Source organism: Lawsonella sp. (assembly GCF_011525565.1).
Classification (GTDB): domain Bacteria; phylum Actinomycetota; class Actinomycetes; order Mycobacteriales; family Mycobacteriaceae; genus Lawsonella; species Lawsonella clevelandensis_A.
Map to the genome: position 1 here is coordinate 57,672 of NZ_WVRS01000001.1, position 57,671 is coordinate 115,342.

Below are 57,671 nucleotides of genomic sequence, written 5' to 3' on the forward strand. Positions count from 1 at the left end.
GGGAGCGGATAACGCACGGTGCAGATCTTCTACAGGGATATACGGCGTTCATTTATCAAGGTCCTTTCTGGGCTCACCATATCCACAAAGGATTGGCGAAGAAGCTACGCAAAAACGGATTTTCATCTATTTCAGAAGCTGTCGGATCTGCTGTGAGATAAACGCGATAATCTACGTTGTACAGGCGATTTGGGGTTTTAGTAGAGTTTGCAGTAAATTAATCCAAGCAACCTAGTGAAACACTTTCGCACTAATTCACACAGATTCATACAGATTCTCATGGATTAGGCAGAAGAGTTCTTCACGGTAGCAGTTGATAATTACACATGATAATTACACAGTGAGTCCGAGTGGCGGAATAGGCAGACGCGCTAGCTTGAGGTGCTAGTGCCCAAATTAAACGGGCGTGGGGGTTCAAGTCCCCCCTCGGACACAAATTCTAAAAACCCTGCACGTGGTATTCCATGCTGCAGGGTTTTTCTGTTGTCACAATAGAGAACAGTGGATACCTAGGAGATAATCGCGGCAGATAGTTGCAGTAGCGAAATACAATAGAGAGAGAAAGCGACAACGAAGGATTCAGTAATGGCAGAAAAACCGGTTTCTGGGGTGCGTGTAGCGCTTCGGAGATTATGGTCACTGCTGTGTTATATCTGTCGTGAAATATGGGCAGGTTTCCGGAGTGCTCCTCTGTGGAAACAACTCATTATTCCCATCGTTATTGTTGTGGGGATACTTCTTCTTTTTCTTACTGATGTGCCGCCGTTAATTGTTGTTCGCCACGGTGTGGCACGGTTGGGTCGTTGGTTCCCCTTCGTTTTTTTCTTGTGCTATGTTCTCCTCACCCTGTTTCCTATCCCTCGCACATTTTTCACGCTAATATCGGGGATTCTCTTCCCACCACTGCTGGCATTAGCAGTGTGCCTTGGTGCCACCGTGCTATCAGCAGTAGTAGCGTGTGCTCTTACCCGCTACGTGTTTCGTGGCTGGGTAGAAGAACACCTGCATCATCCTATGTTGGATGCTCTTAATGAGCGCCTTGAAAAACGAGGATGGTTGGCTGTCGGATCGTTAAGGCTTATTCCGTTTGTCCCGTTTTCTGTACTGAACTATGCTGCCGCGCTTACTCCGGTACGTATGCTTCCTTTTGCAGTGGCGACATTAGTGTGTAGCGCTCCCGGCACTACAGCGGGTGTTTTGTTCGGTGAGGCGGCTGTGGGGCATGCCAATCCTTGGGTCATTCTTGTGGGCTTGTGTTGTTGCGCCATGGGAATTGTGGGCCTTGTTATTGACGCAAAAATGCCCGTAACAACGTCACTCAGAGAGCCCCCGGCTCCGTCACAAAATCAATGAGGCGTTCTACTGCACCAATAAGAGTGGAGTCAAGATCTCGATACGTTTTTACACGTGCGGCAATTCTTCTCCACCCGTCTTGTGGAGTACCCCAGCCAAGACGTTGGCACGTACCAGTTTTCCAATCCTCACCCATTGGTATGTCTGGCCAGGCGGATATCCCCATTGTTGCGGGTTTTACTGCCGCCCAAATATCGACAAAAGGATGCCCAGTGACAAGAACGTTATCGCCAACATTGTCTACTAATGCAGTTTCTTTTGTACCAGTGATGAGATGATCAGCCAGTACACCCACTCGTCGTTGAGGAGAGGGAGAAAAGTAGGCAAGCCGCTCCGGAAGGTTATCGAGACCGGATAGTTCTTCTACCACAATCCCCTCTTGGGCAAGATCATGCCCCCATACTTGCTGCACGATAAGAGCATCATGTTTCCCTTCCACCCATATACGCGATGCGCGTGCTGTACGTGCCCGCTGCGGATGTGCAGCGAGCCGCGAACCACTATTGGAAAGTTGTGGACCACGTGGGGTTTGACGCGGACGAATAAGATGAATGGGCTCCCCTTCTAATAGTAAAAGTCCAGGTTTGGTAGGGAATACTCGCACATGGCCGTGGCGATCTTCGAGGCGTACCAGCAGGCCACTATCTGATTTTTCGAAGCCCACAACAGCTCCGCAGTATTCGGTGGCGGCATCCTCGATGATAAGTCCGCGTGTTCCCTCTACTGTGCGGTACTGTTTCGGAGCTTTTTTCTTAGCTAGGGGGTCTCGTCCATAGCGATCATTCCAATGCGGCATGGCATCCATCATAGTGACTATGCTGGATGCCATGGCTTCTCCTCTTTTCTCCGCTACCTGGTGGCTTCCCGCTTTACACCGTGGCGAAATCAGCCCGGATGATCTTATTGAAGCTCTTCTTCCATGGGGGAAAGACCACCGCATTGTTACTGGTGATGGTCACACATATAGCGGTCTTGTAGAACTACTACGTATAACTCGTCCCTGGGACATAAGATTCCTACAAGTACTGCCCGGAGCATATAGCGAACTTCCTACTACTCCCCCAGGTACTCATGAACTAGTGGAATCCGCAACAGAGGAAGAGAGTGTTCTCAGTACTACCGCATTGGGGGAACTAATAAGTACTGCAGGTGGTGAGGCATTGGCTCTAGGACATCCGCATGAGCACCCTGACGGACCTTTTGAGGTTAGTTTTATGACTCCCCTGCGTGACGTCGTTTTGTGGCGTCTCGTTCCCTTTCCGGGACAACTGCCTCCCATTGTCAATGCGGGACCGCGTGCGGCATTAGGAGACTTACGTCGTGCGGAGGAAGCATCACTACAGAGACTGCAGCACACTCCTCATATCATTAGCGAACAACAAGATGAGGATTTCCGTAATGCCCTTATTGATATTGATAGTGCATTACTTATTAGCGACTCTGTTACATATCCGCCGAGTGTTGAGGGACATTATCTGCAATTGATTTTTGCGGCAGACCACGTTGCTGCAATTGTGTCCGTTACACGACACTATGCGCAGACAGCAGAAACCGCGCTTATCCCACTCTTGCGAACAGCTCAGCGGGCGCGCGGTACTGCCTGGAATGAGTGGCGCTATCACCACTCTCCTACGTTATAAACGTTAATTCATAACCATACGAACAACGTAAGGTGTCATACCCTCCCAGCGGACAGGACTGACCTTGACAACATCACCAGAACATGGTGCTTCCAGCATCATGCCGTCACCAAGGTAGAGGGTAACGTGCTCGCTACCGCCAGGACCGTAGAAGATCATGTCGCCACGTTTCATCTGTGACGCCGGTATCTGCGTACCAGAGGTGTACTGGTAGCCACTGTAGTGAGGCAAGTTATAGCCAAGTGCAGCGAACGAATACACCATTAGGCCAGAACAATCGAAACCGACCTTGTTGTAGTCGCCATAGGAATCCGCTACGCCGCCGTCTCGAATACCGCGGGTTGGGCCATCGACGTTTCCGCCGCCCCACGCGTAAGGAACACCCAGCTGAGACATACCACGGTTAATAACCTTTTCGATTTTTTGCTGGGCACTAAGGAAAAGAGTATCCAGCGAGGCAGCGGCGCCAGGCTTAGCAATGGAGCCAGTATCAGGAACGACTGAACTTGCTGATCCATCGCCTTCAATGGCATCGGGCACACTAGCCAAAAGATCGATGCTATTAGTAACGATAGACAAATGTGGTATTGCCTTAATAGTTACGTCAGTGGCAATGCCAACGGCTACAGCTGCTTCTGGGCTTTGCTTCGCTACTTCTCTCTGAATAGTTCCGCCAAGCCTTCTCCACTCTGATGGTGGAATAGACTGCAGTGCTTCTATCGGCAGCTTAGCGAGATCTGCAGTTGTGTTCACATGACTAAGGTCAACATGTGCACTAGCTGCAGTATGGACAGCTGCACGGGTTATTGCTGCTCCGCTTCTTGCCCCTTGCACTACACCTGCTCGAATTGCTGCTTCGTCAATGGTGCCATTATGAACTGACTGTGATCGGGCGGAGGATACCTGCATCTTCTGCAGCTTAGTAGTAAGGGTGGCACGTTTCTTAGCAAGCTGTTCAATTTCTTTTTGCTTGGTGCGTACCGCGGTGCGAGAAGCAAGCAGAGTATCTTCCGCATCATGATTTCGCGATACAGCCCGTTGGGTAGCAGCTTCTGCAGCGGCGGCTGCTTCTTTTGCATGCGAGGAGCGGTTCGCGCTTACGGCGCGGGCTTGTTTGAGTTCATCAACAATGGAGCTTTGTTGTGCAGCTGCACGGCTAATAACTGCATCACGCGCCATAACTGAGTCGGGATCTTCTCCACTCATTAGCTCGAGTGTAGAACTGCTCGTTGAGGTATTTCGATAAGCATCGGCAGCGATGGTATTCAGCTGCTGTTGTGCGCGCAGTACATTTTTTTGTGCAGTGGCAAGTTGAGCAGCTGCAGCATCAGCTTCTTTTTGAGCATCAGCTGCACGGAGGCGAGCACTTTGGAGGTCTACGAGAGCCTTGTTTGCTCGTTCTTGATCTTGGCCAAGCTGGTGTTGCAGGGTAGCAAGATCCTGGTTTGTGGTAGCGAGTTGCTTAAGCAAGGCGTCCAGATCTGTATCCGGACCTGAATTTTCTCGTTGATTGTCAATATGCGGCTGGGCTTGACCGAAGCCGGCACCAGTGAGCGCAACAGCGCCCGTTACACCAACACCAACTAGTGTTCGTCCAGTTGTCTTGATGGCAGTGTTTCGGTTGGCTTTGTGTGGGGTGCTCACAGCTACTCCTTTCCACTTACACAAAACAGGAGTCCGTGTTCTTCCCCGAACACGGCTTTCCCTATTCATGAATGTGGCAATCTACACTAGTGTGACACTTGTACCGTACGACACTTCGTCACCATATGAAACATCTTTAACAGAATTACTCTTATGTAACTCTCTTTAAAGCCCTATATTCCCCTATTTAACTGCAGTTTTATGGACGAGCGTGACAAATAGGATGCCCAAATAATGAGATTTAGTGGGATGAGGTAATGCGCGAGGATAACGCCGATAATTTTCTCTTGAAAATTGTCGCTATCACCGTGATAGTCAGCACTACAGTCACTCCAACACCGCTCATAATAGGAGTCCAATTAAGAGACGACTCAGCGACATCATGGATGTAGGTGTCAATACGTGCCAGCACCTGCTGTGTTGTATAAGGAGGCTTACTGTTAGTAATAATCCGATTAGCATCGATCTCTGCATGTTCCATGACATAACGTGGATACACGGGGCTCACAGAGCCAATTTGCTCATCATTAAGTACCACAATAGTGCCATCAATATGAGGCTTGAGAAGCTCTGCTAAATTACGAGTAGCTGTGAAACTTTTATCCGAACCCGGATAATAAACAATTTTTAAATCTATTCCCTTGCTATGAGCCTGATACACACGTTCTCGTAAAGCTCCTGCTAGCTGAGGAGTTGCAGATACTCCATCTTTTTGTAGATCGGCAGCAATCGCAGCGGGATTAACACCATGAGGAAGCGCTGGATGAGAAACCGATGTGGGTAGCGGAGCTGAGTCAGACATAAAACCTCGTTCTATAACGGCAGAGATACCCATAGATACCCCTAGTCTACTGGCTTAGCTAACTGTTTTAACCAACCGAGATGTCTGAGACAACACAGTAAGTAAGGTAACCTGAAGACACTAATCTATTCAGAACGGAGCGCCTGTATGAGCCTTAATTCTTTCAACGCTCTAGACACCCTTGAGGTGAATGGACAGCAGTACAACTACTTTAATATCAACTCTCTGCCCGGAGTTGATAAACTTCCATACGCCTTAAAGATATTGGCGGAGAATCTTCTTCGTAACGAAGACGGTGCCAATGTAACAGAAAAACATATTAATGCTCTTGCCCACTGGGATCCCTCCGCAGACCCCAGTGTAGAAATACAATTCACCCCCGCACGCGTTCTCATGCAGGACTTCACCGGCGTTCCGTGCATTGTTGACCTGGCCACCATGCGTCAAGCTGTCACTACGCTGGGAGGAGACCCCGACCAGGTCAACCCTCTCAACCCCGCTGAGATGGTGATCGATCACTCCGTTATCGTCGAATACTTCGGTACCCCAGATGCCCTCACCAAAAATGTTGAGGTTGAATACGAACGGAATAAAGAACGCTATCAATTCCTCCGCTGGGGACAAGGAGCATTCTCCAACTTCCGCGTCGTTCCCCCGGGAACCGGCATCGTGCACCAAGTGAACATAGAACACTTAGCACGCGTTGTTATGAACAATGACGGTGTCCTCTACCCCGATACCTGCGTGGGTACTGATTCCCACACCACCATGGAAAATGGTCTTGGCATTCTGGGCTGGGGCGTCGGTGGTATTGAAGCCGAGGCTGCTATGCTTGGCCAGCCCATCTCCATGCTTATCCCCCGTGTTGTTGGCTTTAAACTTACTGGCCAAACACAGCCGGGTGTCACCGCTACAGATGTTGTTCTTACCATTACTGATATGCTTCGCCAGCACGGTGTGGTTGGAAAATTCGTGGAATTCTATGGGGAAGGCGTCAGCGCAGTACCACTTGCTAACCGTGCCACTATCGGCAATATGTCCCCTGAATATGGTTCTACCTGCGCCATCTTCCCCATTGATCAAGAAACCCTCAACTATATGCGTCTCACCGGCCGTGATGACGACACTATCGCCCGCGTGGAAGCCTACACAAAGGCACAAGGACTGTGGCATGACCCCAGTAAAGAGGCAACCTATTCGGAATACCTTGAGCTTGACCTGGGTACTGTCGTCCCCTCTATTGCCGGCCCGAAACGTCCGCAAGACCGTATCCCCCTCAACCAGGCAAAAGAAACCTGGCGGAAAACTGTTCGCAGCTACACGAGTGATCCCGAAGGTAAAGGCGATCTGTCCGGACGCCCCTCACACCCCGTTCATGTAGACACAGCCGAACGCGGCAGTTTTGACCTAGACCACGGCATTATCGGCATCGCATCCATTACGTCATGCACGAACACATCGAATCCATCAGTAATGCTTTCCGCAGGCCTACTCGCACGTAATGCGGTACAGCGTGGCCTGCGCGTGAAGCCGTGGGTAAAAACCACTATGGGTCCAGGCTCCCAGGTTGTTACCGACTACTACGACACTGCCGGCCTGTGGAAGTACCTCGAAAAACTCGGTTTCTACCTCTCCGGTTATGGCTGCACTGCCTGCATCGGCAACGGTGGTCCCCTTATTCCAGAAGTATCCCAGGCAATTCAAGACAATGACCTTGCTGCCTGCTCCATTCTCTCTGGTAACCGTAACTTTGAGGGACGCATCAACCCCGATATCAAGATGAATTATCTGGCATCACCGCCGCTCGTTATTGCCTATGCCATTGCGGGCACTCTTGATATTGATTTCGATAAAGAGCCCCTCGGTACCGATAACGACGGCAAACAGGTTTATCTCCGCGATATTTGGCCATCCGATAATGACATTAACGACATCATTATGTCCTCCATCACCGAAGACATGTACGCCAAAGACTATGCCGATGTTTTTACCGGTGACGAACACTGGCAAAACCTTGACACCCCGGAAGGCGACACCTTCGCATGGAACGACGATTCCACCTATATTCGCAAAGCCCCCTACTTTGACGGTATGACTCTGGAACCGGATCCTGTTACTGACGTGAAAGGTGCTCGAGTACTAGCTAAGTTGGGCGATTCCGTCACCACTGACCACATCTCCCCCGCTTCCGCAATTAAACCAGGCACCCCCGCGGCACAATATCTGGATTCTTACGGGGTAGCACAGAAGGACTACAACTCCTTTGGATCTCGACGCGGTAACCATGAAGTTATGGTGCGTGGCACCTTCGCTAATATCCGTTTGCAGAACCAACTACTCGATGGGGTAAGTGGTGGCTACACCCGAGACTTCACCCAAGATGGCGCCCCGCAGAGCTTTATCTATGATGCGGCACAGCACTATGCTGCGGCTGGTATTCCGCTTGTTGTCCTCGGTGGTAAAGAATACGGAACAGGCTCCTCCCGCGACTGGGCGGCAAAAGGCACCGCCCTCCTCGGCGTTAAAGCGGTTATCGCGGAATCTTTCGAGCGTATTCACCGCTCCAACCTCATCGGTATGGGCGTTATCCCTCTCCAATTCCCAGAAGGCGAAAGCCACGAATCGCTAGGCCTAGATGGCACAGAAGTTTTTGATATCAACGGTATCAGTGACTTCACTACCGGTAATATCCCGAAGACTGTCGCAGTGACTGCCACTAAAGATAACGGTGATACTGTTCAGTTCGATGCGGTCGTCCGAATCGACACCCCCGGGGAAGCCGACTACTACCGGAATGGTGGCATTCTGCAATACGTACTGCGGAACATGGTAAAGAACGGATAAAACAATAAACACAGTACTGGTGTAGCAATGCCGGTGCAGTGCTTCAACAAGGCGCTGCACCGGCATTAGCTATCTATGATTCATTCAGATGTGAAGGCTGTACGAGGACAACTGAGAGAGCATTCGAGAAATGCGGAGGTTAGGCAAGCGTGACAATCTCCATATAATCATCGCCCCACAGATCCTCCACACCATCAGGGAGAACAATAACGCGTTCTGGCTGTAAAGCCTCCACTGCTCCCGGATCGTGGGTGACGAGGATACAAGCACCCTCATACGTACGCAGTGCTTCAAGCACTTGTTCGCGGCTAATAGGATCCAGGTTGTTTGTGGGCTCATCCAAAAGTAGGACATTCGCTTGTGAACACACCAGACTAGCAAGTGCCAGACGTGTCTTTTCGCCACCGGACAAAGTACCTGCAGGCTGTTCCCACATCTGCTCAGTCAACATGAAAGCACCCAGCAAACCGCGCAGGTCCTGCGCTCCAGCGTCTGGGGCCTGGCGCACCATATTGTCCCATACGCTCTCATCTGGGTTAAGAGTGTCATGTTCCTGCGCGAAATAACCACGCTTCAGACCATGCCCCTCAATAACTGTGCCGTCCCCATCAGACTTCTCTACACCGGCGAGAATACGCAGCAACGTTGTTTTACCGGCACCATTCAAACCCAAAATAACGACACGACTGCCCTTATCAATGGCGAGATCCACACCAGTGAAAATCTCCAAAGAACCGTAGCTCTTCGACAGATTTTTCGCTGTCAGTGGTGTTTTTCCACACGGCAAAGGTTTCGGGAAAGCAATATGAGCATGCTTTTCGGCCTGTCGAACATCGGCAGCTTCATCAAGGAGACGTTGCGCGCGGCGTTCCATCTGATGGGCAGCTGCTGCCTTTGTGGCTTTAGCACCCAGATGAGCAGCCTGCGCCCGCAATGCTGCAGCTTTCTTTTCGGCATTAGCGCGCTCCCGGCGGCGGCGCTGCTCATCGGCGGCGCGTGCGGAAAGATAGCGTTCCCACCCCATGCTGTAGGTGTCTATCTCACCGCGGATGGAGTCGAGATACCACACCTTATTGACGACAGCATCCAACAGTTCAGTATCGTGACTAATGACGATGAGACCGCCCGTATATTGCATTAAAAAATCGCGTAACCACTGGATACTATCGGCATCCAAGTGGTTTGTTGGCTCATCGAGTAAAAGCGTTGTGTTGTTTTTACTGCCATCAGCTTGAGAACTGCCGAAAAGAATACGCGCAAGCTCCACACGTCGGCGTTGACCACCAGAAAGATGCCCTAGCTCTTCTGTAAGAACACGCTGCGGTAATCCCAGCGAGTTACAGATACGGGCAGCATCACCCTTCGCCTTGTAGCCGCCAAGATCATTGAAGCGTTCTTCTAGACGAGTAAATTTTTTAATAGCTTGATCGCGTTTCTTATCGTTATCAGTAGTCTCTAAAATGAACTGCTGACGATCCATATTGCGAGCAATGCTATCAAGTCCACGCGCTGACAACACCCGGCTGAGAACAGTTGTTGTGAGATTGCCTTCCCGAGGATCCTGCGGAAGATAACCAATATCCCCCGAACGCACAATAGTGCCAGCGTACGGCTCTGTCTCGCCGGCAAGAATGCGCATAGTGGTAGTTTTCCCAGCACCATTACGGCCAACTAGCCCAATGCGGTCCCCCTCATGCACCACTAAAGAGCCAGGAACAGTAAGGAGAGTACGAACACCTGCCCGCACCTCCAGATCAGTAAACGTTATCATGCAGGATTTTTACCTCGGTGAGATGGTTGCGAAGGCCCCTTGCCATTAGTGGATGTCGGGGGCAACTCCCCTTTCATGCGGCGAACTTCACGATCCAGAAAATACATCACCGCAAAAATAAGAAGCGTCATCACAATAAGACCCAACCATTGATGGGCAAGGATAGCGTATGCTGCCAGCGCAAACTCTACCGCTAGAAGAATCGCTAGCAGGGCGGTAATAATTTTTGACTTCATTTAGAGGGTAAAACCTAACGCGCGAAGTTGTTCACGACCATCATCTGTAATCATATGGGCACCCCATGGAGGCATCCACACCCAGTTTATTCGCAAAGCCCGGGCATGCCCTTCTGTACACACTGCAACGAAAGCCTGATCCTCAATAACATCGGTAAGCGGACATGCTGGTGAAGTGAGGGTCATATCAATAGTTGCGCGCCGTGCAATGTCCATTTTGACGTCGTACACAAGCCCCAGATCGACAACATTAACACCAAGTTCAGGATCGACAACGTCATACATTGCCTCGCGAACTTCCTGGGCTTCAGCCTCCGGAGCAAGCGGAATATCATCAGGGAGCTTTGCGAGATCCTCTGCTTTTACTGCACGATAGTCATCAACCGTCCAGGTAGAGAAATCAGTATCGTCAGTAATTTCTGGAGGCTCTGTAGTATTTGTAGACTCTGCAGTCTCTACAGACTCCGCAGTATCTACATTAGGCGTGTCGGAAGATGGGGTGCCAGAAGACAGCACAGTAGATGATGACGCAGTAGAAGACGATGCGGCAGCAGGAGCTAATGGATCCACATCCGGGTTCTCTCCGTCTTCTTGCGCAGCACTTCCCAGTGCTGCCAAAGCATTAAGAACAGCGTCCTCTTGTTCCTTGTGCTTACGCTGCTGTGATGAGGTGAAATCCGGTTCCATTTACTCTTTCTCTCCCCCATCGGCAGGTGCACCATCATTGTCCGACGATCCTTCAAGCGCCTGAGACGAAGCATCCTTAAACGCCATCCATCCCAATAAAGCGCACTTCACACGTGCCGGATACTGTGACACACCCGCCAGTGCAGTACCGTCGCCTAAGATATCTTCATCGCCCTCGTCTTGGCCACGAGAAGTGACCATCTTTTCAAAACGATCACAGATATCAAATGCTTCTGCCACAGTATGCCCAATAAGCTGCTCCGTCATAATAGACGTGGATGCTTGGCTAATAGAGCAGCCCTCCCCGTCATAGGAGATATCGCGAATGACGGTTTTTTCTGGGTTATGCGGATCATCTGGATCGTGGTCTAGGTGAACACGTAGCCGAATATCGTCACCGCATGAGGTGTTGTGGTGATGTACTTCTGCATCCCAATTGTCACGCAGTCCACGTGCGTTGGGGTGGCGATAATGGTCCAGAATGACCTCTTGGTACATGCTTTCCAAACGCATTAGATAACTCCAAAGAATTTCTGTACTCGCGTAATACCGTCCACTAACCGGTCGACTTCATCGAGGGTGTTGTAAATGTAGAAGCTAGCGCGAGTAGTACCAGATAGCCCAAAGTGAGTGTGGAGTGGTTCAGCACAGTGGTGTCCCACGCGGACGGCAATGCCATCATCATCAAGGAATTGTCCGATATCGTGGGAATGTATGCCATCAATAGTGAAGGAAATAGCACTGCCACGATTTTCAGGAGTGGTGGGGCCAACAATATGAACGCCAGTGAGCTTACCAAGTTCCTGCAAAGCATAACTGGTGATTTCTTGCTCATGGGCGAAGACATTATCCATGCCAAGAGAATCCAAATACTCGACAGCAGCACCTAAACCCACAACCTGGCTCATATTAGGTACACCAGCCTCATAACGCTGTGGAGGTGGAGCATACGTCGTCTTTTCCATGGTGACGTGTTCAATCATGGAACCGCCTGTCAAAAATGGTGGCAGCGCCTGCAGGATCTGTGCGCGGCCGTACAAGACACCAACCCCTGAAGGCGCTAGCATCTTATGGCCGGAAAATGCGGCAAAGTCTACACCCAGGGCGGTGAAATTCACCGGCATATGGGGTACCGACTGGCAGGCATCAAGAACAACAAGTGCCCCCACCTGGTGTGCACGCTCCACTACTGTCGCAACATCTGTAATAGCACCCGTGACATTGGAAGCATGAGTTACTGCAACTACTTTTGTGCGTTCAGTAATCTCCACCGCGTCCAAATCAAGGCGCCCATCATCTCGCAATGGGAACCATTTAAGAGTGGCTCCTGTCCGGCGGCACAACTCCTGCCAGGGTATGAGGTTTGCGTGATGTTCCGCCTCCGAGATAATAATCTCATCACCAGCGGAGACGCGGTACTGCCCAGCACGATCATCCCCCAGTACGTAGGACACGAGGTTGAGACCTTCTGTGCAGTTTTTCGTAAAAATAACCTCGTCAATGGCACAACCAACGAAACCTGCTACCAGTTCGCGGGCATGCTCGTATGCGTCGGTTGCCTCTTCCGCAAGTTGGTGAGCACCACGATGAGTTGCAGCATTGTGATGCAGCACGAAGTCACGTTCTGCATCGAGAACGGGAAGTGGCTTTTGTGACGTTGCCCCAGAATCCAGATAGACGAGAGGCTTCCCATCACGGACAGTGCGCGTGAGAATGGGGAAATCCGCACGTATAGAATGAACGTCAAGCATTACGCACCTTTCGTAACGAACGCATCGTAGCCATGCTCTTCAAGCTGATCTGCAAGTTCCGGACCGCCCGTTAACGCGACTTTACCGTTAGCAAAGACATGGACAATATCTGGCTTTACATAACGCAAAATGCGTGTGTAGTGCGTGATCAGTAAAATACCGCCATTCGTTTCCTGCTGATACTTGTTGATACCTTGCGAAACAAGACGGAGAGCATCTACATCCAAGCCAGAGTCTGTTTCATCAAGAATGGCGAACTTAGGTTTAAGAAGCCCCAGCTGTAGTGTTTCAAAACGCTTCTTTTCCCCACCGGAAAAACCCTCATTCACAGAACGATCATTAAAAGCTGGATCAATCTGTAGGAATTCCATTTCTCCACGGACTTCCTTCACCCATTGACGTAGCCGGGGTGCTTCACCACGGACAGCAGCCGCCGCAGAGCGAAGAAAACTGGAGGTCGACACGCCCGGTACCTCTACTGGATACTGCATGGCGAGGAAAAGACCCGCACGAGCACGTTCATCGGCAGTCATCTTGAGAACATCGTCCCCGTCGAGGGTGATGGAGCCACCTGTTACCTCGTATTTCGGATGTCCAGCAATAACATAAGAAAGAGTTGATTTACCGGATCCATTGGGGCCCATAATGGCGTGAGTTTCACCAGAGTTCAGGGTGAGGTTGACACCCTTCAAAATCTCAATGGGCTCCTCGGTATCATCAGCACGCTTGACCTGCGCAGTAAGGTCTTTAATAACAAGTTGGGACATGGTGTTTTCCTTTAGCGCGTTTTCCTTTAGCAGGGTTAGTAACGAGTTTCTTTAGAGACCAGCGCGTTCAAGCTGGCGGACAACAACGGCATCTAGCTCTTCTTCGAGACTGGGAAGATTGAGTTTGTGAACAATGTCATGGAAAAATCCGCGTACGACGAGCTGCCGTGCCGTTATTTCATCAATACCGCGAGACTGCAGATAGAAGAGTTGCTCTTCATCAAAACGACCAGTAGTAGAGGCATGCCCAGCACCAATAATCTGTCCTGTGGCAATTTCTAGGTTAGGGATAGAATCCGCACGGGCAGCTTTGCTGAGAAGAAGGTTGCGGTTACTTTCATAGGTATCAGTGCCATGCGCTTGGGGACGGATAAGAACATCACCAACCCATACACCGTGCGCCTCCCCCAGCTTGGACTCGGGGTTGCCCAGCAATGCGCCCTTGTAATGAACATACGAGCGACACTGCGCCACACTGTGGTCAATAAGCAGCCGATTTTCCACGTGCTGTCCAGCTCCACCGAAGAAGATGCCGCTCATGTCAGCATCTCCGCCAGGACCTGCATAGGTGACAGACGTTGTTATGCGGGTAGCTCCCCCGCTTAACGTGATAACACCATGGTGGAGGTGGGCATTACACCCTAGATGTGCGTGCTCCGCAGAAGCGACGACGGCATCGTCGTCCCATAGGTTGACGAAAGCAACGGTGAGGGATGCATCGTCTGCAATAGAAAATTCAATATTATCTGCTAGTGCACCTGCACCAGATCGGTAGATGAGAAGCTCTGCGGTGGTATGAGCAGGAACATCCACAAAAAGATGTCCAAAAGTAAAAGGCTTTTTGCCAGTACCAATAGTGATGACGGTGGGATCAGCTGGTGTATCTGTGGCAGCAAACTGTACAACATCAACGCTGGGACTGCCATTCCAGGCAACTGCCGCAAGACGATCAGAGGGTAGCTCTACGCTACCCGCGGCTGATTCTTCCCGTGCAACACGGCGGAGAGTAGCTGCGCCAGCAGTAGTAAGGCCCACCGTCCACAATGCGCGTTGGGATTGTTCAGGAAGCTCGGCGAGTGGAGAAAAACGACGAGTCGGAGTGAACCGCCAATCTTCCAGTTTGCCGTGGGGTTTAGGGAAGTCATCGATAGCAGTGGAGAAAATGCGATCCGCTTTATGCTCGGTGTACTTGGTGTAGTTCATTAACCAACTGCTCCTTCCATCTGGAGCTCAATGAGGCGGTTCAGCTCCAACGCATACTCCATGGGAAGTTCTTTCGCGATGGGTTCAATGAATCCGCGAACTACCATCGCCATAGCTTCTTCTTCGGTAAGGCCACGGCTCATGAGATAGAACAATTGCTCTTCTGAAACCTGTGAGACAGTAGCCTCATGCCCCATAGTGACGTCATCTTCACGAATATCGGCGTAGGGGTAAGTGTCAGTGCGGGATATATCGTCAACGAGTAAAGCATCACACTTTATCGAAGCGGCAGACCCATAGGCACCTTTATGGATGGACACTAAACCGCGGTATCCCGAACGCCCACCACTACGGGAAACTGATTTAGAAACAATGTTGGATGAGGTGTGAGGAGCCATGTGCACCATCTTGGCGCCTGTATCTTGGTGCTGCCCTTCTCCCGCAAATTGGACGGAGAGAACCTCTCCGCGTGCATGTGGTCCCATCATGTAGACGGCTGGATATTTCATATTGATTTTGGAACCAATATTTCCATCCACCCATTCCATGGTGGCTCCTTCAGCTGCTTTAGCACGCTGAGTTACCAGGTTATAAACGTTATTCGACCAGTTCTGAATAGTGGTGTACCGGCACCGGGCATTCTTTTCCACAATGATTTCGACAACACCAGAATGGAGAGAATCGGTTTGGTAGATAGGTGCGGTGCAGCCCTCCACATAGTGCACGTACGCATCTTCATCAACAATGATGAGGGTGCGTTCGAATTGGCCCATATTTTCGGTATTAATACGGAAGTAGGCCTGTAGAGGGATTTCTACATGGACGCCTTTAGGAACGTACACGAATGATCCGCCAGACCAAACAGCAGTGTTAAGTGCAGAGAATTTATTATCTCCAGCAGGGATAACTGTTCCGAAGTATTTGCGGAATAGCTCAGGATAGTCACGCAGGCCAGTATCGGTGTCCACAAAGATAACGCCTTGTTTCTCCAGATCGTCACGAATCTTGTGGTAGACCACTTCAGATTCGTACTGGGCGGCAACGCCTGACACTAAGCGTTTCTTTTCCGCGTCAGGTATACCGAGTCGGTCATACGTTGTGCGAATATCTTCTGGGAGGTCTTCCCACGTGGAGGCCTGCTGTTCAGTAGTGCGCACGAAGTATTTATATGAGTCGAAGTCGAGTCCAGAAAGATCGGGACCCCATGTGGGGAGAGGTTTCGCAGCAAAAATCTCCAGTGCCTTAAGGCGCGTCTCCAGCATCCATTCGGGCTCATTTTTTAATGCTGAAATTGTGCGAACAACATCTTCAGAAAGCCCACGATGGGCACTAGCTCCAAAAGTATCTTTGTCGTGCCAGCCGTAATCGTAGCGGCCTATAGTGTCAATATTTTTATCTCGTTCAGCAATGACGTCATCGATATCAGAGGGAAAAGTCTTCGTCATGCTTCACTTCTTTCCGCATGGTTCTGGATGGAGTTATGAGGAACAGTAACGTTTGTGGTGCAGGTATGAGCACCATATGCAATGGTGGATAACCGCTGTATGGGTGTATTCAATAGTTCAGAGAGAATATGATGTTCTGCTGCGCATAGAGCCGGGAAATCGTGGGCTACATGCGCTACCGGACAATGGTGCTGGCAAATCTGAATACCGCCACGCGCGTTTTCTACAGACGTGGCATAGCCGCATTTATTAAAAGCTTGTGCAATTTTTTCAGCGCATTCTTGAATATCTGCGCGAGTAGCATCCCTATCGAGGGGCGTAATACCTGCTACGACATCATGCATATGTTGCTGGGAGAAATCGACAAGTGCACGTTCTCCCCCCAATTTACGCACCATGCGGAGCGCATCGACAGCAAGATCGTCATAGGCATGGCCAAAATGAGAACGTCCCACATCACTGAGGTGGAATAACTTTGCAGGACGGCCTCGTCCACGTTCTTGATAAGGAGAGGGATCAACGGCTACTGCTACGCCTTCTTCGACCATAATGTCGAGGTGACGGCGTACGGCGGGGATAGTAAGCGACAACTCCTCCGCTATTGCCGACGCAGTTAACGGGCCATGTAACAGGAGTCGGGCGATTGCTTCCCGAGTAGTTAGAGCCGTATTGCGATTCATCTGCGGCAATGGTTGTGCTGATCGCTTGGAATAACGCATCAGTACCTCTTTTCCGCGGCCTTTTCATCGTACTTCCTATTTTTGCTAACACTAGTGTTGCTTAAATAATTCCCTAGGTCTAGCAAGGTTAGCCTAACGTCGTTCAGTACTTCTTCTTGTGGTTCTATCCGCTAGGCTTACTGTGTGGCATTACCTTCTTTTTCTGCGCGTACAACAGCAGCTCATGGAGATTCCTCTAAGAGGCGTTCCGCTAGTGCTGCTGTTCGCATGTTCCGCAGAGAAGAATGCGTCGTTGCTCCACTATCGGAAGAATCCACACGGCGATGGCGCATCGTACGTCTTATCGGCGCAGTGGCAGCATTGCTTGTCGCTATTGGCGGTTGGGGCGGAGGCGCCGTCATGACGCAGAATCCCATTACATCCGTCCCCGTTATTAATCTTCTGTCGCGTGCACCTTTTTCATCTGTTGGTTTATGCCTTATTGGTACAAGCGTGATAGTTGTAGCGTGGCTAACAATGATGCGCTATGCCCTCCCCCTGCGACACTACAATCGCGGGGAAACAGCAGTGACCCAAATGACAGAGGGACAAACATGGACAGTTATAGCAGCCTGGGTCCTTCCTCTTTTCTTCACTGCCCCACTGTTTTCTAAGGATGTTTATTCCTACATTGCCTTTGGCTACGCAGCTGACCATGGGTTAGATGTTTACTCCGGCGGACCGCAAGATCTTCTCCACGGAGGAGCTTTCGTTGAGAACGTTCCCCTAGAGTGGCGTCATACACCTGCCCAATATGGGGCTGGTTTCGTCGGTCTAGCTCGACTGATCGCCGCATTGACCGGTGACAACATTGTGGCAGCAATTGTGTGCTACCGTTTCCTCGCTCTTGTCTGTCTTGTCGTACTGGCGTACGTTGTCCGTTGGTTAGCACGTCGCTGCAATATGCGCATAGCGACAGCGTTATGGCTGGGAATTCTTAACCCCCTAACGCTCTTCCATATTGTGGCAGGTATTCACAATGAAGGCATTATGTTAGCGCTTACCCTGACAGGGTTAGCAGTTGGCCTGGAGGGAACCCGCTACCCCCGGCATTCGGTGCGAGCATGGGTACTTCTTATTGTGGGAGCATGTCTTATATCGTGGGGAGCCAGTATCAAATTGCCAGCTGTGGTGGCACTCGGATTCCTCGGAGTAGAAGCGGCACGTCGCTGGTGGAATCGCTGGTGGTCAGTACCCATTATGGGTGTGATCATGGTGGTAATCATGGGGATTACCGTGGTGCTTGCTACTGTCTTGAGTGGCACTACATTGACGTGGATTTCATCCACCGGTGCCGCGGCGCAGTATCCCACAGTATTAACGCTAACGAATGATATTGCTAAAGCAGCCGCTGCCTGTGGAAAATTACTGGGTCTTGGTAACCACTATGTTGCAATTCACAGTTTCTTTATTGCTGCTGGCCTGCTTGTATCAATGGTTTTCCTCCTATGGGCACTATGGAAGGTGTATCGAGGAGAACTCCATCCAGTGGGAGGCTTTGGCATGTCTATGCTTGTTATGGTGCTGTGCTTCCCGGTGATGCATCCGTGGTATTTACTATGGGGCATTATTGCGCTTTCGGCATGGATTAATGATCGTCGTTACCGCGTTCCTGTGGTCGTTATCTCTGCAATCGTCTCTATTTGGATTATGCCGCAGGGAGGAACTATGCCCTTCTCCCTCAACGTCGTCATTATTATCGAGACCATTGTTCTCGTTGTCGCAGGGATCTTTACCTGGCGTGCACTTTTTAAGCGCGACCACGCTTTACGATATGGGGATCTCTCCTAAGGTAAACTTTCTTTTGTTGCAGGAATAGAGAAAAGCCGTCTAGCGACTGATAATCTGTGCCGATATTTCCACTTATCCGCATACACTTATACAGGAAGACTGCTGAGCGACCGCTGAACAAGGAGCCCCTCCATGCCATTGAGTCCAGAACTCATGAAATATGTTGAACCGCACTACCCTAGCGATTGGACTGATCTCGATAGTAAAGCCGTCGATACTGCTCGTCTACTGGCTGCGGATGCCGTCCAGAAATGTGGTTCTGGACACCCCGGTACCGCAATGAGCCTTGCTCCTCTTGCCTATACTCTGTACCAACGAATTATGCGGCTTGATCCCAAGGATCCCACCTGGGTGGGACGAGATCGTTTTATTCTCTCCTGCGGGCACTCTTCTCTAACCCAATACATACAGCTTTACTTCAGTGGCTGCGAACTTGAACTTGACGATATTAAGAAGTTGCGGACGTGGGGATCACTCACCCCGGGCCATCCAGAATACGGCCACACCGCTGGCGTTGAAATGACTACGGGTCCACTTGGCCAAGGTCTTGCAACCTCCGTTGGCATGGCGATGGCAGCACGACGAGAACGCGGACTTTTTGATGCGGCAGCACCAGCCGGCCAGTCCCCCTTTGACCATTACATCTACGTTATTGCCTCCGATGGTGATTTCGAAGAGGGTATTACGGGTGAAGCCAGTTCCCTCGCCGGAACCCAACAATTGGGCAACCTCATCGTTTTCTACGATGACAACAACATCTCTATCGAAGAAAATACCGATATTGCCTTCACTGAAGATGTAGCGGCACGCTATGAAGCCTATGGATGGCATGTCCAGCATGTCGATGGTGGTGAAAATATCGTTGCTATTGAAGAGGCCATTGACGTCGCTAAAAAGGTCACTGATAAACCGTCACTTATTGTGTTGCGCACTATTATTGGCTATCCCGCTCCGAATAAACAAAACACTGGATCCTGCCATGGTGCAGCGTTGGGAACAGAAGAAATTCGCGCTACTAAAGAGATCCTCGGTTTTAATCCCGATGAAGATTTTGCGGTAGCAGATGATGTTATCGCTCATACGCGGAAAGCAATTGAGCGTGGTGCTGCAGCCCATGCTGAATGGCAGAAGAGCTTTGATCAATGGGCTGCAAATAATCCGGAGAAAAAGAATCTCTTTGATCGTCTCTTTGCTGGTCAACTCCCCGAAAAATGGGACGTTGACCTACCAGTGTGGGATGCTGGAGACTCCATCGCCACGCGTAAAGCCTCCGAAAGCGCTATTAATGCTTTAGCCGCAGTACTTCCCGAACTATGGGGCGGCTCATGCGACCTTGCCGGATCCAACAACACCGTCATTAAAGGTGAGAAGTCCTTTGGTCCAGCCTCTATCACCACAGAGACGTGGAATACTGATCCCTACGGTCGTAATCTCCACTTCGGTATTCGTGAACACGCTATGGGGGCAATTCTCAATGGCATTGCTCTCCATGGACCAACACTCCCCTACGGCGGTACATTCCTCATCTTCTCCGAGTACATGCGTCCAGCTATTCGACTCGGTTCGCAGATGGGAACCAACGTTATTTATGTGCTAACCCACGATTCCATTGGACTGGGCGAGGATGGGCCAACACACCAGCCAGTTGAGCAAATAACCGGTTTGCGTTCCATCCCCGGTGTGTCTGTTTTCCGCCCCGCTGATGCTAATGAAACTGTTGCCTGCTGGAAGGCTGTTGTTCAAGATAAGCAAGGGCCGAAAGCACTTGCGCTTTCCCGTCAGAATCTCCCGGTTTTAGCTGGTACAAAGGAAAAATCTGCGGAAGGAGTGCGTCGCGGCGGTTATGTTCTGCAGGATTGCGAAGGTACTCCCGATGTAGTCCTTATTGGTACGGGTTCAGAAGTTTACCTGGCAGTTAAGGCAGCAGAGATGCTCATGAATGAAGGTATTAAAGCCCGCGTAGTGTCTATGCCGTGCCTTGACTGGTTTGAACAGCAGGATGACGATTACCAGAATTCTGTTGTTCCAAGGGATATTAAAGCGCGTGTCTCTGTTGAAGCAGGTCTTGCTTTGTCCTGGTGGAAACTACTGGGTGATGCTGGTCAGGCTGTGTCACTTGAACATTTTGGTGCTTCTGCTCCTGCTGAGGAATTGTTTGAACGTTTCGGTATCACTGCTGATGCTGTCGTTGAAGCAGCGAAAAAGTCTCTTGCTGCCGTGCACTAGGCTGCCTAAGGAAGGACATTTCGATGTCTATTAATCCTCATATTGCGGACCTCAAAAAAATAGGTACGTCCGTCTGGTTAGATGATCTTTCCACTGACTTATTGGACAGTGGTGCTGTTGACACTTTCATTAACGAGATGGGAGTGGTGGGCATTACCACCAACCCCTCCATTTTTGAAAAATCCATCACCATGTCCTCTACCTATGACGCCACTATTGCGCAGTGCGCTGCCGCTGGAGAGAGCGCTTCTGAAGCAACGTTTTCTCTTATCTGTAAAGATGTGGACGAAGCCTGTAAGAAGCTTCTTCCGATATGGGAGTCCTCTGGAGGAATAGACGGACGTGTCTCTATCGAGGTAGAGCCCGGCTTCGCCCATGACACTGCAAACACAGTAAAACAAGCACGTGCATTATGGGAGCGACTCAGCCGCCCCAACCTTCTTATTAAGGTACCTGCGACTTCAGCAGGTATTACGGCCATACAGCAACTGACTAGCGAAGGCATTAGTGTCAACACCACGCTTATCTTCTCCGTGGAATGCTATGAGGCTGTTGTTAATGCATATATAGAGGGGCTAAGAGAAGCCCAAAACAATGGACTCGATATTTCGACAATTGTTTCTGTTGCTTCTATATTTGTTTCTCGCCTTGATACTGTCGTTGATAAACAACTCACCGATATAGGTACGGAAAGAGCTTTATCTCTGCGAGGAAAAGCGGGTATTACTAATTGCCGTCTTGCCTACGATATTTTCGTACAAACATATAAGCAAGGGGGAAAGTTCGATGAGTTAGCGGCCTTAGGAGGCCATCCGCAGCGTCTCTTGTGGGCATCAACATCTGTCAAGAATCCTGCCTATCCTGACACCCTCTACGTTGTTGAACTTGCAGGACCACACACCGTTAATACTCTCCCCCAACGTACCCTCAAGGCCGTTGCTGACCATGGTGATATTAAAGGCGACACTTTAACCGGAAAGAGTATGGAGGCCGCTGCCATTTGGCAGGCCATTAAGGATGAGGGTGTTGACATTAACGCCGTTGTTCAAATGCTTGAAAAACAAGGTGTAGCCGCATTTATTGAATCGTGGAAAAACCTTGTTGCTTCGGTTGAATCGCGTATGAAAGATATGTAGGCGATTATTCCTTAAGACCGTTTCTGCAACAGACAAAGGGAAGGATCTTTCTCTACTACTACTGTGTAGGAGAAAGACCCTTCCCTTTAGTGAATGGGGATCTTTTATACAGAGCTCTATACGCCCAAACGGAGTACAACACCCATTGCAATAATGGAGATTAACCAGATAATTGAGAAGATAACTGTAAGTCGGTCGAGGTTCTTCTCTACTACGCTAGAGCCTGAAAGACTAGATTGGACACCGCCACCGAAGAGGGACGATAAACCGCCGCCTTTACCGCGATGGAGAAGTACCAGCAGCATCAGAACTAGGCTGCTCACGATTGCGAGTACAAGTAGGAAGATCTTCATGGTGTCCTTCGTAAGTTATATGCAGACTTGGCTAGTATACCGTTAAACATGTAGAGACACGAAGACGGCACGCATTATGGACGACAAAGTATAGGAGATAGAGCACAAGCGGCAGAGTAAGAGGGGCGTGTATTTTATACACACCCCTCTTACTTTTAGGCGTAATAGAATTTATCGTTACGCAGCGGAATTAGCGGCGAGCGCACAAAGTTTGGCGAACTCGTCAGCCTTCAAAGAAGCACCGCCTACGAGGCCGCCATCAACGTCCTCTTCAGCAACGATCTCAGCAACATTGCCGGCATTGACGGATCCACCGTAAAGGATACGCATGGAGTCAGCAAGTTCCTGATCAGAGATTTCAGCGATGGTCTTACGAATGGCACCACATACCTCTTGAGCATCAGCAGCAGAAGCTACCTTGCCGGTACCAATAGCCCAAATGGGCTCGTAGGCAATAACAACCTTGGAAAGCTCTTCGCGGCTTAGACCAGCAAGAGAAGCCTTGGTCTGGGCAGTGACGAAGTCAACGTGGGTACCCTTTTCACGAATATCAAGAGCTTCACCAACGCAGACGATGGGCTGCATATTATGAGCAATAGCAATCTTAGCCTTAGCAGCTACTTCTTCGTTGCTCTCAGAGTGGTACTCGCGACGCTCGGAGTGGCCAACAACAACATAGGTGCAGCCGAGTTTCTCCAGCATAGAGGGAGCGATTTCACCCGTGTAGGCACCGGACTCATGAGTGGAGATGTCTTGTGCACCGTAGGCAAGAGCGAGTTTGTCGCCTTCAACAACGTTCTGTACAGAGCGGATATCGGTGAAAGGAGGGATCACAGCGACATCGACATTCTCGGTGTACTTATCGGGAAGGGCGAAGGATAGTTTCTGAACTAGTGCGATGGCCTCAAGATGGTTGAGATTCATCTTCCAGTTACCAGCAATAAGTGGCTTGCGAGCCATAGTTTTTCTCCTTAGATAGGGCTAGGACATTACTTTTGTAGAACGGCAATACCGGGAAGTTCTTTACCCTCAAGAAGTTCGAGGGAAGCGCCACCACCGGTAGAGATGTGGGAGAAACCATCTTCGTTGAGACCAAGGGTACGAACTGCTGCAGCGGAATCTCCACCACCGACAACAGAGAAAGCGCCATGGGAAGTAGCAGCGATAATAGCTTCAGCAACGCCACGAGTACCATCGGAGAACTTTTCGAATTCGAAGACGCCGGCCGGGCCATTCCAGAAGATGGCCTTTGCTTCAGCAAGACGTCCAGCAAATTTCTCAACGGACTTTGGTCCTACGTCAAGACCCATCCAACCATCGGGAATTTCGTTTGCGGCAACAGTCTTCGCGTTGGCATCCTTCGCAAACTTATCGGCAACGACAATATCAACGGGAAGGGCGATAACATCGCCGTACTTCTTAAGAAGCTCCTTGCAGGTATCAACCATGTCTTCTTCAAGGAGTGAAGTACCAACTTCGTAGCTCTGCGCCTTGAGGAAGGTGAAGCACATACCGCCACCAATAACGAGGGTGTCCGCCTTAGGCGCGAGAGACTCAATAACGCCAAGCTTGTCGGAGACCTTGGAACCACCCAGCACTACAGCATAGGGACGGGCAGGATTCTCAACGAGTTGAGAAAGGGTGGTCACCTCATGCTCAACGAGTTTGCCAGCATAGGCAGGGAGGAGCTTAGCGACATCGTAAACGGAGGCTTGCTTGCGGTGGACAACGCCAAAGCCATCGGACACAAAAGCACCGTTGTCACCAGTGAGAGCAGCATATTCTTTTGCAAGAGACTGACGCTCTGCTTCATCTTTAGAGGTTTCGCGGGCGTCGTATCGAACGTTCTGTAGCAGTAGGATATCGCCATCGTTAAGACCACGAGCGCGTTCTACAGCATCGGGTCCCGTGACATCATCAGCAATCTGAACGAACTGGCCAAGCTGTTTGCTGAGTTCTTCAGCAACTGGAGCAAGGGAGAAAGCAGGATTTGCTTCGCCTTTAGGACGACCAAGGTGGGCACAGACAATGACGCGAGCTCCACCTTTGAGCAAAGCCTTAAGAGTAGGAAGGGATGCTGTGATACGGCCTGGATCAGTAATCACACCATCTTTGAGAGGAACGTTAAGGTCAGAACGGACGAGAACCGTACGACCAGCAACACCTTCAGCCAGAAGATCGTCCAAAGTTTGGACTGCCATAACTTTATTCTCCAATGAACGTGTGTAGAGAGTGCTACACGAAATGAGATTGTTATCCTTGATTGTCATTATCAAGGGTCAAGGTAAACAACGAGCCTGGCCTATCGAATGATAGGCCAGGCTCGGAGTCTACATCGTCATCGAATTACGACCACGGCGGGTAAGTTCGATGGCCTATGCTCTTACTAGTTTAGAGCTTGGAGGCAACGAGGTCGACAAGGTTGACGAGGCGGTTGGAGTAGCCCCACTCGTTGTCGTACCAAGCGCCGATCTTGATGAGCTCGCCGTTAACGCGGGTCAAGCCAGCATCGAAGATGGAGGAGTGAGGATCGCCCTGGATATCGGTGGATACGTAGGGAGCCTCGGTGTAGCCTAGAACGCCCTTAAGTTCGCCCTCAGAAGCCTTCTTCATAGCAGCGTTGATTTCTTCAACGGTAACTTCGCGGCTCATAACAGCGGTGAGGTCGGTGATAGAACCGGTGGGCAGCGGAACGCGAATGGCGAAGCCATCGAGACGGCCCTTGAGCTGCGGAAGAACGAGAGCCACGGCGCGGGCTGCACCAGTGGTGGTGGGAACCATGTTCAGGCAGGCAGCGCGAGCACGGCGCATATCCTTGTGCGGGCCATCCTGGAGGTTCTGATCCTGGGTGTAAGCGTGGACGGTGGTCATGAGACCCTTGACAATGCCGAATTCCTTATCGAGGACCTTGGCAACCGGAGCCAGGCAGTTGGTGGTGCAGGAAGCGTTGGAGATAACGTCCTGGGAACCATCGTATACTTCGTCGTTAACGCCCATAACGATGGTGGCATCTTCGTTCTTGGCCGGAGCGGAAATGACGACCTTCTTGGCGCCAGCTTCAATGTGGCCACGAGCCTTGTTGGCATCGGTAAAGATACCGGTGGATTCAACAACAACGTCTACGCCAAGCTCACCCCAAGGAAGAGCAGCTGGGCCTTCCTTGATGGAGAGAGCACGAATCTTCGCATCGCCGACGTAGAGGTACTCGTCGTCGTGGGAAACTTCCTTGTCAAGGCGACCCAGAATGGAGTCGTACTTGAGTAGATGAGCGAGGACCTCGTTGGTGGTGAGGTCATTCACGGCCACGATCTCGATTTCGGTGTTACCCTGGGCGCGCTGTGCTTCCACTGCGCGGAAGAAGTTGCGGCCAATGCGGCCGAAGCCGTTGATGCCTACTCGCACCGTCACAATAAGCTCCTTAAATAGATGTTCTGTTTGGGTGATATTTCTCGATCACCAGCAAGTCCAAGAATAGTGGCTAAACCTGTAATTCGCACTATTTTGATCATTCAAAATGGGGTATCCCCAGGTCGCCAACTAGTCCATGTGATTAAAAACACACATAATATCTGACAGCATTCGCGTCACATTGATGGTGTGTCTACGCATTTGACCATTTTGTTCTACCTCATTACGAATGAGGAATAAAGAAAATAATCTTAATATATTGTCTCATAATCTATTACATATTGAGTATATCTGGATTACATGCTGCTGCAGCGGTTTCAGTGTCAGGCACGCCTAATTCTTCTGCACGCCGATCAGCGAGAGAAAGTAAGCGTCGAATACGTCCTGCCACAGCATCTTTCGTCATAGGAGGATTAGCTAGACGGCCCAATTCCTCCAAAGAAGCCTGCCGGTGTTCAAGCCTCAATAGGCCAGCCGCCAAAAGATGTTCGGGAATATCGTCACCCAAAATCTCTATGGCTCTTTCGACACGCGCAGCAGATGCCACAGCCGCACGTGCTGATCGCCGTAGATTAGCATCGTCAAAATTGGCCAAACGGTTAGCAGTAGCCCGGACTTCACGCCGTTTACGCTGCTCCTCCCACACTTTATAGGTCTCAGGAGCGCCAATAGTACGAAGCATTTTACCGATCTGCTCAGCATCTCTGATCACAACCCGGTCACTCCCCCGTACTTCGCGAGATTTGGCAGTGACATTAAGACGCCGCGCTGTTCCCACCATCGCTAGCGCAGCCTCAGAACAGGGACAGGTTATTTCTAATGAGTTTGACCTACCAGGTTCAGTAAGAGATCCATGAGCGAGGAAAGCACCCCTCCATGCGGCGGCTGAATCCTCCACAGATCCCGCCACTACTGCTGCGGGAATACCTCTAACCGGTACTCCCCGACGATCAATCAGACCCAATAATCGAGCAAGATCAGTACCGTGAGAATTAAGCTGCAGCAAATAGCGGTGCGGACTATTTTCACCCGAACCAAGGATATTGAGTTCCATGGAAAGGTGGTACAGATGCTCTACCGCTGCTACGACTCTGCGAGCAATTGGCTCCGAATCAACTTCAGCCTTTAATTCAACTCTTGTGCCATTAGGGTGAAGACTACCGACAAAACGCAATAGCGTTGCTATCTCGGCGATCAATGGATCTCGACGAGGGACAGCAACTTTTGCTAGTTCTTCCTTAAGCTCTGCCGTCAATGACACAGAATTACCTTCCTCTTCTTCCCACCGCAGGCCTATATTCCTGGGTTATTCGCGACCTAAATCCCGATGCACCGCCGTCACATTAGCATCTGGAAGCGCTTCTGCGAGACGACGAGTGAGCTCCATCGTAGTAGCGACAGAACGATGTTTTCCCCCTGTACATCCCACTCCCAGAAGGACATAGGCCTTCCCCTCTGCTCTATAACCAGGAGTGGCTAGAACGATCATACGAGCAAAGTTATCAATAAACTCTGCTGCCACTTTATTGTTGAGGACATATTCAGATACTCCGGAGTCTAAACCGGAATGGGGGCGCAGCGTTGGTACCCAATAAGGATTGGGGAGAAAACGCATGTCAACAACGAAATCAGCATCCAATGGAACACCATATTTGAACCCGAAGGATTCAACAATAATATCTAGCCCCTTATCACCGGACGCACGAAACTCAGAAAGACGTTCACGCAATTTCGTGCTGGTCAGACGTGATGTATCAACAACTAGATCAGCATGGTTTTTAAGATCGGCAAGGAGTTCCCGCTCATCCCTAATACCCTCCTCCAAAGGGCGTTTATCTTGCAAGGGACGAGTTTTACGAAGCTGGTTATAACGGCGAATGAGAACCTCGTCTGTGGCATCGAGGAATAATACACGTGGAGACCACCCGCGCGCACGTAACTCATGAACAACGAAATCCAGTGAGCCAGAGAAATTTTGGGAGCGAACATCAGTAACAATAGCGAGACGGCGAATATCTCGCTTAGAATTCTGCGTTATTTCTGCTGTACGAACAATCAGTTCCAGCGGTAGATTATCGACAACATACCAGCCGAACTCTTCCAATAGCCGTGCTGCAGTGCCACGGCCAGCACCAGACATACCCGTAATAAGGACGATCTCAAGTGGATCGGTAGACACAGGACGAGCCTCACTCTCTCGTGAATCTACAATATGAGCATTAGTTGTTATGCCCATTCTCCTCTCTAGTGTGCCAGATTTATGGATGAAGAGCGGCATAAACTTTTTGGGCACGGTAGTGGCCAAAGCCAGGAACCTGTGCAATGTCGTCAACGGAAGCAGCACGCAATTTTTTTAATGATCCAAAGTACTTAATAAGAGCCTTCTGTAGTGAAGGACCCACGCCGTCAACATTTTCTAGTTCAGATTCCAACATGCTCTTGGAACGACGCTTCCTATGAAAACCGATAGCCCTTCTATGTGACTCATCCCGAACACGTTGTAGCAAATACAATGCTTCAGAATCACGAGGCAGGATAAGCGGCTCTTCTTCGCCCGGTACCCATACTTCCTCCAGTCGTTTTGCCAATCCCACAACTGGAATATCAGTAATACCGAGATCCTCTAATACGGCAGCAGCTGCAGCGGCCTGCGGCGCACCTCCGTCCACTACGAAAAGCTGAGGGGGGTAGGCAAAACGATGCTGCTCAGAAACCACCAGATTCCCTTCGGCATCAGGAACTGTACGAGTATCTTCTGCATAATGCTGGAATCGTCGACGGGTAACTTCTGCGATAGAGCCTACGTCATTTGATTTCCCATCTCCTGCAGCATCTTTAATAAGATAAGTCCGATAATCTGATTTACGCGGCAAACCATCCTCGAAAACAACTAATGAGGCCACTACATCTGTCCCTTGAATATGGCTAATATCAGTACATTCAATACGTAGTGGTGGATTTTCTAGGCCTAAATATGTCTGTAATTCCTCTAATGCACGTGACCGTGACGTAAGATCAGAAGCTCTCTTCAATTTATGTTGCCGCAACGCTTCTGCGGCATTATCCGTGACTGTGTCGAGAATACGAACCAAATCACCCCGTTGCGGTTGACGAATCTCTACATGGGCATGGCGGAGTGCATCTAATTGCGCTGAAATTTCCTCGCACTGGGTGGGAATTTCTGGAACAAGAATAAGCCGTGGAATGTCATCGGTGTGCGTGTTATAAAACTGGGAAAGAAAACTCTCCGCAATAAAAGGCACAGCAGGATCCGGTGTTCCCTTTTCCCACTCTCCTAAATCCGCATCACCCGTTTTAGAAATGACCCATCCTTGCTGCCCCACAATACGACCATGCCGAAACCGGAAGAGCTGCACAGAAGCTTCAATCTCATCAGTGGCGATGCCAATAACATCCGCATCCATAGTTTCCTGTAGGACAACAGTCTGTTTTTCCAATACCGCTTGTAAAGCCGCAATGTGGTCTCGTAGACGCGCTGCTTTTTCAAAATCGAGTTCGGCAGACGCCGCATTCATCTCCGCTGTTAATGTACGGACAATGTCCTTATCCTGTCCGCTTAAGAAGCGTTCCAGCTGAGTAATGAGTGCATGATACTCATCTGGTTCTATTTTCCCTACACAAGGCGCACAGCATTTACCGATGTAGCCAAGAAGACAGGGTCTGCCAAGTGCCGTATGCCGATTAAAAACACCCTTAGTGCACGTACGGACAGGAAAAACTTTGGTGAGTTGGTCGAGAGTGTCACGCAATGCCCCGACCTTTGTATAAGGACCAAAATATTCCACGTTTTTACGCCGTGCTCCGCGATACACCCATACACGTGGGAACGTCTCTGCCGTAGAAATCGCCAGAAGAGGATAGGATTTATCATCTCGGAACTGAATGTTGAAACGTGGTGAAAAATGCTGGATCCAGGTCCACTCTAGTTGGAGTGCTTCACCTTCATTAGCGACAACAGTCCACTCCACACTGGCTGCCTGGTTCAGCATACGACGAGATAGCGAGCGTACATTCTCCGGAGAGACAAAATAAGAGTTCAGTCGGTTACGGAGATTTTTTGCCTTACCAACATAGATGACACGACCATAACTATCCCGAAAACGATACACTCCCGGTTTAGTAGGGATTGTTCCCGGAGCGGGACGAAAATCTGCCGGTGAACCCATCAGATTTAATCCATGCGGCGAAGACGCTTAAGCTCGCAAGCAACTTCTAGCGCAGCATACGTGGCTTCGCCTCCCTTATCCTCTACAGAGTCTGCATATCCTGCGCGTGCATGGGCTTGCTCTACGGTGTTCACTGTCAATACAGCATTTCCGACAGGTGTACTTTCATCGAGAGCTACCCGTGTAAGACCATCGGTGACAGACTGACACACATAATCGAAATGTGCAGTATCACCACGAATGACGACTCCAATTGCCACAACAGCATCATGCGTTCGGGCAAATTGTTGGGCAATAACAGGCAGTTCAATAGAACCGGCCACTCGGGAGACATCGACAGTAGCACCGGCCTCCTCCGCAACTGCGCAAGCACGGCTCAACATTTGATTGCACAGTTCGGCATTCCACTGCGCAGCAACGATGCCTACCCGCATGCCAGTGGCGTCAATAGAGGAAATACCAGGACGGCCTGCTTCAGCCATGTCTGCTCCTAAATGAGATACTAGGGTTATGTGTGGAACATGCGCAGTCACCATCCTACCGTGATGGTGGCTAACGTCCTTACGAAGGTATTAATGCTCCTCATGATCGTGCGTGCATCCCGACACATGACGAGTATGATCATGCTCAATCCAGGCGGAACTTTGCACATCACTTGTAGCACTACCTACTACAGCGTCAAGGTCTTCCAACACATGCCCCATACGGTCACGCTTCGTACGCAAATACGTAAGGTTTTCAGGGGTAACGTCCAGCGGTAAATGCGCACGCTCCGCAATCTCTACTCCGTAGCCTTCCAGCCCCTCCTGCTTATCTGGATTATTCGTTAGCAGACGCATTGACCGTACACCCAGGTCATAAAGAATCTGTGCCGCAGAAGCATACTCACGCGCATCCGCGGGAAGACCAAGCTTCAGGTTTGCATCCACGGTGTCTTCACCCTCATCTTGTAGATGGTAGGCACGAAGCTTATTCAACAAACCAATTCCGCGTCCTTCATGTCCACGGAGATAGAGAACAATGCCCCTCCCCTCGTCATCGATCATGCGGAGAGAACGGTGGAGCTGCGGCCCACAGTCGCATCTGCGGGAACCGAAAACATCACCAGTAAGGCATTCGGAATGGACTCTGACTAAAACGTCTTGTCCATCATTGGCAGCAACGTCACCTTTCACAACTGCGACGTGCTCTTGTCCATCAATAAGGGAACGATAACCAACAATACGGAAATTGCCATAAGCGGTAGGTAGATTAGTATCAGTTACTCGTTCAACAAGTTTCTCATGCTGACGGCGCCACTCAATGAGATCCTTAATGGAAATCATGGAGAGACCATGCTTATGTGACCAGTCCCGCAGTTCCTCCGCATGAGCCATCGTAGTGGGATCATTTTCTGACACAATCTCGCACAGTGCCCCAGCTGGTGTACATCCGGCTAGTCGCGCTAGATCCACAGAAGCTTCCGTATGTCCTGCTCGCTTAAGAACACCGCCAGGAACGGCTCGTAGGGGAAGGACATGTCCAGGGCGGTTCAAACTGGCTGGTCCAGAGGTGGGGTCCGCCAGAGTTTTTATAGTGCGAGAACGATCTGTCGCAGAAATACCTGTGGTCGTGTGCTGTGCTGCGTCAACAGTGATCGTATAGGCAGTGTGTCGAGGATCTTCACTGTGGAGCACCATTGCCGGAAGATGGAGGCGGTCGCATAATTCCCCCTCCATACCGACGCAGATATAGCCCGAGGTGTAGCGGATCATAAACGCAAGTAGCTCTGGTGTTGCTTTTTCTGCAGCGAAGATGAGATCGCCCTCATTTTCACGGTTCTCATCGTCAACAACTACGACAGGACGGCCTGCACGAATATCTGCAATGGCCTGTTCAATACTGTCGAATTCGATCACTGGTGCAGCGCTCCTCGTGTTCCTGAAATGTCTCTTCCCTTATCATTCGTTAATAGGATCATGGACGCGACGCCAGGCAATCAAATCCGCAATAGAAATCATCGCGAGATGATGACGATTAGCCCATTCACGGAGTTCTTCGCGGCGTGCCATAGTGGTCGGATCTTTTTCAGACACAATCTCACACAATGCCGCCACTGGCTGGTATCCAGCTAAACGAGCAAGATCGGAACCGGCTTCAGTATGTCCCATACGCTTGAACACACCACCAGAAACAGCGCGTAGAGGAAGAACATGGCCGGGGCGGTGGAAATCTGCAGCAACAGCCTGCGGATCACCCAGTTTCTTGATAGTGAGTGCACGATCATGTGCAGAAATACCGGTGGTGGTTCCCTCTGCAGCATCAACAGACACGGTATAGGCAGTAAGTCGGCAGTCTTCGCTCTTTTCCCACATGATCGGCAGCTCGAGGCGATCGCAGATACCAGCATCCATACCGACACAGATATAGCCCGAGGTGTAGCGGATCATGAAAGCTAGTAATTCTGGAGTAGCTGCTGCTGCCGGGAAAATAAGATCTCCCTCATTCTCTCGGTTATCGTCATCGACAACGACAACGGGGCGTCCCTGCCGAAATTCTTCAATGGCAGTATCGATACTCTCGAAAAGACTCATGATCGTACTCTCGTTCTATAGTGATGATGGGTTCAGTATGGCCTATTACCTGTTTACGTGGGGTATTAAAACAGTGACAGATCTCTTACTTATAGGGGGTAAGGAGATGATCAACATATTTAGCGATGGCATCAACCTCAACATTGACAGCATCCCCCACATGTGCTTCCCCAAAAGTTGTGCGCGCAAGAGTTTCTGGAATAAGAGAAACCTCTAGCCACGTATCCCCCACCGCTGAAACGGTAAGAGAGACACCATTAAGAGTGATAGAGCCTTTGTAAGCAACAAAACGTAAAATCTCTGGGCTAAGAGAAATACGCACAACATGCTCGGGACTAATAGCAGTAATGTCGCCAGTTGTATCAACATGACCTTGCACCATATGTCCGCCGAGACGATCCCCAATAGCAATAGCGCGTTCAAGGTTGACTGCACAACCGGGAGATAACTTTCCCAGAGTGGTAAGTCGTAGTGTCTCATGCATAATGTCGGCGGAAAAGCCATGCGGAAGAATCTCTACAACAGTAAGACAGACACCGTTAACAGCAATGGAGTCACCAAGTCGTGTTTCCTCCATAACAGTCGCGCAATCAATAGTGACACGCTGCGACGGACTATCGGGAGTACCCGTATCAACTGCTTTAACGAAAACTCCACGTTCTTCGATAATGCCTGTAAACATTAAAGATTCCTCTCCAGAACAAGTTTGAGGTCTGCTCCTACTCTCTCACAACTTGTGAACTGAAAGCGCTGCGCGTTCGGCAAAGTGTCAATAAGTGAGCTATGAGCTGCGGAAAGTCCTTGTCCTAAAATAAGCGGGGCAAGATAGACAAGTAGTCGATCAGCATATCCACGAGCTACAAGATCACCAGCCAGACGAGGCCCACCCTCCACTAAAACATCTTGATAGTCGACAGTAGAGAAGTAGCCGAGTACGTTTTCCCACTGTCGCGTACAAAGATGTGTAAAAGGCGCCGCAGCATACCCGGCAGAAACCTGGCAGACAGTCATACCAGAAATGCGTGATACTACGGTCTCACCGGGAATTGGCCGAGTACCAATAACATAGCGGTGTGGTTGGTGCGGGTAGAGAGTTCCATCAGCACGACGTGCAGTTAGGCTGGGATTATCGGCCAGAAAAGTACCAGTGCCAACAATAATGGCGTCCACACGGGAACGCTCGAGATGTGCATCACTGCGCGCATCCTCCCCCGTAATCCATTGGCTTGTACCGTCAGCTGCCGCGGAAAAACCATCAAGAGACGATGCCATTTTTACTGTTACACGTGGGTGTCCAGTCTTTTGTTTATGCAGCCAGGCACCTAAACCTTCTGCTTTTACCTGTTTCTGACGAGCACTATCAAATTGCACACAGTGTATACCTTGTTTACTAAGGTACTGTGCACCACCTTTGAAAGAGGTCTCATCGGCGACAGCGTAGTACAGATGGGAAATACCTGCGGCTGCTAAAGCATGCGAGCACGGCCCCGTTCTCCCCCACTTATTACATGGTTCAAGCGTAACGACAGCAGTTCCCCCTACTGTATGCTTACCAGCCATACGGAGAGCCTGAATTTCAGCATGAGGACCGCCGGGAGGCTGTGTAGCGCCAATCCCCCGCACATATCCGGCTGAGTCCAGTATCACTGCTCCCACTGGCGGATTAGGGGTGGTACACCCGCGTGAGCTTTCTGCCGCAGCGATAGCAAGATTGAGTGCTTCAGTGGGGGTGAGTGAATGGCCTAGGGCTGCTAGAACCGTTTCGGGAAGATGCGGCGGTACAGTCATAAACTCTAGGCCAAAGCGGCTTCTCGAAGTTTTGCGATAGCCTCGGCACGATCAACCTGGTTATATACCGCTGATCCAGCAACAAAAGCATCAACACCAGCCTGATAACAGGATCCGATAGTGTCGACAGTAATACCACCATCAATTTCAATAAGTGTCGGCAGGTTGCGGCGATCAATTTCTGCCCGTAGAACCCGCACTTTGTCAAGCACTTCCGGCATAAACGATTGTCCGCCGAAACCAGGTTCCACACTCATGATGAGAACCATGTCAACGGCATCGAGGATATCGAAGTAGGGCTCAATAGGAGTGCCTGGTTTAACAGAAATCGCCGCGCGTGACCCCAACTCACGCAATGTTGCACACAATGCTGCAGGGTCTTTTGACGCCTCTACATGGAAGGTGACGGAATAAGCTCCACTTTTGGCGTAATCGGGTGCCCAGCGCTCCGGATCGTCAATCATGAGGTGGACATCCAAAGGCATATCCGTTACTTTTCCGACAGCTTTCATAACAGGTAGTCCGAAGGAAAGGTTGGGCACAAAGTGGCCATCCATAACGTCGACGTGAACCCAGTCTGCGCTAGCGATAGCAGCAATATCGTCTGCTAAATGAGCAAAATCTGCAGAAAGGATAGAGGGGGCGATGAGTGGTTCTCGTTGCATAACTTAATCCTACGTCTATAACGACTCGTGAGAGGGACGGCGGAGGAGGGCCACGAACATGGCGTCAGTTCCATGTCGGTGCGGCCACAGCTGGATGAAGGGGGCACTAGTGAGATGGTAGACACTATCTTCACCTGCCCAGTCTGGCCAGATTTGGGTGGCATCAAGGATATCTAGGCCGGTTTCAATAGCTACATCCCGCACTACTGCTTCGGTTTCTCGAAGATGCGGCGAGCAGGTGGAATATGCGATAACACCACCCGGCCGTACTAGTTGGGCTGCACTCGTCAAAAGTTCATGCTGTAAAACAGTAAGATCAGCGAGATCACTGGGCTGACGAGTCCACCGCGACTCTGGGCGTCGTCGTAATGATCCCAGCCCAGAACACGGAGCATCCACGAGAACACGGTCAAAGCCAGGATCAATCTGCGGGTCTCGACCATCGGCTTCTACAACCGTAACGGGTAGGTCAGAACATGCTTTTCGAACCAGATCTGCACGGTGATGGCTGGGCTCTACCGCTGTAACAGTGGCTCCAGTGATGGCAGCTTCTGCTCCTAGGAGTGCAGATTTACCGCCGGGACCAGCACATAAGTCCAGCCATCTCCCCTGGTCTTCCCCTTCTAGCGGCGCTTTCCGAAGGGTGAGAGCCACAATCTGTGATCCTTCATCTTGGACCCGTGCATGTCCTTCGCGGACAACATCAAGACGGCCTGGATCACCGCCCTCTGTCAGATGTACAGCATAGGGGCTGAGAGGTCCTGTCTCTCCCCCCGTCATAGCGGTTACTTCCATTGCCGTCGCTTCGCCCGGCAGCGCCACAAGATGCACAATTGGCCGTGTATCATCAGCTTCTAATGCTGCAGCGAGTTCTGGTGAATCTTCGCCAACATGCAATGCTCCGGCAAAAGCCTCCACAATCCAGCGTGGGTGAGCTGTGTGGTAAGCAAGAGCTCCAACCGGATCACGCTCTTCCTGTGGGCAGCAGCGTTCTTCCCACTCTGTAGGAGTACTCCGGGAAATAGTACGCAATACAGCATTGACGAAACCGGTGGAGCCCTGTCCTCGTTCAGCACGTGCTAGCTCAGTAGATGTCGATACGGCTGCATGCTGCGGGACACGTGTGCGGAGTAGTTGATATGTCCCTAAACGCAAGATATCCAGTAAATCTCCATCGATTTCGGAGACCGGACGATGGGCCGCTTCCTCGATAACAGGATCAAGAATCCCCTGGGCACGAACAGTACCGTTAGCGAGCTCTGTGGCAAATGCGGCATCTTGCTTATTAAGATGGCGATGCCGCAGTTCCTGAGATAACGCGATGTTGGCGTAAGCACCATCTGCCCGCACTGCGCGGATAACAGCCAACGCTGTTTCGCGTGCCGCATCTTCAATTGCTTGTCCGCGGCGTCTGTGCGCATGCTGCTGGTGGTGGCGAGACGATGCTTTATCATCATGCTTTACTTGCGTATTTTTTACAGTATCAGTGTGACGCTGCGCCGGTTGTTGCTGCTGTGCAGAGTGTTGTTGAGCAGACTTTCGTTGTGCCGCCACTTTTGACCGAGATCGGAATCCTCCACTCATTGCAGCGTCTCCCCTCCTTGTAGATGAGCACCGCGTGCCCAATCTGCTGCCCTCATCATTTTCTTCCCAGGCGCTTGGATAGTGGCAAGCTGTAAAGTTTCACTAGCCGTCCCCACTAGGACGTGCTTTCCAGTGAATAGTACTTCGCCGGGTTGAAGTTTAGTGTCGCGAGTAGAGAGATACTGCATGGCGGCAGGGTGGAGAGCCTCTACACCCCCAATTTTGAGACGAGAGTCGCCAAGCATAGTCCATGCTCCAGGAGCAGGAGACATAGCCCTAATATGGCGGCTGACAAGGTGGTCGGGAAGATCCCAGCGAATATGCGCATCTGCTGTAGAGATCTTAGACGTATAGCTCACTCCATCAGTCGACTGTGGAAGTGGTTCTACTATTCCAGAAGCAATGCCATCCACTGTCTCAACGAGTAAATGAGCCCCCACTTCTGCAAGACGCTGCATCAGTGTTTCGCTTGTATCCGTCGCCTGGATGGGCTCGGTTATTGTCCCATAGACCGGACCAGTATCCATTCCCTCATCAAGGCGGAATGTAGTAGCACCAGTAATCTCATCACCAGCCCAAATAGCCGATTGTACAGGTGCTGCACCGCGCCATTGCGGCAGAAGGGAAAAATGAAGGTTAACCCACCCATGCGCAGGGATCGACAGAACCTCCGGACGCAGCAGCTGACCATAGGCAACTACCGGACAACATTCCGGTTGATACTCGCGCAGTTCGTCAATGAAAGCAGGATCGCTGGCAGAAACTGGTTTAAGCACGGGGATAGAATGCTCAGCCGCGCACTGTGCCACCGGTGAAGGATGTACCTTACGACCACGACCAGCGGGCGCATCGGGCTGGGTAACGACGGCAACAACATCGTGCTGTGGAGAATCAATGAGGGCTTTAAGAGAGGGAACAGCCGCCTCCGGAGTTCCTGCAAAAACCAGCCGCATGAAGATCCTTTCTAGGACAGAGAAAAGGGGGCACAATAAACAACCTGAGGTTGTGCTACCCCTGCGGTTGTAGAGTGGACTGTCCAAACCAGTTGGCATTGCGGACTTCTGCCATGGAGAGTTTACGATTCTCCGCAGACTGTTGCTTCATGAACATAATGCCGTCGAGATGGTCACTCTCATGCTGGATACAGCGTGCAAGCAATTCGGTACCTTCATAGCTGACATCGTTTCCGTGACAGTCCTTACCGTGTACGACAACGTGGTTATAGCGTTCCACATCCCCATAGACGCCTGGTACAGAAAGACAACCTTCCATACCGTACTGCATTTCATCGCCAATAGGCTCCCACACCGGATTAATAACGTATCCCGACTGTTCATCCCCACAATCAAAAACGAAGAGACGTTGAGACACTCCTACCTGGGGTGCAGCTAAGCCCACACCATTATCAGCACGCATAGTGTCGAACATATCTTCCACAAGCTTTTCCAGTGCGCCGTCGAACTCCGTCACCTCATCAGCGCGGGTACGAAGAACCGGATCCGGGAAAAGTCGGATAGGAAGAACCGCCATAAAAACCCTTTCACTAATATGCCATCTACCAGCAAGTATAATCACTCTACACGGTAGATGACGTATATCTGAAGACTAGCCAATACGAGTAGGATCAACGTGGATACGAACCGGTATGTTTTTGGTTTTCGCAGATCGATAGCGACTTATTTTACGTACCTCAGAAAGAATATCGTCAAAATTATCCCCATTATCCCGCAGTAGCATCCGCAGTGGCTCTTCCCCACTATCCGCACAACTAGCGGGGAGAGACTCAAATACAGGAAGCTCTATAGGCCCAAGAGTGTCGACAGAAACCTCTGCAGTGACATCAGAAACAAAATCTTTCACAGCAGAGAAAGGACCATCAATCGCAATAAAATGACGACTCGGCGGTAGCAACGCACTCTCACGCTCTGCACAAAGGCGCTCCGCGACACCAACCGGATCCCAGCGAATAAGTCCCTGGATAAGGGGGTGACGCGGCTCCCCCGCAATGATCGCTTCTCCACCTTGCGAAAATGGTCGGACAAGCCGAACAGCATTGCACCATAAACGGAGTGTATCTTCATCAGCTGAGAGATCCGGACGTTGCGTGAGTGCCCACGGATCGAGAAGCACGACAGCACCATATCCCGACGGCGCAACAGGCTCACTCCCCGGTGTCGAGACAACAATCATAGGGCCAGCAGCAATACGTTCTTTTCGCTCATCCCCATAGGAAAGGACAACAGGGAAACCTGGAAAAGCTCGGCCTAGCTCCTCAGCAGTACGACCAGCACCCTTCGTAGCAGCTCGCAAGGTATGGCTGCCACAGTGCTGGCATGTAAAACGTGGTTCCGGTGTACCACACCAGCGACACACCGGAATACTGGCGCCCTCCGCATTTGTGCTACGTGACAAACCAAGTGGACCTCCACAGTGGCGGCAACGTGCAGGCTCACGACAATTCCCACACACTAAAGTAGGAATATAGCCGCGTCGAGGAACCTGGAATAGTACCGGTTCATTGCGTTCTAAGGCCGCCTTCACCGCTCGAAAAGCAGTATGTGGAATACGGGCTGCCCGTGCTAGAGGATCCCTCTCAAGTGCTTTATCGGAGTCTCCTGGAGCAGTAATCCGAGGAAGCTCCTTCTTCAACTCGCTATGCTCAGGCTGCAGATAATGCGCCCACCCCTCCTCCACGCGATAGCTCATCGCAACACTGCAGGACCATCCTGCAGCGAGAAAATTAGCTCCTGTGCTTTCCGCACGATGTGCTAATACATCTCGCAGATGAGGGTACGGTGCATGCAGATCCGCATAGATATCATTCCCATCATCCACCATGAGAACGGTGTGCAGATTCCGCAGTGGTGTAAAAGCCGCACCACGAGTACCGATTACCACATCAACAACGCCATAAAATGCGTACAACCAATTCCGGTAACGCGGAGCCTGCCCAGACGCAGCAGATAATGCGGCAATGCCAGTGTCACCTAAACGCTGCACAATATCGTTATACAAGGGATCAAGATCATACTGATCCGGCACAAGGATGAGAACTGATCCTCCTGCTGCACGAGCAACAGTAATAAGATCGCAGGCACGCGCCGCCAGATCCTCATGCGGAAGTAACTGCCATGCTGCCCGTACACCACCCCGTGGAAGTGCCGCCACCATACTCGTTCCCCACCGGTAACGCCCCCACGCGGCACGCGATTCTTCCGCCAAAAGATCGCAAGAGAGATCTGCGTCCACACTTTTCAGAACATCGGGAACTCGCGTAGCGGGTATCTCTTCCTTATCTACGCGAGCAACTCTAGGCGGAATCGCCAGACGAATGACGTCAGCTATCGTTCCCGCATAGCGGTGTGCTGTCCACTCCACTAACTCTCTATACGAACCTGTGAAAACCGGGTGTGGAGAAGTCACTTTACGAATAGGAGTTAACTTTCCCGGAAAATCTGATTGCGCACAGCGCTCCAACACATAACCATCCACCTGACGACCGTGAAAAGTGACGCGGACACGGACCCCCGGCTGTGCAGTATCAGAGAGATCAGTCGGTACAGAATAATCAAAGGGCCTATCCAAATGCGGCACATCAAGCAACGGCAATACCCGGGCAATAGGGTTTTCCGATGCGAAATGTGGTGAACCAGCCATGTCTATATTCTTACCAGAGACACGCGGAGTGCCTGTGAGAATAACACAGGCACTCCACCCAGTAGGTGATGTATTAGGCAGTCAATCCAGCTAGTGAAGCAAGATCAGCTGCACGATCAGTATTCTCCCAAGGAAGATCAATATCAGTACGGCCGAAATGTCCGTAAGCGGCAGTTTGCCGATAAATGGGGCGAAGAAGATCAAGATCGCGGACGATGGCGCCGGGCCGTAGATCAAATACTTCCTCAATGGCTTCTTGAATATGCAGAGGATCGCACTTCTCCGTGCCAAAAGTCTCCACGAAGAGCCCGACGGGGGCGGCTTTTCCAATAGCATAAGCAACTTGCACTTCAACTCGATCAGCAAGTCCCGCCGCTACCACATTCTTTGCAACCCACCGCATAGCGTAGGCAGCAGAACGATCCACTTTTGAAGGATCTTTTCCAGAGAAGGCACCACCACCATGGCGAGCCATACCACCATAGGTGTCAACGATAATCTTGCGACCGGTAAGACCGGCGTCGCACATAGGACCCCCAAGGATGAAACTTCCGGAAGGATTGACGAGGAGCCGTGGAGATTCTATATCCAGATCTGTTCCGCTCAGGCTTTCTAGTACCGGGTTGAGGATACGATCATGAATAGCTGGGGTTAGTTCACTGTCAAGGTCAATGCCCGCATCATGTTGAGTAGAAATGATGACGGTATCTAAACGAACTGCTTTATGACCGTCATATTCAATAGTCACCTGGGTTTTACCATCTGGGCGCAGCCACGGCAGTTCATTATTTTTACGTTCTTCGGCAAGGCGACGGGAGAGCCGATGTGCCAGTGCAATAGGCAAAGGCATCAATTCGGGAGTATCGGTGCATGCGTAGCCAAACATGAGTCCTTGATCGCCTGCACCTTGCCGGGAAAGCTCATCCTCATCACATTCGGTGCGTACCTCATGGCTGACATCAACACCACCAGCAATTTCTAGAGATTGCTGGCCAATAGAAATATTAATGGCGCAATTATTACCGTCTAGTCCCTTAGCGGTATCGTCGTAGCCTACATCGAGAATGGCGTTACGAACAGTGGCATCAATATCAACATGGGCATCACTACGAACCTCGCCACCAATATGCACCTGGCCAGTAGTGGCGAAAGATTCAATAGCGACATGTGAGTGGGGGTCTTGTGCCAGGTAAGCGTCAAGTAGTGTGTCGCTAATAGCATCACAAAGCTTGTCAGGATGTCCCTCTGTAACCGACTCGCTAGTGAAGAGACGGCGAACAGTACTCACGATATGATTCCTCATTTCTGCGGTGTGGGCAGACGTCTATTAGATTGGCACGAAAAACCGCCCGACCGCCAAAATATGACGGCAGGGCGGTACTTGCTTTTATTGAAACTATTCAGCAGCCTGTAAAAACATCCTGTTTTCTGTGAGGCTATTCCCCTTCAGTGCATTCGAGAAGATCCGCATCAATCTCACGCATTGCGATAGATAACGGTTTCTCATGCAAACGAGGTTCTACAAGCGGACCAACGTATTCGAGAATGCCCTCAGCAAGCTGATTGTAGTAATCATTAATTTGGCGGGCTCGCTTAGCAGCAAAGACTACGAGTGCGTATTTAGATGACACCTTAGTAAGGAGTTCATCCAACGGCGGATCGGTAATACCGATCGGTGGCTCGTATGGCTTCGGTGCTGCAAGACCATCATTTAGGCTCTGTTCAGCCACGTTCTGTGCCTCCGTGTGCCTGAGAGTGTTACTTTTCAACTCTAGGGGTAACACACTAAACAGGCAAATTAAGATTATATAACTTTATTTAATATCCCAACAGGATACTAACTCAGCAACAGCCTTATCGAGATCATCATTGACGATGACACGATCAAATTCATCCTGTGCTTTAAGCTCAGTTGCCGCAGTTTGTAGACGACGTTGAATAACATCGTCAGTTTCAGTTCCACGCCCGACAAGACGATCCACCAAAATCTCCCAGCTAGGAGGAGCAAGAAAAACGAGCTGAGCCCCTGGCATTGAGTGACGAATCTGCCGTGCACCAGCAAGATCTACTTCAACAAGAACGGGTCTTCCTTCCGCCAATGCTTGTTCGACTGGCTGGCGAGGAGTACCGGAACGCTGCAAGCCACCATGAATATCTGCCCACTCGAGCAGTTCATTATTATCGATGTAGTGCTGAAATTCTTGCGGCGACACAAAGAAGTAATCACGCCCATCAACTTCACCTGGCCGTGGCTGTCGTGTAGTGACAGACACAGAAAAGTACAGGTTAGGAATGAGTTCTCGCACGCGCTGAACGACAGTAGATTTTCCTACAGCAGAAGGGCCGGCTAGTACGACCAACCGACCCCTCTGAGTAGTTCTGTCGTCTGAGGATGTAGATACAGAAAAAGTTCTTCTAGTCTCGTCAGACACAGTGGAAACTACTCGCCAAAACCAAAACGTTCCAGCAGGGCACGACGCTGACGGTCACCCAGACCACGAAGACGACGAGTGGGAGCAATCTCCAACTCAGTCATGATTTCTTGTGCCTTTACCTTGCCTACCTTGGGTAGTGCTTCCAAAAGGGCGGAAACCTTCATCTTTCCGATGATTTCATCAGTCTCAGCATCTTTCAAAACAGTTTTAAGATCTGTTTCGCCCTTCTTCAGGTGTTCCTTAAGCTCGGCACGGGCACGACGAGCTGCAGCAGCCTTCTCGAGTGCAGCAGCACGCTGTTCGGGGGTTAGTTCAGGAAGGGCCACGATTCCTCCGTATCAAATAACTTTTATTAGCGGAACACGGTTATCGGTTCCGGGTACTTGAATAGCCAAGCACCAGTGTGTGTCGTTTATTTTCTTAAATAGCGTAGCACCAAACGACCAGGTACAACGCAACACAACAGCATGTTTTAACGGTTTACGCCAAATATTCAGAGTTAAACTTTGAAAGCTGCGTTGCTAAGTCTTCCACAGATGGACCGCATTCTAAAAGTGCACGTGAAATATTCGGAATTCCTAACGTACCTTTGTTCCCAACAATACGATCAACATCATCTTTTGTAGCTCCTTGCGCCCCTACACCAGGTAATAGGACAGGTCCGCAGAGGTTTTCAAGAAGCGGTGGTTGCTGTACTGTCGCACCAACCACTACGCCATAGGAACCTATACCCCAGCGCTCTTTTTCTATAGCGTTACATGCCGACACATAATCGACAACATACTGTGCGACGCTACATGAGGACGTTTCACTATTCTCCATACGTTCATCGGAATCTAATGAGGTAACAGCATTTTGAATAACTGCACCTTCTGGATTAGACGTACGGGCTAAAACGAATAGACCCTTCCCCGATTCCTGCGCTGCAGTAAAAAGAGGGGCAAGAGAGGCAACTCCCAGATAAGGGGATACCGTAAGGGCATCACATGCAAGCGGAGAGTCATCACGTAGCCAAGCATCGGCATAACCCTTATTTGTGGAGCCAATATCACCGCGTTTAGCATCAGCAACTACCAAAGTTCCAGCATCATGCAAATCTGCAAGAGCCTTTTCTAAGATGGCAAAACCTTGCGAACCAAAACACTCGAAAAAAGCCACCTGGGGCTTCACAAGAGCTACGCGGCCAGCAAAGGCTTCCACACAGATCTGTGTAAACTCCCGCAGACCAGCTACGTTCCACTCGAGTCCCCACTGCTGCATTAAAGCAGTGTGGGGATCGATACCAACGCAAAGACGACCAGTCTTCGCACATGCCTCTTGTAAAGCTAGCCCAAAAGGCTTACTGGAGCTACAGAGTGACACTAGCGGTCCCTATCCATACGGTGAAGTTCCTGCAGCGGGTACACAGTAAACTCTTCTTCTCCACGCAGTGCCTCAATACCCTGTACACATGCACCTGCACCAGAGACCGTCGTAACACAAGGAATGCCGCGGGAAACAGCTGCGGCACGAATACCATAGCCGTCTTCCCGAGAACCGGAATCACCCTTTGGTGTATTAATAATGAGATCGACTTGACCAGAATTAATGAGATCAACGACGCTCTCGGCACCTTCTGGACGGTCATCATCACCGGTCTGCTTGTACACATGTACGCAGTCGATACCGTTACGGCGCAGAATGTCGCTGGTACCACCCGTAGCGAGAATACGGAAGCCCATATCATAGAGACGACGTGCCGGGAATACCATGGCACGTTTATCCGTATTGGCGACGGAGATAAATACTGTTCCTTCTGTGGGCATATTGCCATAGGCAGCAGTTTGGCTCTTTGCGAACGCTTTACCGAAGTTGGTATCAATACCCATAACTTCGCCAGTAGACTTCATCTCTGGCCCCAGCAGTGTATCCACTCCTCTCCCGTCTACCTTGCGGAAACGGTTGAAGGGAAGAACAGCTTCCTTGACTGCAATAGGATGCCCCATAGGAATAGTGCCGCCATCGCCTTCTGCCGGCAGCATACTTTCCTGGCGAAGCTCAGCAATAGTAGCACCCAGCATGATGCGAGCACAGCACTTAGCCAACTGTACAGATGTTGACTTCGAGACGAAAGGAACGGTACGCGAGGCGCGCGGATTCGCTTCCAGGACGTATAAAGTATTCCCCTTTAACGCGTACTGGACGTTCATGAGTCCCTTGACGCCGATACCCATAGCAAGTGCCGCTGTGGAATGCCGAACCGCCTCAATATCACCGCGTCCAAGCGTCATTGGGGGTAGCGCACAGGAAGAATCTCCGGAGTGGATACCGGCCTCTTCGACGTGCTCCATGATGCCGCCCAGGTAAACCTCTTTACCGTCGCAGAGTGCGTCAACATCGATCTCAATAGCATCGTCAAGGAAACGGTCCACCAACACAGGGTGTTTCGCAGTGAGTTCAGTTGCGCGTTCAATGTAATCGCGGAGAGAATCCTCGTTATAGACAATTTCCATTCCTCTACCACCCAAAACATAGGAGGGACGGACGAGGACGGGAAAACCAATCTCGTTAGCGACTTCCGCTGCCTCTTCGAAGGAGATAGCAGTTCCGTAGCGGGGAGCCGGCAGTTGTGCAGCAGCGAGAACCTTACCGAATTCACCGCGATCTTCAGCGAGATCAATAGCAGCGGGCGATGTTCCCACAATAGGAACGCCTTCCGCCTCCAGTTTGGCGGCAAGGGACAAGGGGGTTTGTCCACCTAGCTGAACGATGACACCGACAACCTCGCCAGACTCACATTCTGAACGGTAAACTTCGAGGACATCCTCCAGCGTGAGCGGCTCAAAGTAGAGGCGGTCAGCGGTGTCGTAGTCGGTCGACACAGTTTCGGGGTTACAGTTGACCATAATGGTCTCATAGCCAACGGCAGAAAGCGCCTGAGCAGCGTGTACGCAGGAGTAATCAAACTCAATGCCCTGCCCGATTCGGTTGGGACCAGAACCCAAAATGATAACTTTTGGACGATCCTTCTGCGGGGCTACTTCAGACTCTGCTGCAGAATCATACTCATAGGCTGAGTAATGATAGGGAGTTTTCGCCTCAAACTCCGCCGCACATGTATCAACTGCTTTATAGACGGGGTGAATACCCAGGCGATTACGCAGGTTACGAACACCCGCTTCCCCATCAATTTCTGTGCGCAGGGACGCTATCTGGCGATCTGAGAAGCCATTGTATTTGGCAAGCTGAATCATCTCGCCGGTGAGTACAGGGGCATTGACAATCTCGTTGCGGACATCAACAAGAGCTTTAATTTCTCCGAGGAACCATGGATCAATAGCGGTAGCTGCATACAGATCGTCAATCGAAACACCTTGTCGGAGCAAGTATTCAACTGTGTAGATACGGTTTTCGGTAGGACGTTTGATCTCTTCGAGTAGATCCGCGACAGTTTTCTCCCCATTATTGGTGAGAGCATCATCGGGACGAGTCCAGAAACCAGCAAACTTCGTTTCTAGGGAACGCAGTACTTTGTTCAGTGCTCCACGGAAGTTACGGCCGAGGGCCATGGCCTCTCCCACTGATTTCATCGTGGTGGTGAGGGTGTCATCTACGCCAGGGAATTTCTCGAAGGCAAAACGTGGAGCCTTAACGACAACGTAGTCGAGAGTCGGCTCGAAGCTCGCTGGGGTTTCCTTAGTAATATCGTTAGGAATTTCATCCAGCGTGTAGCCAATCGCCAATTTGGCAGCGATCTTGGCGATGGGGAAACCAGTTGCTTTGGATGCAAGCGCAGAGGAACGCGAAACACGCGGATTCATCTCGATAACAACGAGGCGACCCGTCTTCGGATCCTGTGCGAATTGAATATTGCATCCACCGGTATCGACACCAACAGCGCGCAGAATAGCGATCGATTGATCACGCATTATCTGGTATTCGCGGTCGGTGAGGGTCATTGCTGGGGCAACGGTTATGGAATCGCCGGTATGAACACCTACTGGGTCGAGATTCTCGATAGAGCAGACAACCACGACGTTATCGTTATGGTCACGCATCAGCTCTAGCTCAAATTCTTTCCACCCAAGGATAGATTCTTCAATGAGAACGTTTGCTGTTGGGGATGCTGCTAATCCGCCGCCGGCAATACGATCCAGGTCCTCCATTGTGTAGGCCATGCCGGAGCCTAAACCGCCCATTGTGAAAGAGGGGCGAACGACTACGGGGAGACCGAGCTCTTCAACTGTTTCATGGACTTCGTCCATGGTGTAGCAGACGCGGGAGCGGGCTGACTCACCACCGATCTGTTCAACAATATCTTTGAAAGTTTGACGGTCCTCGCCGCGCTGAATGGACTCGAAAGAGGCGCCGATTAGTTCAACGTTGTATTTCTCGAGAAGGCCACGATCATGCAGATCAACAGCTGCGTTGAGGGCAGTTTGGCCACCAAGGGTAGGCAGTACGGCGTCAATGGGATGGCCGTCAGCAGCTTCTTTCTGGAAGATCTTCTCAATGTATTCTGCAGTAATAGGCTGCACATAGGTGGAGTCTGCAAACTCTGGATCGGTCATAATTGTGGCCGGATTGGAGTTAACAAGGGAGACACGAATGCCTTCTTGCTTCAAGACTCGACATGCTTGGGTACCCGAATAGTCGAATTCGCAGGCCTGGCCAATAACAATAGGCCCCGAACCGATGACAAGAATGTGGTTAAGATCGTCGCGACGTGGCATTTACTTCTGTCCCTTCTTGTCGTGTTTCTCAAGGAGATCAACAAACTCATCAAAGAGATAGTTTGCGTCGTGTGGCCCAGCACATGCCTCCGGGTGATATTGCACAGAGAAGGCGCTACCATCAAGCAGTTTGACGCCCTCCACCGTATTATCGTTGGGGCAACTATGGGAGATGAGTGCCCGACCATAAGGAGTGTCAAACTCCATGCCGGGTTCACCTTCCAAAGCAAAACCATGGTTTTGGGATGTAATAGCAATACGGCCAGTTTGGTGGTCTTTCACAGGGATGTTGATACCACGGTGGCCGAATTTCATCTTGTAGGTATCAAGCCCTAAAGCCCGACCGAAAATCTGGTTACCGAAGCAGATACCGAAAAGCGGCACGTCATTTTCCAACGCAGCCTTGGTGAGTGCAATAGACGCAGTAGCAGTGACTGGGTCCCCTGGGCCGTTAGAGAAGAAAAGCCCATCAACATCGAGATCGTGGACTTGTTCCCACGTAGCAGAAGATGGCAACATGTGAACACGCAGTCCACGGTTGACAAAGTTACGCGGAGTATTAGCTTTAATACCCAAGTCAATAGCCGCAATGGTAAAGCGATGCTCGCCTACTGGATCAAGGGTATACATTTCCCGCGTAGAGACTTCACTCGCAAGATCCTGACCAACTGCTGGTGGTTGTGACCGTACCTTTTCTAGCATTTCTTCGTCACTGGCCAGAGCGTCACCGGAAAAGATGCCAGCAAGCATACTGCCCTTTGTCCGAAGATGTCGCACGATGGCACGTGTATCAACATTCTGAATAGCAACAATACCCTGCGCTTCTAGTTCCTCCTGCAGCGTGTGATCTAATCGCCAGCTGCACGGCTGATGGGCATAATCACGAATGACGTATCCTGCAACATGAATTTTTCCCACCATGCCGTGGCGAACGGCGTCATTGGTGGGGTCGGCAGTCATGGACTCACCGTCGATACGATTCCACCCAGTGTTACCAATCTGCGGTGCAGTAGAGACAACAATCTGACGCCGATAAGAAGGATCCGTCAGAGTCTCCTGATAACCAGTCATACCGGTGGAAAAAACTGCCTCGCCCAGGGTCTCCCCTAGAGTTCCAAAAGCATGACCGTGAAAAATACGCCCGTCTTCAAGAACTAGGGCTGCTGGAATCCGCTTGCTCACTATTCCTTTTCTCCTCTTCTGCTCGCTATAGAGCCCTAGAACTCAACTACCCCATCACGGGCAGTAACATGTCCACGAAGCACTGTTAGTACTGGGCGGGCCCGGAACTCCATGCCCTCGTAGGGAGTATTAGAGGCGATTGAGGCTAGCTCTTCGCCATGTACTTTCCAGCCGGCATCTGGATCAATAACAGTGAGGTTAGCTGGCTCTCCTACTGCAAGTGGACGTCCTTGATCCGATAAACCGACAAGTTCTGCTGGACGTTCACTCATAACTCGCGCGATATCACGCCACGTCATACGGCCAGTTTCCACCATCACTTGAGCAAGGATGGCAAGGGACGTCTCCAACCCCAACATGCCATTGGCAGCTTTCGCGAACTCACCACATGTCTCCTCGGATCCATGTGGTGCATGATCAGTGGCCACACAATCAATAACACCATCAACAAGAGCTTGCTGAAGTGCCTCATTATCTGAGTCTTCCCGCAGTGGCGGATTAACACGGTAGACACCGTTATAAGTAGGAAGAACAGAATCATTGAGAAGCAGGTGATGTGGAGTCACCTCAGCGGTGATAGTGACACCTTGCGTTCGTGCCCACTTCAGCAACTCAACGGTTCCCTTAGTAGAAGCATGGCAGACGTGAATACGGGCATGTGCATCACGTGCTAACAGAATATCCCGCGCCACAATAGATTCCTCAGCAGCGCGCGGCCATCTCTTCATTCCCAACTTTGCGGCCATTGGCCCTTCGTGGGCAATAGCGCCTTCTGTTAAACGATCTTCTTCCGCATGTTGAGCAATAGTTGCCCCGAAACCTGCCGCATATTCAAGTGCACGCCTCATGACCAGCGGATTATTGACACACTTACCATCATCGGAGAACCAACGAACATGGGCTTTACCCTTATTCATCAATCCCATTTCGGAAAGTTCTTTACCCTGCAGGCCTACGGTTATAGAGCCAACAGGGTAAACATCGCAGAGACCAATTTCTTGGCCCTTGCTCCATATCATTTCGGCAAGATTATTGTTGTCGATAACTGGCTTAGTATTGGGCATAGTGAGAACAGCAGTGAAGCCGCCGCGTGCAGCTGCCGCCGAACCACTAGCAATAGTCTCTGTATCTTCTCGACCGGGTTCACGAAGATGCACGTGAATATCAACAAGACCGGGCAGTAGTACATTGCCCTTGCCATCGTATTCATCACAATTATCTGGAAGAGACGTTATTTCTCCGCATGGAGTAATACGGCTAATGCATCCATCTTCAACAAGAACATCTACGGTGTCGCCTTCACCATAAGGACGAACGTGGCGAATAAGAAGTGAAGTCATAGTATCTTTCTGCATGATTACGCTTCCTTGTCACCGGTGAGAAGCGAGATGAGGATGGCCATACGAACGTGAACACCATTGTTCACTTGTTGAAGAACAGCAGTCTGTGAAGAATCAGCAACATCAAAGTTGATTTCCATGCCACGAATCATCGGGCCCGGATGCATGATAATTGCATCGTCGCGCAACATACCGAGACGCTCTTTGCTCATCCCGTAAAGAGCAGCATACTCACGGACAGAGGGGAAGAACGCCTCCCCCGCTTTCATTCGTTCTTCCTGAACTCGTAGAAGCTGAATAGCATCAGCATCTTTCAACTCTGCATCAAGATCCTGCGTTACACGACATGGCCAATTCTCGACACCAACAGGAAGCAATGTTGGAGGTGCCACAAAAACAACCTCAGCACCGAGCTTAGAGAAGAGAAGAAGATCAGAACGTGCTACGCGGGAATGCAGAATATCCCCCACAATGACAAGTTTCCGTCCCTCGAATCCCCCATGATGCTGCCGGAATGTCAGAGCATCAAGTAAAGCCTGGGAAGGATGCTCATGCTGTCCGTCACCTGCGTTAATAATTGACGGACCATGTATTCCATCGGGAGAAAGCCAGCGAGAAAGCTGATACGGTGCGCCAGAATTAGGATGCCGAACGATGAGGGCATCCGCACCGATAGCAGTTAACGTTTGACCCGTATCTTGGAGAGACTCCCCTTTTTTCACTGATGAATTGGCAGCCGCAATACTACCGACATCCGCACTCAGCCATTTAGCGGCAGTCTCAAAACTAGTACGCGTACGCGTTGAGTTTTCATAAAAAACAGTAAAAACAGTACGTCCCCGCAATGTGGGAAGTTTTCGAATTTCCCGTTCTAGCAGAGAAGACTTCAGATCATCTGCCAGGTTAAGAAGAGCAATGGCACTGTCTTTATCAAGGTCATTAATCGAGACGAGATGCTTCACTCTGCCTCTCCTCCTGTGATATCTCGAGTGAGGACAACTTCATCTACACCGTCTGTTTCTTCCATGTGAACAGCAACCCCTTCAGCACGAGCAGTAGGAATGTTCTTGCCTACATAGTCGGGTCGAATAGGAAGTTCTCGGTGTCCACGATCCACTAAAACTGCCAGTTGGATAATATCTGGGCGTCCGATATCCCGAAGTGCATCCAGTGCGGCGCGCACCGTGCGTCCAGAAAAGAGAACGTCATCAACAAGAATGACTAACGCGCCATCAATACCAGCGCGTGGGATTTGAGTTTCCCCCATAGGACGAGGGGGGCGTTGACGTAAATCATCACGGTAGAGAGTGATATCGAGAGATCCGACTTCTGGAGAGATACCCGAAAATTCAGCAATTTTCGAAGCAAGCCGGTGAGCGAGGTGGCTACCTCGCGTAGGAATGCCCAACAATATGACGCGCTTAGACGAGGATTCGTCAAGTGCTGTCTTCTCAATGATCTGATGGGCGATTCGTGCGACGGTGCGTGATACGTCCGCAGCGTCAAGCAGTTGCACATTGTCGTTCATCCTGACCTCCTTCTCCGCCTCTCTGGACGGCTTGTTAAAGGATGTCTGCTCTGCATACAGAGTATACCAGTCTGTAGACTACCTATATACGGCAAATGGCCGGAACCTAACAGATTTTTAGGTTCCGGCCACCATAATGAATGCGGATATGCAGTTAGCGAGTTTCCGTCCCATCAATTTCAGCAGGAGTAGAGTCATCTGCTACGGATTCTTCCTCTACCACGTCGACAGTACTGGTATGAGAAAGCTGTTCTTTGAGGACATCGCGATCGCGCAATACTTTGTCAAGCACACCGTTAACAAAACGTGGTGCATCGTCATCGGAATATTCTCTGGCTAAACTCACTGCCTCATCAACAGCAGTGAGGGCAGGAACATCATCCGTAAAGAGTAGTTCCCAGAGACCGATACGCAATGCTGTGCGATCAACAGCAGCAAGCCGATCAAGAGACCAATCAGTGAGGTAGGAGGCTAAAATCTCGTCGATGCGATCAATTTCTTCCGCCACTCCGGTAATGATGGCAAGAGCGTAATCACTTACCAGCGGCATACCGCCTTCGCCACTACGCGCCAGCTCCAGCGCATAGTCACGACGATTCTCCGCTAACTCAACTGGGTCGACATCCCGGCTTTCTGCTTCAAAAAGAAGTGTCAAAGCACGCTGACGAGCTTTATGCCTGCTTCCAGCATGACTAGGACGGCTTTTTCCGTCTCCACTCATGGCAGAACTCCGAGGGGGATTAATTGTTGACACGGCTTAGATAGTGACCGTTGCGGGTATCGATACGGAGGACATCTCCAGTGTTAATGAAGAGAGGAACCTGCACTTCAGCACCAGTTTCCAAGGTTGCAGGCTTAGTACCAGCAGAAGAACGGTCACCCTGCAGGCCCGGATCAGTATGGGCAACAGTGAGGTCAACTGATACCGGCAGATCTGCAAACAGTGGCACACCATCGTGCATAGATACCTGGATAGTGGTGTTTTCAAGAAGGAAGCGAGCACCATCGCCAAGGATTTCCGGACCAACAGTAATCTGGTCAAAAGTATCTTCGTCCATCAGAACGAAGTCCTCTCCATCCTTATAGAGGTAGGCGAAATCGCGGCGGTCCACGGTAGCCGTTTCAACCTTGACGCCAGCATTAAAAGTCTTGTCAACAACTTTTCCAGTAACGACATCTTTCAACTTAGTGCGTACGAAAGCTGGGCCTTTACCCGGTTTCACATGCTGAAATTCCACAATTTGCTGCAGCTTGCCGTCCATCTGCAGCACCAAGCCATTTTTGAAGTCAGCGGTACTCGCCACAATAAGCTCTTTTCTGTCGAAATATCTGAATGGTTGCTGACGCTACATCAGTACAACCGTTACCTCATGGTAGTTTACTAAACAAGCAGCAATTCTGCGGAAAATGCCTGCAGAGAGCGCACATTCCCATCTTCTTCTAGCACATAGGTATTTTCTATGCGTACACCTCCCCTATCGGGCAGGTAAATACCTGGTTCTACGGTAAAGACTGTGCCGGGAACAATAGATTCTTGTGAACCTGTCCGCACCCACGGATGTTCATGAATATCAATCCCTACTCCGTGTCCCGTGGAGTGGCCAAAACACTCTCTATATCCGGCGTCGGTAATAATAGCGCGGGCAGCATCATCAATACTTCCCGCAGTGATTCCGGGAACAACAGCCGCTACTGCGGCTTGGTGAGCCTGCCACACAATATCGGAGATTTCTTTTTGCCACGGTTGCGGATCACCAATACAGAAAGTGTGTGTGCAGTCTGAATGATATCCATCAACAACTGCACCGAAATCGATAACAACGAGATCACCAGCACTAATCTGTGTGCCATCTGGACTGTGGTGTGGAAGAGCACCATTGGCGCCAGTGCCCACAATGGTCTCAAAGGACACACATTCAGAACCGTGTATCTTCATAAGATAATCCAGCCGTGCAGCTACCTCATTTTCAGTAACTCCCGGGGCAAGAATCTTCTCATCAATAAGATCGCACAAAGCGGCTTCAGCACAACGCGCAGCTTTATCGAGAGCAACTATCTCCGCGCTGTCTTTGACAGCACGTAACTGGGCTATTTGTGGCGAAATATCAACAAGCTGGGCAAGGATAGTCGTACTGTCCACCCCGCCGCTATTTTCTGTATTCAGCCATGCTGCTATTTCCTGGTAGTCGAGCCAGTTGAGGAATTCTCCATCAACCCCCAGTGTGTCTGCATGTAATCCACGCTCTGCCGCGGTCGCGCACAATGCCGCACTACCACGTGAGGACTGTATATCAATCGTTAACCCTGGGCATTCACCCCGTGCCTGCGTCGTGTAACGGCCATCGGTAATAAGAACATCACGTGCCGCATCGCTACCATCGATCCATAACAGTGCATTGGAACCACTAAACCCAGAAAAATACCGGATTGAGCTTAGCCCAAAAATAAGAACGGCATCTGGCACATTCTTACTCTGTATATTCCCACTCTGTATATTCTCGCGGAGCTGATTTCGCCGAGAAAGATACGTATCTACTGTCCCCATAATCTTTCCTTTACAGTCTCTCCTACGCCCTTCGTTATTAGGCAATACTAGTTGTGCTGTGCAAACCAACGCAGTGCTAGACGGTAGCCATCAATCCCCAGGCCGACGATAACACCGGTAGCAATGTCAGAAAGATAACTATGATGGCGAAACTCTTCGCGCGCATGCACATTAGAGATATGCACTTCGATAAAACCGGCATAATCAGTTAATTCCGCGCAAGCATCGCGTAATGCTACCGACGTGTGTGTAAGAGCACCGGCATTCAAAATAACAGGCTCCCGTTTATCAGCACTATCATGTATCCACCCCAGCAGCTCGGCTTCAGAGTCTGTTTGCTTCACCTCTACGTCAACACCCAAATCTGCAGCGTCATGTTCAAGCAAAGCGACAAGATCTGAAAAAGTCGTGGAACCGTAAATGTCGGGTTGACGCTTCCCTAATCTTCCCAGGTTAGGCCCATTGAGTACATGAATCATGACTATTTTCCTTCCGGTTCGCTTATGACGGAGTAAGCATCTGCCAATTGTTGGGGAGAGGGATTTTCCAAGCGGATGGGATTTCCGAAACCATCGAGGACGACAAAGCGAAGTGCCCCATTCCGGTTCTTCTTATCTGACTGCATAGTATGAGTCAGTTCATCCAAAGCCCCAGCTTCGTATGTCGTGGGAAGCCCCACAGAGTGAAGTACAGCACGGGTACGTGCAACGTCTGCATCATTCAATAATCCCGCAGTACGAGCTAGTGCAGCAGCAAACACCATCCCCACTGCTACCGCATTCCCATGCCGCCACAGATAGTGTTCACGCTGCTCAATCGCATGTGCCAGAGTATGCCCATAGTTAAGATTTTCGCGGAGGCCGGTTTCTCGTAGATCGCAGCTCACTACATCAGCTTTTACCTGTACTGAACGCTGCACAAGCTCATGAAGAACAGCACCATCAACATCGAAAACTGCTGCAGGGTTCTCTTCAATAAGATCAATAATGCGCTGATCAGAAATAAAACCACATTTCACAACTTCAGCCATACCTGAGACGATTTCTGCTCGTGGCAGTGTATGCAGCACCGAAAGATCGATAAAAACACCACGCGGTTCATGGAAAGTACCGATCAGATTCTTACCAATGGCATTATTGATACCTGTTTTACCGCCTACACCAGCATCTACCATGCCAAGAAGCGACGTGGGACAACTAATAAAAGCTATTCCCCGCATCCATGTTGACGCAATAAAGCCAGCCAGATCAGTGGCTGCACCGCCACCCACTCCCATGATGGCATCTGCACGAGTAATACCGGCATTACCACAGCTCATCCAGAGTTCTTCTGCCACTACTAAGGTTTTGCCAGCCTCCGCATCAGGAACTGCAAAAAGATGTACATTAGTCCCTTTACTTTGAAGTGCGGCAGCAATATCCGCAACGAAAGTGGACACGCTCTTCTGATAAACGATGCCTACATTACGGAAAGTACTGCCCAGTTCAGCAATATCTGGAACTAAATGCGAGCCGATACAAACGTGATAAGGCTGTGCAGCTTTTACATCAATCACAGTAGAACGCATAAGACTCTTTCAGTTGTCACTATTGGTAGTAATGCGAGTACGGCCGAGGAACGTACAGATCTCGTCGATAACATCAATCGGTTTACGATGTTCTGGTTGGAGGACAAGATCCGCAACCTCGAAATAGTATGGTCTCCGTATGCGGTACAACTGCCGATAATGCTCTACGGGATCAGCCGCCGCAAGCACAGGACGCGTAGCCGTTCCACTTGTGCGCCGGATACCCTCTGCGGCAGAAATATCGAGAAAAATAACCGGTACGTCCATCAACAAAGTACGGGTCCGTGGCGATAAAATAGCTCCCCCACCCAGTGCGAGAATACCGCCATAAGACGCTAAGGCCTCTGCTACCACATCTTCTTCAACGTCACGGAAAGCTTTTTCGCCAAGCTCTGTGAATACTTCTCCACAGCTTTTTCCATAGCGTTCTTCAATGATCTGGTCTGTATCCGCAAAAGGCAGCTGTAGCGCACGAGAAAGTCTTTTGGCCGCAGTCGTTTTCCCAGAACCCGGAAGCCCCACAAAAACGCAGACTGGAGAACATGCTACTTCGCCCATGTCAGGCGTTCCTTCACATACTCTTGATACGCATGGTAATTCCGCTGCGTTTCTGCAAGCGTATCTCCCCCGAATTTTTCCAGCACTGCCTGGGCAAGAACTAAAGCCACCATAGCTTCTGCGACTACTCCAGCAGCAGGCACAGCACATACATCCGACCGTTGATGAATAGCAGTAGCAGGTGCACCCGTCGCCATATCAATTGTGGCTAAAGCACGAGGAACTGTAGATATAGGTTTCATTGCGGCACGTATAACTAACGGCTGTCCGTTGGTCATACCGCCTTCCAGCCCTCCGGCATGATTAGAACGTCGAATAATGCCATCTTCAGTGGGATCCATTTGATCGTGTGCTACAGAGCCGCGATGGCGTGCAAGTGCGAAACCGTCACCAACTTCTACCCCCTTAATGGCCTGGATCCCCATTAAAGCACTGGCTAATCTAGCTTCTAGACGACGCTCGCCAGAGACAAACGATCCCAAGCCAATAGGAAGACCATGAACGACGACTTCAACAATGCCACCTAAAGTATCGCCAGCTTTGCGAGCTGCATCAATCTCTGCGATCATGCTCGCTTCTGCTTCTGGATGGGAGGCACGCACTGGGCTTTCATCAATACGACGTTGATCGGTACTAGTGGGAAGGTCATCCTCACCATAAAGGGTGGAATTTCCGATGGAAAGTACACGGGAGACAACCTCTACCCCCAGCACTTCCCGCAGGATAGAGCGCGCCACTGTACCGGCAGCAACACGGGCAGCGGTCTCGCGGGCGGAAGAACGCTCCAGAATATTGCGCGCATCGTCTGCATTGTATTTGAGCATTCCGGCAAAGTCGGCATGTCCTGGTCGTGGACGGGTGAGTGCCTGGTTACGCGCTAAATCATCAATAGCGGCAGGGTCAACATAGTCGGGAGACATGATTTTCTCCCACTTAGGCCACTCACTATTCTCAATCTGAATAGCGATAGGACCCCCCAGGGTCTTGCCGTGTCGCACACCGGTGAGGAGTGTGACATGATCCTGCTCAAACTTCATCCGCGCGCCACGACCATAGCCGAGACGGCGACGCGCTAACTGAGTAGCGACCTCATCGGTCGAAAGCGGAAGGCCAGAAATAACATCCTCTACGAGAGCGATGAGAGCTTGGCCATGGGATTCACCTGCAGTAGTCCATCGAAACACTTCTCCATTCTGTCATGTTTCGCTTCTTCTCCACGGCGATACGTTCCCTTACTGGGCATATTCTTAGCGGAATATAACCAGATAATGAGAAATAAGAATGATTCCAGTGACGACAGCAAGTGAGACACCATGCGGAATAGTAAGACTATGAATCTCATCGTGGGCACTGGTGTGCGAGAATTGTGTAGATAGACGGAGAATAATGCGTTGTCCTATTCCCACACACGCAGTAACAAGAAATGCACCTACACTCGCGCACCACCAAGCAGCCCATCCCAATGCCCCCACAAACATCCCAATGGGAAAAGCCGCTTTAACATCTCCCCCACCAATACCCGCGCCCATGACATAGGGAATGAGATAACAGGCAAAAAGGCATAATCCAGCGCA

54 protein-coding genes and 1 tRNA gene (2 of these 55 cut by a window edge) are annotated in these 57,671 nt (G+C 50.6%); 8 read left to right on the forward strand and 47 right to left on the reverse strand.

All coding sequences use genetic code 11. From position 1 onward, the window contains the following. The 3 genes from QZV76_RS00280 to QZV76_RS00290 form a co-directional block, all read left to right on the forward strand. A protein-coding gene (locus QZV76_RS00280; protein WP_290595243.1) for a quinone-dependent dihydroorotate dehydrogenase crosses the window boundary here: on the forward strand, positions 1–161 show its end. Its footprint begins 895 nt before the window's first position; the window shows 161 of its 1,056 coding nt (coding positions 896–1,056); its start codon lies beyond the left edge, outside the window; it ends in the stop codon at positions 159–161. A gap of 183 nt (positions 162–344) precedes the next feature. Further along, positions 345–433 (forward strand) — tRNA-Leu (locus QZV76_RS00285). A gap of 152 nt (positions 434–585) precedes the next feature. Further along, positions 586–1,353, forward strand: coding sequence for a TVP38/TMEM64 family protein (locus QZV76_RS00290; protein WP_290595244.1), 768 nt, complete (start codon positions 586–588; stop codon positions 1,351–1,353). On the opposite strand, the gene QZV76_RS00295 is transcribed toward QZV76_RS00290, so the two are convergent. Next, a complete protein-coding gene (locus QZV76_RS00295) occupies positions 1,319–2,182 on the reverse strand; it encodes a DUF3097 domain-containing protein (protein ID WP_290595245.1) in 864 nt (287 codons plus the stop codon). The genes QZV76_RS00290 and QZV76_RS00295 overlap by 35 nt on opposite strands. Here QZV76_RS00295 and QZV76_RS00300 point away from each other — a divergent pair. Continuing rightward, positions 2,181–2,993: a hypothetical protein gene (locus QZV76_RS00300; RefSeq protein ID WP_290595246.1), complete on the forward strand. Its 813-nt coding sequence runs from the start codon at positions 2,181–2,183 to the stop codon at positions 2,991–2,993. The genes QZV76_RS00295 and QZV76_RS00300 overlap by 2 nt on opposite strands. A 3-nt stretch (positions 2,994–2,996) precedes the next feature. Here QZV76_RS00300 and QZV76_RS00305 read toward each other — a convergent pair whose 3' ends face one another. Both QZV76_RS00305 and QZV76_RS00310 read right to left on the reverse strand, forming a co-directional pair. Further along, positions 2,997–4,637, reverse strand: coding sequence for an NlpC/P60 family protein (locus QZV76_RS00305; RefSeq protein ID WP_290595247.1), 1,641 nt, complete (start codon positions 4,635–4,637; stop codon positions 2,997–2,999). Positions 4,638–4,878: 241 nt separating this feature from the next. Then, positions 4,879–5,472 carry a DUF6676 family protein gene (locus tag QZV76_RS00310; protein WP_290595248.1) on the reverse strand — a complete coding sequence of 198 codons (594 nt, stop codon included), beginning with the start codon at positions 5,470–5,472 and terminating at the stop codon, positions 4,879–4,881. Positions 5,473–5,586: 114 nt separating this feature from the next. Between QZV76_RS00310 and acnA the strand changes: the two genes are divergently transcribed. Continuing rightward, positions 5,587–8,283, forward strand: a complete 2,697-nt coding sequence (gene acnA, locus QZV76_RS00315) for an aconitate hydratase AcnA (RefSeq protein ID WP_290595249.1) — start codon at positions 5,587–5,589, stop codon at positions 8,281–8,283. Between the two features lie 139 nt (positions 8,284–8,422). On the opposite strand, the gene QZV76_RS00320 is transcribed toward acnA, so the two are convergent. From QZV76_RS00320 to QZV76_RS00360, 9 genes are all read right to left on the reverse strand, one after another. Next, positions 8,423–10,054, reverse strand: a complete 1,632-nt coding sequence (locus QZV76_RS00320) for an ABC-F family ATP-binding cassette domain-containing protein (protein WP_290595250.1) — start codon at positions 10,052–10,054, stop codon at positions 8,423–8,425. Next, positions 10,051–10,290 (reverse strand): hypothetical protein, encoded by a 240-nt coding sequence (locus tag QZV76_RS00325; protein ID WP_290595251.1) that lies wholly within the window; start codon positions 10,288–10,290, stop codon positions 10,051–10,053. Before QZV76_RS00325 ends, QZV76_RS00320 begins: the two co-directional genes overlap by 4 nt. Then, complete coding sequence (locus QZV76_RS00330) at positions 10,291–10,620, reverse strand: metal-sulfur cluster assembly factor (RefSeq protein ID WP_290595637.1); 330 nt, start codon at positions 10,618–10,620, stop codon at positions 10,291–10,293. 357 nt (positions 10,621–10,977) lie between these two features. Continuing rightward, on the reverse strand, positions 10,978–11,490 hold the full coding sequence (gene sufU, locus QZV76_RS00335) for a Fe-S cluster assembly sulfur transfer protein SufU (RefSeq protein WP_290595252.1): 513 nt from the start codon (positions 11,488–11,490) through the stop codon (positions 10,978–10,980). Next, a complete protein-coding gene (locus QZV76_RS00340; RefSeq protein WP_290595253.1) occupies positions 11,490–12,728 on the reverse strand; it encodes a cysteine desulfurase in 1,239 nt (412 codons plus the stop codon). The genes sufU and QZV76_RS00340 overlap by 1 nt, the downstream gene beginning before the upstream one ends. Further along, positions 12,728–13,495: a Fe-S cluster assembly ATPase SufC gene (gene sufC, locus QZV76_RS00345; RefSeq protein ID WP_290595254.1), complete on the reverse strand. Its 768-nt coding sequence runs from the start codon at positions 13,493–13,495 to the stop codon at positions 12,728–12,730. The genes QZV76_RS00340 and sufC overlap by 1 nt, the downstream gene beginning before the upstream one ends. A gap of 51 nt (positions 13,496–13,546) precedes the next feature. Then, positions 13,547–14,698 carry a SufD family Fe-S cluster assembly protein gene (locus tag QZV76_RS00350; RefSeq protein WP_290595255.1) on the reverse strand — a complete coding sequence of 384 codons (1,152 nt, stop codon included), beginning with the start codon at positions 14,696–14,698 and terminating at the stop codon, positions 13,547–13,549. Further along, a complete protein-coding gene (gene sufB / locus QZV76_RS00355; RefSeq protein ID WP_290595256.1) occupies positions 14,698–16,143 on the reverse strand; it encodes a Fe-S cluster assembly protein SufB in 1,446 nt (481 codons plus the stop codon). Before sufB ends, QZV76_RS00350 begins: the two co-directional genes overlap by 1 nt. Continuing rightward, on the reverse strand, positions 16,140–16,862 hold the full coding sequence (locus QZV76_RS00360; RefSeq protein WP_290595257.1) for a metalloregulator ArsR/SmtB family transcription factor: 723 nt from the start codon (positions 16,860–16,862) through the stop codon (positions 16,140–16,142). The genes sufB and QZV76_RS00360 overlap by 4 nt, the downstream gene beginning before the upstream one ends. A 144-nt stretch (positions 16,863–17,006) precedes the next feature. Here QZV76_RS00360 and mptB point away from each other — a divergent pair, with 144 nt between their 5' ends. The 3 genes from mptB (at position 17,007) to tal (ending at position 22,015) form a co-directional block, all read left to right on the forward strand. Next, positions 17,007–18,653: a polyprenol phosphomannose-dependent alpha 1,6 mannosyltransferase MptB gene (gene mptB / locus QZV76_RS00365; RefSeq protein ID WP_290595258.1), complete on the forward strand. Its 1,647-nt coding sequence runs from the start codon at positions 17,007–17,009 to the stop codon at positions 18,651–18,653. 132 nt (positions 18,654–18,785) lie between these two features. Next, positions 18,786–20,879 carry a transketolase gene (gene tkt / locus QZV76_RS00370; RefSeq protein ID WP_290595259.1) on the forward strand — a complete coding sequence of 698 codons (2,094 nt, stop codon included), beginning with the start codon at positions 18,786–18,788 and terminating at the stop codon, positions 20,877–20,879. Between the two features lie 23 nt (positions 20,880–20,902). Further along, complete coding sequence (gene tal, locus QZV76_RS00375; protein WP_290595260.1) at positions 20,903–22,015, forward strand: transaldolase; 1,113 nt, start codon at positions 20,903–20,905, stop codon at positions 22,013–22,015. 116 nt (positions 22,016–22,131) lie between these two features. On the opposite strand, the gene secG is transcribed toward tal, so the two are convergent. From secG to QZV76_RS00550, 35 genes are all read right to left on the reverse strand, one after another. Further along, positions 22,132–22,368, reverse strand: a complete 237-nt coding sequence (gene secG, locus QZV76_RS00380) for a preprotein translocase subunit SecG (protein ID WP_290595261.1) — start codon at positions 22,366–22,368, stop codon at positions 22,132–22,134. Between the two features lie 177 nt (positions 22,369–22,545). Next, complete coding sequence (gene tpiA / locus QZV76_RS00385) at positions 22,546–23,328, reverse strand: triose-phosphate isomerase (protein ID WP_290595262.1); 783 nt, start codon at positions 23,326–23,328, stop codon at positions 22,546–22,548. Between the two features lie 29 nt (positions 23,329–23,357). Further along, positions 23,358–24,569 carry a phosphoglycerate kinase gene (locus QZV76_RS00390; RefSeq protein WP_290595263.1) on the reverse strand — a complete coding sequence of 404 codons (1,212 nt, stop codon included), beginning with the start codon at positions 24,567–24,569 and terminating at the stop codon, positions 23,358–23,360. A 190-nt stretch (positions 24,570–24,759) separates the two neighbouring features. Continuing rightward, positions 24,760–25,776 (reverse strand): type I glyceraldehyde-3-phosphate dehydrogenase, encoded by a 1,017-nt coding sequence (gene gap / locus QZV76_RS00395; protein ID WP_290595264.1) that lies wholly within the window; start codon positions 25,774–25,776, stop codon positions 24,760–24,762. Positions 25,777–26,050: 274 nt separating this feature from the next. After that, the gene (gene whiA / locus QZV76_RS00400) at positions 26,051–27,037 is read right to left on the reverse strand and encodes a DNA-binding protein WhiA (protein ID WP_290595265.1); all 987 of its coding nucleotides are present in this window, start codon (positions 27,035–27,037) and stop codon (positions 26,051–26,053) included. Between the two features lie 45 nt (positions 27,038–27,082). Next, positions 27,083–28,012, reverse strand: coding sequence for an RNase adapter RapZ (rapZ, locus tag QZV76_RS00405; RefSeq protein ID WP_290595266.1), 930 nt, complete (start codon positions 28,010–28,012; stop codon positions 27,083–27,085). Between the two features lie 22 nt (positions 28,013–28,034). Further along, complete coding sequence (gene uvrC / locus QZV76_RS00410; protein ID WP_290595267.1) at positions 28,035–29,963, reverse strand: excinuclease ABC subunit UvrC; 1,929 nt, start codon at positions 29,961–29,963, stop codon at positions 28,035–28,037. 5 nt (positions 29,964–29,968) lie between these two features. After that, positions 29,969–30,445 (reverse strand): 6,7-dimethyl-8-ribityllumazine synthase, encoded by a 477-nt coding sequence (gene ribH, locus QZV76_RS00415; protein ID WP_290595268.1) that lies wholly within the window; start codon positions 30,443–30,445, stop codon positions 29,969–29,971. Between the two features lie 90 nt (positions 30,446–30,535). Then, entirely contained in the window at positions 30,536–31,861 is a 1,326-nt protein-coding gene (locus QZV76_RS00420) for a bifunctional 3,4-dihydroxy-2-butanone-4-phosphate synthase/GTP cyclohydrolase II (RefSeq protein WP_290595269.1), read from the reverse strand. Between the two features lie 42 nt (positions 31,862–31,903). Next, on the reverse strand, positions 31,904–32,536 hold the full coding sequence (ribB, locus tag QZV76_RS00425) for a 3,4-dihydroxy-2-butanone-4-phosphate synthase (protein ID WP_306558783.1): 633 nt from the start codon (positions 32,534–32,536) through the stop codon (positions 31,904–31,906). An 85-nt stretch (positions 32,537–32,621) separates the two neighbouring features. After that, positions 32,622–33,218, reverse strand: coding sequence for a riboflavin synthase (locus tag QZV76_RS00430; protein ID WP_290595270.1), 597 nt, complete (start codon positions 33,216–33,218; stop codon positions 32,622–32,624). Then, positions 33,218–34,324, reverse strand: a complete 1,107-nt coding sequence (gene ribD / locus QZV76_RS00435; protein ID WP_290595271.1) for a bifunctional diaminohydroxyphosphoribosylaminopyrimidine deaminase/5-amino-6-(5-phosphoribosylamino)uracil reductase RibD — start codon at positions 34,322–34,324, stop codon at positions 33,218–33,220. The genes QZV76_RS00430 and ribD overlap by 1 nt, the downstream gene beginning before the upstream one ends. Before the next feature lie 5 nt (positions 34,325–34,329). Further along, positions 34,330–34,989 carry a ribulose-phosphate 3-epimerase gene (gene rpe, locus QZV76_RS00440; protein ID WP_290595272.1) on the reverse strand — a complete coding sequence of 220 codons (660 nt, stop codon included), beginning with the start codon at positions 34,987–34,989 and terminating at the stop codon, positions 34,330–34,332. A gap of 15 nt (positions 34,990–35,004) precedes the next feature. Next, a complete protein-coding gene (locus QZV76_RS00445) occupies positions 35,005–36,573 on the reverse strand; it encodes a transcription antitermination factor NusB (protein ID WP_290595273.1) in 1,569 nt (522 codons plus the stop codon). Beyond that, positions 36,570–37,526 (reverse strand): methionyl-tRNA formyltransferase, encoded by a 957-nt coding sequence (gene fmt / locus QZV76_RS00450; RefSeq protein ID WP_290595274.1) that lies wholly within the window; start codon positions 37,524–37,526, stop codon positions 36,570–36,572. Before fmt ends, QZV76_RS00445 begins: the two co-directional genes overlap by 4 nt. A 55-nt stretch (positions 37,527–37,581) precedes the next feature. Further along, the gene (gene def, locus QZV76_RS00455; protein ID WP_290595275.1) at positions 37,582–38,103 is read right to left on the reverse strand and encodes a peptide deformylase; all 522 of its coding nucleotides are present in this window, start codon (positions 38,101–38,103) and stop codon (positions 37,582–37,584) included. 75 nt (positions 38,104–38,178) lie between these two features. Next, complete coding sequence (locus QZV76_RS00460) at positions 38,179–40,230, reverse strand: primosomal protein N' (RefSeq protein ID WP_290595276.1); 2,052 nt, start codon at positions 40,228–40,230, stop codon at positions 38,179–38,181. Between the two features lie 73 nt (positions 40,231–40,303). Next, positions 40,304–41,533 (reverse strand): methionine adenosyltransferase, encoded by a 1,230-nt coding sequence (metK, locus tag QZV76_RS00465; protein ID WP_290595277.1) that lies wholly within the window; start codon positions 41,531–41,533, stop codon positions 40,304–40,306. Positions 41,534–41,666: 133 nt separating this feature from the next. Next, on the reverse strand, positions 41,667–41,960 hold the full coding sequence (gene rpoZ, locus QZV76_RS00470) for a DNA-directed RNA polymerase subunit omega (protein WP_290595278.1): 294 nt from the start codon (positions 41,958–41,960) through the stop codon (positions 41,667–41,669). An 84-nt stretch (positions 41,961–42,044) separates the two neighbouring features. Continuing rightward, positions 42,045–42,590 (reverse strand): guanylate kinase, encoded by a 546-nt coding sequence (gene gmk / locus QZV76_RS00475; RefSeq protein WP_290595639.1) that lies wholly within the window; start codon positions 42,588–42,590, stop codon positions 42,045–42,047. An 80-nt stretch (positions 42,591–42,670) separates the two neighbouring features. Then, positions 42,671–42,991 (reverse strand): integration host factor, actinobacterial type, encoded by a 321-nt coding sequence (mihF, locus tag QZV76_RS00480; RefSeq protein ID WP_290595279.1) that lies wholly within the window; start codon positions 42,989–42,991, stop codon positions 42,671–42,673. 154 nt (positions 42,992–43,145) lie between these two features. Continuing rightward, positions 43,146–44,027, reverse strand: a complete 882-nt coding sequence (pyrF, locus tag QZV76_RS00485; RefSeq protein ID WP_290595280.1) for an orotidine-5'-phosphate decarboxylase — start codon at positions 44,025–44,027, stop codon at positions 43,146–43,148. Beyond that, a complete protein-coding gene (gene carB, locus QZV76_RS00490; RefSeq protein ID WP_290595281.1) occupies positions 44,027–47,377 on the reverse strand; it encodes a carbamoyl-phosphate synthase large subunit in 3,351 nt (1,116 codons plus the stop codon). The genes pyrF and carB overlap by 1 nt, the downstream gene beginning before the upstream one ends. Further along, positions 47,378–48,559, reverse strand: coding sequence for a glutamine-hydrolyzing carbamoyl-phosphate synthase small subunit (gene carA / locus QZV76_RS00495; protein ID WP_290595282.1), 1,182 nt, complete (start codon positions 48,557–48,559; stop codon positions 47,378–47,380). A 35-nt stretch (positions 48,560–48,594) separates the two neighbouring features. Next, positions 48,595–49,914 carry a dihydroorotase gene (locus tag QZV76_RS00500; RefSeq protein ID WP_290595283.1) on the reverse strand — a complete coding sequence of 440 codons (1,320 nt, stop codon included), beginning with the start codon at positions 49,912–49,914 and terminating at the stop codon, positions 48,595–48,597. 2 nt (positions 49,915–49,916) lie between these two features. Beyond that, on the reverse strand, positions 49,917–50,861 hold the full coding sequence (locus QZV76_RS00505; RefSeq protein ID WP_290595284.1) for an aspartate carbamoyltransferase catalytic subunit: 945 nt from the start codon (positions 50,859–50,861) through the stop codon (positions 49,917–49,919). Further along, entirely contained in the window at positions 50,858–51,487 is a 630-nt protein-coding gene (gene pyrR, locus QZV76_RS00510) for a bifunctional pyr operon transcriptional regulator/uracil phosphoribosyltransferase PyrR (RefSeq protein ID WP_290595641.1), read from the reverse strand. The genes QZV76_RS00505 and pyrR overlap by 4 nt, the downstream gene beginning before the upstream one ends. A gap of 94 nt (positions 51,488–51,581) precedes the next feature. Then, complete coding sequence (gene nusB, locus QZV76_RS00515; RefSeq protein ID WP_290595285.1) at positions 51,582–52,148, reverse strand: transcription antitermination factor NusB; 567 nt, start codon at positions 52,146–52,148, stop codon at positions 51,582–51,584. Positions 52,149–52,167: 19 nt separating this feature from the next. Next, complete coding sequence (gene efp, locus QZV76_RS00520) at positions 52,168–52,731, reverse strand: elongation factor P (RefSeq protein ID WP_290595286.1); 564 nt, start codon at positions 52,729–52,731, stop codon at positions 52,168–52,170. Positions 52,732–52,808: 77 nt separating this feature from the next. Then, the gene (locus tag QZV76_RS00525) at positions 52,809–53,891 is read right to left on the reverse strand and encodes a Xaa-Pro peptidase family protein (RefSeq protein ID WP_290595287.1); all 1,083 of its coding nucleotides are present in this window, start codon (positions 53,889–53,891) and stop codon (positions 52,809–52,811) included. Positions 53,892–54,019: 128 nt separating this feature from the next. Further along, positions 54,020–54,451 (reverse strand): type II 3-dehydroquinate dehydratase, encoded by a 432-nt coding sequence (gene aroQ, locus QZV76_RS00530; protein ID WP_290595288.1) that lies wholly within the window; start codon positions 54,449–54,451, stop codon positions 54,020–54,022. A gap of 2 nt (positions 54,452–54,453) precedes the next feature. Beyond that, positions 54,454–55,539, reverse strand: a complete 1,086-nt coding sequence (gene aroB, locus QZV76_RS00535) for a 3-dehydroquinate synthase (protein WP_290595289.1) — start codon at positions 55,537–55,539, stop codon at positions 54,454–54,456. 9 nt (positions 55,540–55,548) lie between these two features. Next, positions 55,549–56,097, reverse strand: a complete 549-nt coding sequence (locus tag QZV76_RS00540; protein WP_290595290.1) for a shikimate kinase — start codon at positions 56,095–56,097, stop codon at positions 55,549–55,551. Further along, entirely contained in the window at positions 56,085–57,281 is a 1,197-nt protein-coding gene (aroC, locus tag QZV76_RS00545) for a chorismate synthase (RefSeq protein WP_290595291.1), read from the reverse strand. Before aroC ends, QZV76_RS00540 begins: the two co-directional genes overlap by 13 nt. A gap of 63 nt (positions 57,282–57,344) precedes the next feature. Next, positions 57,345–57,671, reverse strand: the 3' portion of a protein-coding gene (locus QZV76_RS00550) for a prepilin peptidase (protein WP_290595292.1). It continues 183 nt past the right edge of the window; the window shows 327 of its 510 coding nt (coding positions 184–510); the start codon falls outside the window, past its right edge; the stop codon is at positions 57,345–57,347.

Bases quoted from the DNA above. Each gene is read 5' to 3' on its own strand.
- tkt (WP_290595259.1), top strand. From the start codon at position 18,786: ATGCCATTGAGTCCAGAACTCATGAAATATGTTGAACCGCACTACCCT.
- QZV76_RS00295 (WP_290595245.1), bottom strand. From the start codon at position 2,182: ATGGCATCCAGCATAGTCACTATGATGGATGCCATGCCGCATTGGAAT.
- tal (WP_290595260.1), top strand. From the start codon at position 20,903: ATGTCTATTAATCCTCATATTGCGGACCTCAAAAAAATAGGTACGTCC.
- aroB (WP_290595289.1), bottom strand. From the start codon at position 55,539: ATGCGTTCTACTGTGATTGATGTAAAAGCTGCACAGCCTTATCACGTT.
- sufC (WP_290595254.1), bottom strand. From the start codon at position 13,495: ATGTCCCAACTTGTTATTAAAGACCTTACTGCGCAGGTCAAGCGTGCT.
- ribH (WP_290595268.1), bottom strand. From the start codon at position 30,445: ATGGCTGAAGCAGGCCGTCCTGGTATTTCCTCTATTGACGCCACTGGC.
- tpiA (WP_290595262.1), bottom strand. From the start codon at position 23,328: ATGGCTCGCAAGCCACTTATTGCTGGTAACTGGAAGATGAATCTCAAC.
- fmt (WP_290595274.1), bottom strand. From the start codon at position 37,526: ATGCGGCTGGTTTTTGCAGGAACTCCGGAGGCGGCTGTTCCCTCTCTT.
- sufU (WP_290595252.1), bottom strand. From the start codon at position 11,490: ATGCGTTTGGAAAGCATGTACCAAGAGGTCATTCTGGACCATTATCGC.
- uvrC (WP_290595267.1), bottom strand. From the start codon at position 29,963: ATGGGTTCACCGGCAGATTTTCGTCCCGCTCCGGGAACAATCCCTACT.
- acnA (WP_290595249.1), top strand. From the start codon at position 5,587: ATGAGCCTTAATTCTTTCAACGCTCTAGACACCCTTGAGGTGAATGGA.
- QZV76_RS00350 (WP_290595255.1), bottom strand. From the start codon at position 14,698: ATGAACTACACCAAGTACACCGAGCATAAAGCGGATCGCATTTTCTCC.
- QZV76_RS00340 (WP_290595253.1), bottom strand. From the start codon at position 12,728: ATGCTTGACGTTCATTCTATACGTGCGGATTTCCCCATTCTCACGCGC.
- carB (WP_290595281.1), bottom strand. From the start codon at position 47,377: ATGCCACGTCGCGACGATCTTAACCACATTCTTGTCATCGGTTCGGGG.
- aroQ (WP_290595288.1), bottom strand. From the start codon at position 54,451: ATGATTCATGTACTCAATGGGCCTAACCTGGGAAGATTAGGGAAGCGT.
- ribD (WP_290595271.1), bottom strand. From the start codon at position 34,324: ATGACTGTACCGCCGCATCTTCCCGAAACGGTTCTAGCAGCCCTAGGC.
- QZV76_RS00460 (WP_290595276.1), bottom strand. From the start codon at position 40,230: ATGGCTGGTTCACCACATTTCGCATCGGAAAACCCTATTGCCCGGGTA.
- QZV76_RS00445 (WP_290595273.1), bottom strand. From the start codon at position 36,573: ATGAGTGGAGGATTCCGATCTCGGTCAAAAGTGGCGGCACAACGAAAG.
- nusB (WP_290595285.1), bottom strand. From the start codon at position 52,148: ATGAGTGGAGACGGAAAAAGCCGTCCTAGTCATGCTGGAAGCAGGCAT.
- QZV76_RS00310 (WP_290595248.1), bottom strand. From the start codon at position 5,472: ATGGGTATCTCTGCCGTTATAGAACGAGGTTTTATGTCTGACTCAGCT.
- rpe (WP_290595272.1), bottom strand. From the start codon at position 34,989: ATGCAACGAGAACCACTCATCGCCCCCTCTATCCTTTCTGCAGATTTT.
- QZV76_RS00320 (WP_290595250.1), bottom strand. From the start codon at position 10,054: ATGATAACGTTTACTGATCTGGAGGTGCGGGCAGGTGTTCGTACTCTC.
- QZV76_RS00430 (WP_290595270.1), bottom strand. From the start codon at position 33,218: ATGTTTACAGGCATTATCGAAGAACGTGGAGTTTTCGTTAAAGCAGTT.
- QZV76_RS00540 (WP_290595290.1), bottom strand. From the start codon at position 56,097: ATGGGCGAAGTAGCATGTTCTCCAGTCTGCGTTTTTGTGGGGCTTCCG.
- metK (WP_290595277.1), bottom strand. From the start codon at position 41,533: ATGAGGAATCATATCGTGAGTACTGTTCGCCGTCTCTTCACTAGCGAG.
- QZV76_RS00390 (WP_290595263.1), bottom strand. From the start codon at position 24,569: ATGGCAGTCCAAACTTTGGACGATCTTCTGGCTGAAGGTGTTGCTGGT.
- QZV76_RS00360 (WP_290595257.1), bottom strand. From the start codon at position 16,862: ATGCGTTATTCCAAGCGATCAGCACAACCATTGCCGCAGATGAATCGC.
- secG (WP_290595261.1), bottom strand. From the start codon at position 22,368: ATGAAGATCTTCCTACTTGTACTCGCAATCGTGAGCAGCCTAGTTCTG.
- rapZ (WP_290595266.1), bottom strand. From the start codon at position 28,012: ATGGGCATAACAACTAATGCTCATATTGTAGATTCACGAGAGAGTGAG.
- QZV76_RS00290 (WP_290595244.1), top strand. From the start codon at position 586: ATGGCAGAAAAACCGGTTTCTGGGGTGCGTGTAGCGCTTCGGAGATTA.
- ribB (WP_306558783.1), bottom strand. From the start codon at position 32,536: ATGAGTCTTTTCGAGAGTATCGATACTGCCATTGAAGAATTTCGGCAG.
- QZV76_RS00300 (WP_290595246.1), top strand. From the start codon at position 2,181: ATGGCTTCTCCTCTTTTCTCCGCTACCTGGTGGCTTCCCGCTTTACAC.
- def (WP_290595275.1), bottom strand. From the start codon at position 38,103: ATGGCGGTTCTTCCTATCCGACTTTTCCCGGATCCGGTTCTTCGTACC.
- QZV76_RS00500 (WP_290595283.1), bottom strand. From the start codon at position 49,914: ATGCAGAAAGATACTATGACTTCACTTCTTATTCGCCACGTTCGTCCT.
- sufB (WP_290595256.1), bottom strand. From the start codon at position 16,143: ATGACGAAGACTTTTCCCTCTGATATCGATGACGTCATTGCTGAACGA.
- QZV76_RS00325 (WP_290595251.1), bottom strand. From the start codon at position 10,290: ATGAAGTCAAAAATTATTACCGCCCTGCTAGCGATTCTTCTAGCGGTA.